This window comes from Vibrio sp. ECSMB14106, from assembly GCF_000972265.1.
Classification (GTDB): domain Bacteria; phylum Pseudomonadota; class Gammaproteobacteria; order Enterobacterales; family Vibrionaceae; genus Vibrio; species Vibrio kanaloae.
Genome location: NZ_LAUM01000006.1, coordinates 115,343 through 173,013, shown reverse-complemented (window position 1 = coordinate 173,013; position 57,671 = coordinate 115,343). Strand labels below are relative to the sequence as shown.

Genomic DNA, 57,671 nt, shown 5'->3' with positions numbered 1-57,671 from the left:
GCCCAAAGTTAGTATACCAACCGTTGCCATTTATTTTTTCTAATAGGTTATTTAAATGATTTAAATTAGGTTTAACTGGACTATTTAAAGCTATCATTACTATCTCTTTATATTATTTAATATGACTAATTACATCACTTAAAAACTTTCTTTCTATTATCCATATAGTAGAAATGTATAGTGAAAAATATACTACAAGCTTACTTACAATTAAAAGAAAATCTGATTCAAAAAGATCACCCACATTCATAACATAAATTGCAACAACAAAAGATACAAATATGTAAGGCACTATAGTTCTGAGTTGCTTATATGTGCCTAATGAAGACAATCTTCCCACATAAGATGTATTAATAAAGAAAGCCATTATTGAATTAAGTACCATTCCGTAACACATCGCCTCAATACCCATTGGTACGGTTACGCACAATATAATACTTAAAGAAATCTTTTTTATTATCTCTATTTTCAAAAATAGGTCGGAGCGACCTTTAACTTGAACTAAACTCAAGTTAATCGCATGTAAAGGATATAAAACAAAAGCTACCGTGATTATTTCTATATAATTGGCAGCTAAAATCCAGTCTTTTCCAAGTAAGACTCTTACTAAAGGCTCTGCTATTATAGATATAGACAAGATTATTGGCAAAATAACAAGAGCTGTTAGTCTAATTACTAGTAAATAGGAGGATTCCAATCTCACCTTATTATCTTTTATTCTACTTAAAGTTGGGTAACTTACCTTTTGTATGATAGAAGCCAAGGTAATCGCAGGCAAACTAGAAATTTTTTCCGCTTGATTAAACAAACCTAACTGCACACTACTAAATTGCTTTCCTATAATGATACTATAGACATTCCTATATACGGTATCTATTAGTCCAGAAACTAAAAGCTTTGAACCAAATCCAAACAATTCTCGAAAAGACTTACGGCTAAATTTTGTCTTAGGCAGAGAAGGAACAAGTATATTGAGTAGCATAACATTAATTGATGCTAGTGTTATTTGAAATGAAATTAGTGCCCAAACTCCATAATCTAAATATGCTAATATAAATGCGGTCAAACCTGACAAAAAAAGTGAAATCAAACTACATAGTGTCTGCAGTTTGAAATTTAATTCCACTGTTAGCTTAACCCTCGGTACTGTTCCTAACGAATTGATAACTATCGTCAGAAGAATATACTTTGTTAAACTATTTAACTCAGGTTCATTATAAAAACTAGAGATCGCTGGTGATACGGAAACAAAAAACAAATAACTTACGATAGAGACAGTTAAACTGAAATAAAATGTGGTTGAAAAATCAGCCTCTGTTCTTTCAGTTTTTCTAATTAAGGCTTGTGAAAATCCACTGTTGACAAATACATTGCCAATGGCTGTAAAAACAGATAGTAATGCAACTAGTCCAAATATACTAGGCCCCAAAAGCCTTGCTAATATTAAGTTAATAATCAAAGATACTACCTGGGTACCTAAACTATCGATAGCACTCCAAATGAGGCCTGTCTTGACATCTTTTTTGCTTATATTATTCAACAGAAATCACTTAATTTTATTGCTAACTGATCCTTTTTAGAAAGAGTAGGCTCACCAATTAGTGGCCAGTTAATATTAATGCTAGCATCATTCCACTGTATACATATCTCTACTTTAGGGTTGTAATAATCTGTACATTTATAAACAAACTCAGCTTCATCGCTAGTAACATAAAATCCATGAGCAAAGCCTTCTGGCACCCAAAGCTGTCGTTTATTTTCAGCGGAAAGGTAAACTCCAACCCACTGACCAAATGTAGGCGAGTCTTTTCTAACATCCACCGCTACATCAAACACTTCACCAGACACCACGCGAACTAACTTGCCTTGAGTGTTTTCAGTTTGGTAATGCAGACCTCTCAAAATACCTTTCTTTGACTTAGAATGGTTATCCTGAACAAATTGAGTCGGCTTACCTGTGACCAACTCTTCGAACTTCTTTTGTTGCCACGTTTCCATAAAGAAGCCGCGCTCATCACCAAACACTGCTGGTTCTATAATTTTTACGTCAGGGATTTTCGTATCAATTACTTTCATGTTTAAGCCATATATCCTTCAATATTGTCTAAAGCTGCTCGCCAATTACAAGGAGCTATACCAAAATTGCGCTGAATTTTGTCGCAATTCATCTTAGAGTTCTCTGGTCGAACTGCAGGTGTTGGGTACATATCCGTTGTGATTGAAGTGAGAGTCGGTGCTTTCAATAACTGCTTAGTCTCAGCTTGTTGGAAAATATCTTGTGCGAATTCACACCAACTCACATGAGGTGCACCTGAAAAATGATAAACACCATACAGAGTAGACACATTGTCTACTGACAGTTTATTCATTATAGCAATGAGTGCTTGTGCAATATCCCCTGCGTAAGTTGGCCCGCCATACTGGTCTCCAACAATACTGAGAACCTCTCTATCTTTGCCCAAACGCAGCATCGTTTTCACAAAGTTGTTGCCATGCTCACCAAAAACCCAAGCAGTCCTTAAGATGATATGACGCTCATTCGCTTCTGCTAGCGCTAATTCACCCGCTAGTTTACTTTTTCCGTAAACGCTTAATGGACCCGTTTCATCCTCTTCAGAATAGACACCTTGTTTGTTTCCAGGGAAGACATAATCTGTAGAGATATGAAGTACTGTACCACCCACATTGTTGACTGCTTCTGCTAGGTACTTTGCCCCATCGCGATTTACTGCGTAAGACAGGTCAACTTCTTCTTCCGCTTTATCAACGGCTGTATGCGCGGCGGCATTGATAATGAAATCAGGCTTGAACTCTGAAACAAGAGTGAAAACGGCATCACGATTTGTGATATCAAGTTCTTTTCTATCCACGGCTAAAAGCTCAACGTTGTTATCTAGTTGGTTTACTAAACAGTGCCCCACTTGACCATTACAACCGGTAACTAATACTCGCATTATTTAGAATCCCTTGCTAGACGGCTCAGGTATTGACCATAATCATTTTTCATCATTGGTTTAGCTAAAGTCAGAACTTGCTCATCACTTAGCCAACCGTTACGCCAAGCAATCTCTTCTAGACACGCGACTTTTAAGCCTTGTACGTTCTCAATCGTTTGAACGAAAGAAGAAGCTTCATGAAGACTTTCATGTGTACCGGTATCTAACCATGCAAAACCACGACCGAGTAATTCTACGTTCAGTGAACCGTCATTTAAGTACATTTCATTCAGTGTGGTAATTTCTAACTCGCCACGGTGCGATGGCTTCACTTGCTTAGCCATTTCCACCACACGATTATCATAGAAATACAAACCAGTTACTGCGTAATTGGATTTTGGTTTTTCAGGCTTTTCTTCAATCGAAACAGCCTTCATGTCTTCATCAAATTCGACCACACCAAAGCGTTCTGGATCTTTGACTTGATAACCAAACACAGTCGCGCCCGACTCTCTTGAAGCAGCACTTTGTAGTGTTTTAGAAAAGGATTGACCATAGAAGATATTATCACCCAGAACTAAACACACGCTGTCATTACCAATGAACTCTTCACCGATGATAAACGCTTGTGCTAGGCCATCAGGGCTTGGCTGAATCGCGTACTCAAGATTAATACCAAACTCAGAACCATCACCCAGTAGACGTTGGAACCCTGCGTTGTCTTCTGGTGTGGTGATAATCAATATGTCTTTAATGCCAGCTAACATTAGTGTCGAAATTGGGTAAAACACCATTGGTTTATCGTAGATAGGCAAGAGTTGTTTTGATACGCCGCGCGTCAATGGGTATAAACGCGTGCCAGAGCCACCAGCAAGAACGATCCCTTTCATTATTTTCTTTCCTTAGTTTCCGTTGTTTCTACACCCAAACGCTCACGTTGGTAGCTACCATCTTGCACGTTTTGACACCACTTAGAATTATCTAAATACCATTGCACCGTTTTACGAAGACCGGTTTCAAACGTTTCTTCAGGCGTCCAATTTAGTTCACGCTGCATTTTGCTCGAGTCAATCGCATATCGACGGTCGTGACCTGGACGGTCTTGAACGTACGTAATTTGCTCTGCATACTTCGAGTCTTTCGGTACTAACGTATCTAGGATGTCACAAATCGTATTCACGACTTCGAGGTTTTTCTTCTCGTTGTGACCACCGATGTTGTAGGTCTCGCCTACTTCACCTTCCGTCACCACTTTGTAGAGTGCGCGGGCGTGATCTTCCACAAACAGCCAGTCACGGATTTGGTCGCCTTTGCCATAAATAGGTAAATCTTTGCCTTCTAGTGCATTGAGGATAACCAACGGTATAAGCTTCTCTGGGAAATGGTATGGGCCGTAGTTATTAGAGCAGTTGGTTACCATCGTTGGCAATCCATAAGTGCGCAACCATGCACGCACTAGGTGATCACTCGATGCTTTAGACGCCGAGTATGGGCTTGATGGCTCATACGAGGTTGTTTCTAAGAACATCGGCAGGTCGGAGCCTTCTGGCGCCTCATCAGGGTGCGGGAGGTCACCGTACACTTCATCAGTCGAGATATGGTGAAAACGAAACTCTGACTTTGTACTTTCTTCAAGCGTATTCCAGTACTCTCGAGTTGCTTCTAACAAGGTGTACGTGCCGACAATATTGGTTTCGATGAATGCGGCTGGGCCAGTGATTGAACGGTCAACATGCGATTCAGCTGCTAAGTGCATGACTGCATCTGGTTTGTGCTCTTCAAACACTCGATCTAATTCTGTACGGTTACAGATATCGACTTGCTCAAAAGCATAGCGTTCAGACGAATCCACTTCGATAAGAGATTCTAAATTACCTGCGTAAGTGAGTTTATCAACGTTGACTACGCTGTCAGATGTGTTCTTGATGATATGACGAATGACTGCAGAGCCGATAAAGCCAGCACCACCAGTGACGAGGATCTTCATAGTTTTCTCTTGTAGTATATTGCTTAGAACAACTCACGAACGTGAATGTGTATAGAATTTTTTGAGGTTAATCTCACGAAAACGCCTCAGTCAATGTTAAGCCACTGAGACACTTTTTATTCATTTTGAGACAGTCAACTTTAGACAATCCCTTATAAAACCTAGGTTTTACTTACTTTTAAAAAAGGACCCCAATAGGCTCATAGAGAGCCGTTTTTCTGCGGCTTGTAGCGCTTGTAACTTGCCACAAATTAAGATTCAGGCACGCTACCGCCCTTAGGTTTGGCTCCTAAAGGCAAGGTATTTACGGGGTGAATGCATCCCCCCAGCTATCCGTGGCTGTTTTGCGCAGGGGATTCTAGCAAAGTAAGTGCATATTAACCAGCTTGATTTATAAGCGAAGTGGTCGAACATCTTACCAAGCATTCACCCAGCGAAAACATTGTACGTCTTGCAGAAACTTAGTCCCTATGTGGTACCGGTTTTCTTGTGCTGCGTCGCAGTAGCGCTTTTCTATATCAATGAAAATTTTACCGTTTCTATAAAGTGAGACAAAACTTTCATTATTGTTCACCGCCAACAAGGCCTTAATTTCTGTACGTGTTAACCCTTGTGGATAATGATTCACTAGCAAAGTTAAGAACTCGCCGATGCGTCCTTCTACTCGCGCGACCTCCTTTTCCAAAATGGTGACCTTTTCTTCCGTTGTCAGCTTTTTTAGGTTGGTATCGTCCATGTGCCTTCTCCTAATTTTACCTTTGTCTCTTGACGTTTTTATGTCTGTGTTCGCTTTGGCTAATCTAAGCCTTTAATTACTATGAAATACAGGTTCTCACTGCTTGGGGTCGGCACTCGTCGATTTGGATTGAATTAGGGCCTTGATACGCGCCTCAAACGGGTTGGTGGTGCTTTTGGCTTTGTAGTCCGCTAGGGCCTGAGAGACCGGTGTTGGTTGTTGCTGCTTATTTTCAACTTGGTCGCTTTGGAGCGAATGCGCATGGTGGAGATCAGCTGTCGGTTTATTGGTGTCTGTTGGTTTAACCGCTCTTTTTTGTTTAACCGTTTGGGTTTGCTTGGCGCCTTTTGTTTGCTGAAGCACAGGCGTTAAACCTCGTTTGGTTTTGGCTTGGGCACTTCTTCTTAGCCAACCATTCACAAAGTGGCCGATATGCTCAAAGGGTTTGCGCTTGTCGGGGTTGATGTACAACCAAGCTTGCATGGCATGCAGTTCTTGCAGCACATCTAACTTCGGGTAGGTGCATTTTAATATTTCGTAGAACTCATGATAAATCGGTGCGCAGCCCTCTTCGGTAAGCAGATCAATCACGGCTTCTTTTTGGGTTGTAGGTATGGAGATCGCATGTTCTTCAGAGCCGTTGGGGGTATCAAGAATATCGGCGTCGTTTACCATGCCGCTTTTCAAGCTGATATCTGTTTTATGTTCTTTATGAAAGATTATGTGTGCCGGGCGATCACTCTCCGTGTTGGATCTTAAGTCACCCTGGTGGGTGTCTGAATGGTCACTTTGTGGAAGGCTTGGGTTGAGTTCCGGTTTCTCGCTCTCGGCTTTATCGACGTCCGATCGGTCTAAATCACTCTGTTCAATATGGCAGCCGTTAGGTAGGCGTAATTGATACAAATTGCTGCGCTGACGGCCTTTGTTATCAAACCGTTTTATCCGCTTCACAAACCCTTGTTTTTCTAGCTCGTTAAGATGTCGTTTCACGGTTCTTACCGATACTTCGCAATATTGTGCTAAGTAATTTAAGGATGGAAAACACACACCACGCGCGTCGGCATTGTCGGCTAACTTTAATAACACCAACTTGCTTATCGGCGAGCCGGTTTTTAATGGGATGAAAGAGAGAATGAGGGAAACACACATGAATAACGCTCCTTGTTAATGGGTCTATCTACTTAAATCGTTCTCGCTATAAAAGCGGATAGATATGCATAACCATTGATGAAAAAGGCATTAACAACACTTTTCGGAGCTTTGGGGGCTAAGGTGGGGCGAGATAAAAAGTAACAAAACGTGTTTTTCCTTTGTGCTCTCATTGATATGCAACAAGAACATTACTTAAGATGATAACCTTCGAAGCACCTCTCACTTTTCTGCGTTCTTTCTTTTTCGCGTTATTGCCGCCAACCCCAATCAAAAGCCTTGAAGTACATTGCCCTCCCCATACAGCAATAAGGTGCTTAATGAAGGCGATAGTTTCTCTTTTTATTTCAGCGTACCAGCCGGGCATGGCGAGCATCGAATGCCGATATTTTGAAGGCTTGCACTTTGAAAAAGCGTATTTCGAAGACTTGCTCTTGGAAGATCCCAGCTATGAGGACATGTGTTGGATGATCAGCCGAGCGCGGCGAAGCCAGCCACTGGGTTATTGCGTGATGTATTTACGTTATGTCAGTCACCACGCTGGTTATGCAAAAACCGTAGCCGCGAGTTTGCGACAACACATCGCATTACACCCTGATTTAAAAGGTTCGTTATCAACGTTTTTAGTCACCTGGTTACAACAACAAGAGGATTTATTTTGTCAAACACTCCACCAGCAACTGATCGAGTTCCACACCAGCCGTTAGCCGCGTCTGTTTTGCAAGAGCGAGATGATTCGCAAAAGCAGGCTCATTCCGAAAAACAAGCGGGCGAGGTGGAGTTCATCCCTTCGTTAGAGCCTTGTTTGCCTTCAGCCTCCTATTCTTTCAGCCTGGTTTCGGTGTTACTCCGCTTACCTCATTGCCCGCCCTACTCTTTTATTACTGTGCATTGCAGCGCCACACCGCCGGAGCAAGATGTTCACGTCGCCGATATTCGCCGATGGCATAAAAAGAGAGGCTGGCGCGATGTGGGGTATCACTTTGTGATTCGTCGCAATGGGGATGTCGAACTGGGTAGACCACTGTCGCAAACCGGCGCGCATGTGAAAGGACACAACAAGGGCAATATTGGCGTTTGCATGGTCGGTGGTTGTAATTCCGAACTGCAACCAGAAGATAACTTCACGCTTGCACAGCGTAAGGCACTGTTTGGTTTAGTGACCGCCTTACAAGAGCAGTTTTTGATTTCTGATGAGAATGTTAAGGGGCATAAAGATTGGGGGGTGAATAAGGCGTGTCCGGTGGTGAGGCTAAGAGCTGATTAGGGATTCGAAGAGCAGTAGCGGGATGCGAGTAAACGAGATGCGAAAGGCTTAAGAGCGGGAGTGACGAGAAAGGCGGTATATAACCATCAACGAACCAAGGAGCAGCATGACATTGTTCGGGCGAATATTTGGGAGCCAGTCTTCCATTAACAAAGGGTTAGATGCACTCACCAACACCGGAGATGCGATGTTTTTTACTGATGAAGAAAAAGCGAAGCACAAACTGGCACTGCTTAAAGCCTACGAGCCTTTTAAGTTAGTGCAGCGCTACATTGTGTTGTTGTTCACCATTCCTTATGTGGCACTGCATGTGATGGTGATTTTGGGTTGTATGCACGGCTACGATTGGAAACCGCTGGGGGAAATGACCAATGAAGCCTTTGGCTATCCGGTATTAGCGGCGATTGGTTTGTACTTAACAGGGGGCGTGGTTAAGAAATAGAAAAGCAGATGCGAGTGACGAGTAAACAGGATTCGAAGCGCTGAAAGAGCAGATGCGGGTAGCGAGTAAACGGGATGCGAAGCGCGGTGCTTTTCGTATCTCGCCACTCGCATCTCGTTACTGCTCTTTATTTTTTGTCGCTCGTTTACTCATCACTTCTCACATTCATGCTCACCTTGGTTAAAAACACGCAAGCAAAAACATGAAGTTCGTTCTAATTAAATGAAACTAATATGCTGTATTAAATGATCTTTTTTGTTAATAACAATCTCTATCACAGAAATTAATTTTGAAGCACATACAATGCGTGCACTTTCGAATGATGATCAACTTTGTTCGTTCGAGCATTTATTGTACGTTTTAAGCCCAATTTTTATGAGGTTTCTATGTTTGGAATATTCAAACCTATGGCGCATATCGATCGCTTATCAGCAGATAAGGTTGATGGCACCTATGCGCGATTACGCTGGCAGCTTTTTCTCGGCATCTTCGTTGGTTACGCGGGTTACTATTTAGTCCGCAAAAACTTTAGTTTGGCGATGCCCTATCTTATTGAGCAGGGATTCAGCCGAGGAGAGCTAGGGGTAGCGTTGGCGGCCGTCTCTATCGCTTACGGTTTATCAAAGTTTTTAATGGGCAGCGTGTCTGATCGCTCCAATCCTCGTTATTTCCTCAGTGGTGGCTTGTTAATGTCGGCACTGGTGATGTTCTGCTTTGGCTTTATGCCATGGGCAACCGGCAGCATTACCGCGATGTTTATCCTGCTGTTTTTGAATGGTTGGTTTCAAGGTATGGGCTGGCCAGCTTGTGGGCGAACGATGGTTCACTGGTGGTCACGCAAAGAACGTGGCGAGATAGTGTCGGTATGGAATGTCGCTCATAACGTCGGTGGCGGATTGATTGGTCCAATGTTTTTATTGGGGCTTTGGGCTTTCAACGATGACTGGCGCACCGCTTTTTATGTTCCTGCATTTTTTGCCACTCTCGTCGCTGTTTTTGTTTGGTTTACGGTAAGAGATACCCCTCAATCTTGCGGGTTACCACCGATTGAAGAACACAAAAACGATTACCCAGACGACTACAATACATCCCATGAGACAGAAATGACGGCGAAGGAAATCTTCTTTAAGTATGTCTTCTCTAATAAGTTGTTGTGGTCTATCGCGATCGCAAATGCGTTTGTTTACCTTATTCGTTATGGTGTACTCGATTGGGCGCCGGTTTACTTAAAAGAAGCGAAAGACTTCTCGGTGGATAAATCGTCTTGGGCTTACTTCTTGTATGAGTGGGCCGGTATTCCGGGCACCTTATTATGTGGTTGGATTTCAGATAAGCTGTTTAAAGGCCGCCGTGCACCAGCTGGAATTCTCTTTATGGTTTTGGTCACCGTCGCCGTATTGGTGTACTGGCTAAACCCAGCCGGTAACCCAACGGTTGATATGCTGGCACTGATTGCGATTGGTTTCCTTATTTACGGCCCAGTGATGCTGATCGGTTTGTATGCGCTCGAACTGGCACCGAAAAAAGCCGCGGGCACGGCGGCAGGCCTCACCGGGTTATTTGGTTACTTAGGCGGTGCGGTTGCTGCCAATGCGGTACTTGGCTTTATGGTGGATCACTACGGCTGGGATGGTGGTTTCATTATTTTGGTCGGTGCTTGTGTTGCTTCAATCATTTGTCTGCTTTACGCCTTCTTAGGTGAGCGTGCACACCACAAACAAAAAGATCTCGAACGAGAGAAAGAAGCGTTAGCTTAATTGAAAGTTAACTGAATAAATCAATACACCACAGAGGCAGGCGAACCCTGCCTTTGTGCTATCAAAGGAAAACATAATGAAAACAACGTCACTGTCTCTGACTTTTTTAGCACTAAGCTTATCAGCCAATGCGTTCGCCGATCCTTTAGTGATTGCGCATCGCGGCGCATCCGGCTATTTACCCGAGCACACTCTGCCCGCTAAATCGCTCGCCTATGCCATGAAACCCGACTATATCGAACAAGATGTCGTGATGACCAAAGACGACCAATTGGTGGTATTGCATGATCACTACTTAGATAGAGTCACCGATGTCGCAGAGCGTTTTCCAACACGAGCACGTGCTGATGGCCGCTACTATGCGATTGACTTTACGCTGGCCGAGATCAAATCACTCACCGTGACCGAAGGCTTCAATATTGATAAGCAAGGGAATAAAGTCGCCGGTTTTCCTGAACGCTTTCCAATGTGGCAGTCTGATTTTCGCGTCGCGACTTTTGCCGAAGAGATTGAGCTAATCCAAGGCCTGAATAAAACATTAGGTTATGACGTGGGGATCTACCCTGAGATTAAAGCACCTTGGTTCCACCGCCATGAAGGGAAAGATATTTCAAAAGCGGTACTGATGACTTTGAAGCAATATGGTTACCTATCAAAAGATGACAAGGTGTATCTACAGAGTTTTGATACCAATGAACTGCAACGCATTAACAATGAACTCATGCCAGCCATGCAGATGGATCTGAAACTCGTACAGTTGATGGCCTACACAGACTGGAATGAAACCATGACTTATCAAGGCGACAAAGCGACGCCGTACAATTATGACTGGATGTTCGAAGACGAAGGTATGGAGAAGGTTGCAAGCTACGCAGACGGGATTGGTCCTTGGAAACCAATGCTGGTTGATGATGCATCCACCAAAAGCAATATTATGATTAAGCCGTTGATGAAGTCGGCTAAAGACGCCGGATTAGAAGTGCACCCTTATACTTTCCGCGCCGATCCGGGAAGAATTCCCGCTTATGCGGACAACTTTGATGGCATGCTGGATGTTTTTTATAATCAAGTTAAAGTCGATGGGTTGTTTACCGATTTTCCAGACAAAGCGGTCAATTTTCTTAGCCGTTAAGCCGTTAAGCCGTTAAGCCGTTAAGCCGTTAAGCCGTTAAGAAAGCAAACAGCAAGAAATCAAGCAAGCAGAAAAAGAGTAAGAACGAAAAACTAAGAGTGAGAACGAGATACGAAGAGTGGAAAAGCAGAGGTAAAGCGCTCAATTCCAGAGACTTCGTTTCTCACTTCTCACTTCTCGCTTCTCAATAACAGAATGGCGGAATGGCAGAACGGCGGAGTAACGGGGTGTGGTGACACACCCCGTCTCTGATGTTATTTTTTATCGCTCGAATAAGCGTAGTTATAGTAACCGTAGCCGTAAGAACTAGACGCCGTCTTCTCGATGGCGTTAAAGATAACGCCTTTCACTTCAATACCCGATTGTTCGAAGCGGTTACGAGCGACCTCAATCTCTTTAACGGTGTTCTGAGCATAACGCGCCACCATTAATGTGGTACCCGCAAAGGCACCAACAATACTTGGGTCGGTGACCGCGAGTACAGGTGGAGTATCGACAATCACCAAGTCATACTCCTTAGATGCCCATTCCATCAACTCTGCAAAGCGTGGGTGCATTAACAATTCAGATGGGTTAGGTGGCACTTGGCCGCGCGTAAGAATATCGAGATTCTCTACCGGTGTTGCTTTGATTGATTGAGCAAAGTCTTGCTTGCTGCTTAATACATCCGAAAGACCATTATCCCACTTCACACCAAAGCTTTGTTGTAAGTAACCTTTACGCATATCGGCATCAATCAGCAGCACCTTTTGACCCGTTTTCGCAGCAACCGCAGCAAAGTTGGTTGAGATAAACGACTTACCAATGCCGGGCGCTGGGCCAGAAATCATCAGTATGTTATTTTTCGCTTCCAGCATCGCAAAGTGCAAACTGGTTCTTAGGCCACGCAGTGCTTCAACGGAAAGATCCGCAGGGTTCGATTCAGCAAGCAGGGCTTGAGTCCCTTTCGTTTGCTTTTTCTTCGATTTAAAACGGTTGGTTAGCTCAACTTGTAAATCAGATTTAGGTACGGCCGCGTACACAGGTAAACCAATTTCTTCAATTTGGTCAGGGCTTTCAACACCACGGTGAAAGGCCGCTTTTACTAACACAAACGCCACACTTAACATGCCACCAAGAAGCGTCGCTAACACCACAATCAGTGGTTTCTTCGGTTTTACCGCACGAGAATACGCTTGGGCATCATCTAAGATACGAACGTTACCCACTGTGCCGGCTTTAATAATGCTCAGCTCTTGAACTTTATTAAGTAGCTGGATGTAGATCTGTTGGTTCACTTCAACATCACGTGTCATACGCAGTACTTCACGTTGTGTTTTTGGTAGTTTTTGTACCTGCTTGTTGAGGCGTTCTTTTTCACCTAATAACGTTTTACGCTTATCAAGCAGCGATTTATAAGCCGGGTGATCTTTAGTGAAGCGTTGGCTGATTTCACTCTCTTTAAACGTCAACTCATTCAATTGCGCTTCAAGCTCGACCATTACTTTCAAGGTTGACTGTGCTTCTAAACCTAAATCGATCGAATCATTGGCTTGGCGATAATTGTTTAGTACGTCTTCATAGCCGGTCAATTCAGATTTAATACCCGGAAGGTGGCTTTCTAAGAAAGCGAGGCTTTTCTCTGCTTCCGCGGAATTACGCTTAACGTTTTGTAAGAAATAGATCTGGCTAATATGGTTGAGTATTTCAGAGATCTTCTGCTTGTCTTCACCTTCAAAACTCAGCTTCAAAATACCAGTTTGCTTGCCTTGCTCAGAGAGAGACAGCGAAGATTTTAACCATTCGATGGCTTCTAATCGGCTACGTTTACCAATAGCAAACTCAAAGCCGTTACTTGATTCAAAGTCCGCCACAAACAAGCTGTAGCCATCAGCCGTTGCTGGCTCACCGATTTTACCGGTTAAGATAACGCGCTCATCATCACGCACCAGTTGATAAGTGCCTTGTTCGGCATCAACAACCTGAATCGTGTGAGCATAAGCACTTGCATAACTTGGCAAGGTAAAACGGCTCACCGCAATGTGGTTAATGTCGCCAGTTAAACGTGCGAAGCCTTTGCCGACAATGGGTGCATAAATAGGTGAAGTCACGGTGGTTAAATTAAATTTATCGACCGTTTCGCCCAAGATCATACGCGATTTAATGATCTCAACTTCCGTCGTGGCAGAGGATTCCTGAGAGAACAATTCGCCCATGTCACCGACCATCGATGAGATACCGCCAGAACTCTTCTCTTCAATTTGAATAAGAGCATCTGCTTTGTAGATCGGGGTTGAAAGTAGGGCAAATGCGATACCAAACACAGCAAAAGCAAATGTGGTAACCATGATTAACCATTTAGCGTCCAACAGAATGCCAAGCAGTTTCCCTAAATCTATCTCATCAGAGTTATTAGTATGTGCTTGCTGAGATGGTTGTGTTGTCATCAGATTGCTACTTCCTAAACTAGTACTTTAAGAGAATGTAAATACGGTTTACGTACCCTTTTCTCTTATGTGATTCTATTAATGGCGATGTTTAAGCTAACTCGATTTCTTTTAGCTTTAATTACAGCTTTTTCGCCCAAGCGTGTGCCGCTTCGTCAATAAGCTTATAAGCATGTTCAAATGCTTCACGGCTTTGACGGTGCGGATCGGGAATGTCTTGTTGACCAATCCACTGACCAAACAGCATGGTTTTGCCTCTTGCCTCTGGTGAAATTTGAGTCAGCGCCTCCAAATGGCCCTTCTCCATCACCAAGATCAAATCATACTGAGCACAAAGCTGCGGCGTGACTTGTTGAGACTGATGATTTTCAACATCGATACCATGTTCAGCGGCAATTAAAATTGCGGTGTCGTCTGCTGGCTTACCGATTAAACGACTTTTTTCGGCTGCAATGCCCGCAGAGGCGATGTTTTTGTTGGGAAGCAATTGTTGAAGAACGCGTTCTCCCGTCGGTGAACGACAAATATTGCCTACGCACACCACTAAAATTTTATCAAACATAACTGACTTCTAACTATAATGAGCTTATTAAGCTGAATACTCTTGCAAGCCGAATGTGCTTACAAACCGAATGAGCTTACAAACTAAAGGCATTTACAAACTAAAGGCACTTGTACTTTCAGCATCATTGACGTTTAAACATAAAAAATCAGGTTACACACTCAATGTAACCTGATGATTAGTCAGGGCTTTTTACTAACCAGGGCATACTACCAATTACGAATGCGCAACATACCTTCGGTTAGGTCGTTGAAGCCCGAAATGGTTGGTACAAGCTGACCAATCACACGGTTCCAACGGCTGATTGGCGCGGCGGTGACATAAACAATATCGTAAGGTTTTAAATCAAACTCGGTGCCTATGACCAGTGCCGATGCATCTTCCATATTAAGTTGGTAGATATCCGCCATGCGTTCTGATTTGTCATCCGAGGTTCGAATCACAAATACACCAGTGGCATCGGCGGTCAGTTGGTTGATCCCACCGACGGTGCTAAGGGCTTCCGTTAGGCTCATGCCGACACGGTCGATCTTCAACAGTTGAGGATCATTCACTTCGCCCATCACGAATACTTTTTGATTGTCATTACGCGGCACGTGAACAATATCACCCGCTTGCAGTAAGCGGTTTTGTGTTAAATCACCACGTTGCATTAAGCCATAAAGTGAGAGGCTTTCTTCTACGCCATTACGCGTTAATGACACATTACGCCAGTCGGCATTTTCAGATAAACCGCCAGAACGGTTCACTGCATCCAGTAAGGTCAACGGGATATTGGTGATGGCTTGTTGGCCAGGCTTTTCTATCTCGCCTGTGACATACGCTTTTTTTGAGCGAAACGCCGCCACGTTAACATCGACTTGAGGGCTCTCGATATACTTTGCTAAACGAGCAGCAATATCAGCACGAACTTCGCGCACGGTTTTGCTGACAACGTCAACCGTCCCAATGTACGGGTAGAAGATGGTACCATCGGCATGAACCCAGTTGCCCGCTTCCGTACTGCTACGGTAAGAACCAGCAGGAATGGTCAGTTCAGGGTGATCCCAAATAGTGATGTTTAAGATATCACCGACCCCTACTTGATATTCATACTTTGCAATATCAACATCTAATGTCGGGTTAGCCTGGGAAACCGATAACGATTCATTTCGGTAACTCGATACTGACTGAGCCGTCAATGGGTACAGGTTAACCACATCAGAGATATCCGATTCTTGCTGTTCCTCTGAAGGCTGAATCACATTCTTGTTGCCAGTAGAAAGGTGAGTTCCTGGAGTCGTACACCCTGCCAATAATGCAGGAAGGAGCGCTAGAAGGAGACGATTTTTATTAATCTTCATGTTAACCAAGTCATAGAAACGGAATGTGTTTTGACGCCCCTAAGGACATCCAAAGAATAGTAGGCAAATGATTTTATCAGTTACACAGCAATGAATCGGAGAGATGCGAAGAATTAACACGATCTTACTCCCATTTATAGTCATACCAATCGTAGTAAATAACTGCTCACTCTAGCTTGTTAAAATACTCGATAACTTCGTTAGAATTTTTGATTGTAGAATAACTACTTATCGAAAAATTCTGCCTTGTTCTCAAGCATTTTTCCGGCGCTATTTTTGATCACTTACTTACTGTGATTGGTATCAGAAATGAGAACGCTACCGCCCTTTGATATTTCGCGACATCACACTGCGTCATCTATTTGCCCAAAGCATTTCAATTTGCCACCAAGGGATTTCAATTTGTTACCAAAGCATTCAAACCTGCCCACTTCAAACCTGCCCACCAAGGCATTTAAAATGGAATGGAATTGCCAATTTAAACATAAAAAAAAGAGCAGGTACAAACGCTCAGTTTAATTCGTAAGCATTATCCACAATCTGTGCTCAATATCAACCTAGTTGAATGGTTTAGCACTAGGAAGAGCAGGTGAGGAACACCAGTAAACGAGAGACAAGTAAGCGAAAAAAAGCCAAAGAACGAACACTTTTTATGCCCGCTCTTCGCTTCTTGTTTTACTCAAACTTATTTAACGGCTTCTAAATATTTTAGATAAGCATTACGCAAGCGTTGTCGGTTTTCTTGGTAATAGCTCGCACCGATTCGGTTACGGTTGAAATACTGCCTTTCAATATTGTGTTGTAACCCAGTATCGACACCTAAGCCTTCACCCAATTGGTTGTGGCTCTCCCCCACTCGAGTTTGAAACGAAAAAACAAATTGATCGATACCACGCAACTGAACATAGCCAGGGTTCATATCACGCCATGGCGTTAAAGGGATCGCGATAGAAAGAGTGACAAACTCTTCGGCTTCATTATTCCCTACCGCTTTTGTGGTCTGGTATGAAGCATCAACCCTAACATCTCCCAACCAATGACTGCTGGTTACTCGAACCCCTTCGTCACCTTTCCAAAATTGGCCAGCTTGCACTTTCCCTTGCCAATTCCAATCAGGTCTTGCGTAGGTGTAGTGGCCAATGATTGGCGTCGCATCTGCGATAGCGTCTCCTTTCGCATCCAATTTATCTTGAGCAGAAAAGTTGGCGTATTCAGAACCAAGAATATGTCGCCCGCTATTGCTGGCATACTGAGTTTCGTTCAAGAAGCCCAAGAAGTTGCCGTACACTTGGCCGAATGAGAATTGAGTAGTGAGGTTATAAGGCAACTGAAATGCTTGATGAAAAAGAACCCTATCGACTTCATTTTCAAAGGCATCATCGGCCCAGATTCTGCCTTCTTCAAAGTCATCACTGTCCGCCAATGGCATTAAGTGTCTCACATCCAACGCGGCGCCTTTCCACAGGGGAGTATAAAGGTTCGTTGAGAGCGCTAATGAGTAATCAAATACACCGTATTCTGTCGCTGTATTGTGATACAAAGCAGGAGAAACGATAACTTGTGTGCGCCCAAAACCGGAACGAGCGACCTCTTTATCAAACTTCGCCTTGGCGTATCTCTTTTTCACATCTGAGGTGCGAACAATCAGGTTTCTGCAAGGCTCGCCCGTTTTCACAAATTCTCGATAACATGGGGCACTGGTAATCACTTCCATCATTGGAATGTCATTAACCAAATTAAACAGGCGAATATTCTGCTGCTGATAATTTTTAACCCCAAGGTCTTGAAGCATGCCTTCTCCCACGTAGGAAGAGATGATCCCCAAAGCCACGCCAACCCCATCAACTTGGTTACGATTGTAACGTCTGTTTTCCAGAGCGACATTTATACCAAGATCATCCGCAGAAATTCTCACATTAAGAAAGCCTTCATCAACTAGGGCTTTCTTAAGTTGCACAACACCAGAAAATTCATGGTGCGCTTGCTCTATTGAGATCTTGTCTTCCAAAGTTAACTCATTAACTCGGCGAGATTCAGAGAAGCCCATTAACGGAGCAGATGCCGCCACAGACCAAATATCGATATCGGCAGTGCCACTGGTGTAAAACTGGTATTGAAAAGAGAGTTGCGTATCGAGCGGCAAGTAGTTTTCTGGTGTAAACACCTTTAAACCAGCGTTAAATTGAGCAGAGTCGTGCTCAGCAATCAACTGAACAAAATCCAATGGCTGGTACTCTAAACTGGCGAAAGGCCCATTCAACACGCCATGGCTAATATCCGACTTACCGAAACCCGCACTAAACCGAGCGGGCACAAAGTCAGGCACATAGTCAGCGACCGCATAATAAGTTTTAAAATTATTTGCCGCCCCACCTAAATCTTGAGCGCCGAAGGCAACATCGAACCCCGTCCAATCTTTAATAAAAGGGAGTTGGTATTTAAAGGAAGCCGATAAATCACGAATGCCGTTACCACAGTTAGGATCGTAGCTCGGTACATTCGGGTAAAGGTGACAATCATAAGTTTTGGTGACAATTCTACCCGCTGCCTCCAACCCATCGAATAAGCCAACGCTAAACAATATGTTGTCTAAGTCGCTGGTTTTCCCTCGGTATGGCACACCTTGGCCATAGAGGTAAGAGATATCTCCAGTGTCCATTACCTGAGCATTGGGAACGATAATCGCACCGGTATAACTTTGAGACGACATCAGGTTATCGACAGCATAAACATGAGAAGAAATGGCTAATGCGCTAATAGATGCCACGAGAGATACGTTTTTAGAATGACTGAGTATTTTCATTAGGATGCAATAGGTTATAACCGTATTTGACAGTGACTATATTGGATAGTAACTGTATTTAATAATGACAGCGTTTGATAATGACAGCGTGTAAAAAAGGCACCGAGTGGTGCCTTTTATCATTGGTGCTTAAATTAGCCGCCAGTACCACCGCCGTTACCGCCACCGCCAGTACCAGTACCAGTAGCGCCAGTAGAACCTTCATCTGGTTCAGGAACAGGCTCAGCTTCTTGTTCTGCTACAGGTGGAATTGTTACATCCGCATCAGGGTTAGTAACAACACCTTGAATGAACGTTGGGTTTTCAGTTAGATCCAAGTAAATTTTATTGCCCGCGTCTGTTTTCGGGTAATCCTTGTACTTTTCAACAACTTTTTTCGCAATAGCCTTCGTAGCACCAGCTAGCTTATCCGCTGATACATCAGAACTAACCACTAGCACGTCTGACAACACAGCGTTAGTCGCTAATACTCGGCTCGCTGCTTTTGCTGGCAACTTAGAGATGACTTCTTCAGTACGAAGTAGGAAATCAGTAATATCTGTGATATCACCATTATTGATCAAGTCATCCAAACCAAGATCAGCCATAATTTCGCTACCTGCTGATGGAGTGTATGGTGCACCATCCAACTTTTTCTCAAGTAATGTAGAGATAGGAGAAGCCGTAGCAGTCTTGCCTAGAGCCGCTAGCCCTTTAGGGAACTTGTAGCTCACCTTACTCATGTCTTTGCCATTAGATACATCCACGGCACCTGGCGTTGCTTGAAACTCAAACGCACAAGTGTCAGGTGAATTGAGAACGGTAAGCTCAGTAACTTCAGAAACACCACTGTAGTTTGTTGCTGCAAGTGTACCCGTTGTGCCATCGTCACAACTGAATGTTCCTTTCATACCCATGACTGCAGGGTCATACGCCATAACGCTATATGCTTCAGTCGAAGGAACACTGTTTCCATTATCGCTGCCACAACCCGCTAGAAGTGCACCAACGACTGATAACGCTAAAATTTTATATTTCACAATTGATCCCTACAAATAATTAAAAGTAATGAGACAAAGCAACATTAAATGAATCGATACTTACACCACCAACATCTTGGTATATTTGGTATTCTAGGCCAATTTTCATTGCTGATGTCATGGAGTATTCAGTACCAAAAGCAATGGTTGGAGCAACGCCTGAATCATCAGACTCAACACCCTTACCATTTGCATTCCAATCATAAACAGCAAAGCCGCCTTTGGCATACACTGCCAAACTATCGTTTACATTACCTGAGGCTTTTAGCACGACATCAAAACTGCTCGCGTCGTAGCTGCCACCGGCAATGTCTTTAAGATCATATTCACCAAGGTAGCTGTAACCACCTTCTATGGCTAATGAATCGACAATCTGATAACCGACAAACAAACCGTAAGAGGTGTCTGAATCATCAATAGCCGTTCTGCTTTCTACTAAAGGGGAAAACTTATCGGCAGAGACACTACCAACTTTAGCGCCTACGTATAAATTGTCAGCTCCCATTGCTGTTGCTGATAGCAACAACAAAGGTGAAGCTTTAACTAACCACTGCATTTTCATATAATTATATCTTCCATATTTCAAACTGAATTGATGCCGATTTTCCTAGCAAATCTGCGTGGTAGTCTAATCAGTTCTTGTACAACGACCCAAAAAATCAGGCAGCCATACGTACTTTCCGACCCCAAACAACTGACGTATTTAAGCAACATCGGTGATATCACCACTCAATGTTGCACTCTTCATTAGCGCTAGGTTTGTCTATGTTTAATTGAGCTTAAAGAACTTAAGAGTCACTTGCTTAGTACACCATAAGCCAATCACAAGTACTCCTTTTTGCTCTCAACTCCGAGAGTGGAACTCTTAGATCACAGACGTCAGAAGAAAGCCTCTTTGACTGCGATAGCCAAACCACCTGCTTAGGCCTTCCTTAACTACCTACCTACCTACTGACTTGCTGATAGGTTTTGCAAAAAGGAATAACTCAGCTTAAACAACTGATTGAACACATGATAGATAATAACAACTATCAAGTAAATGTATAATTAATAAACGCACCACAACGGTTCAAAAACTTCATAAAGCTAACGTTATGAGTCGATAAAGGCATCGTTCAGCTTTATCGCTTTATATTCAACTCTATGACTCTGTATTCAACGCTATCACTTATATAAGGCTACACCCGATCACCGGAGCCTTTGCCTAGTACCGTTTGAATGATGTATTGGAAGTAAAGTTTAGTATTCAATGTGTTAAGCATACGCTGGTCCCACTCTGCCAATGTGCTCGGTGTCGACATATCGATATCATTGATCTGAGCTAATCCAGTAACACCAGGCCTTACCGCGAGTACGCCTCTTGATTCTCTCTCATCAATCAGTTCTTTTTGGTTAAACAAACATGGCCTTGGGCCAACTAAACTCATTTCACCTTTCAGGACGTTATAGAGTTGAGGTAGTTCATCAAGCTTGGTTTTGCGTAAGAAGCCACCAAGCTTAGTCACCGAACTCGCTCCAACTAAGTGCGTCGCAACAGACTTTGTTTCCACTGGCATAGTGCGGAATTTAACCAAAGTGAATGGTTTTTTATTACGCCCGACTCGTGTCTGAAAAAAGATGGGGGAACCTGTGTCAAAATAACCAAGAATACAAATGACAAGAAAAACAGGCCAAAGGAACAACAGGCCAAAGAAAGCAAAAATAAAATCTAATATACGAATCAACTTAAAACCCTTTCTAAAAAATTACACAAATTCTGAATCACGTCCGACCTCACTGTTCAAAATAACAACCCTTGGTACAAAGCACATAGCGCACACGGTTATAAAAAACACAATAGCTCGAATTCAACACACCATCCAAAAACTAACGCAAAGCATCAACGACATTGTTCCAAACAGCGAAGAATGCAATATCGTCATTCCGCCATTCTGTTACTTAAGAAGTGAGATCCGAGTTATTTGGAATCTAGATACGCTTGCACTGTGTTTTTTATCCCTTGTTCAAAGGTAACAGGAGGAGTCCAACCCAAAACCTCTTGTGTGGTTCGTGTCTCTACCTGGAGGCTGCCACATACTCTTTGTGCTATGTGCTGTTTCTTTAAAACTGAGGCACCAATTTGTATCCAAGACATTGGAATGGGGATAAGCCGAGGGGTTTTGTCCATAGATTGAGCGATAGTCCGTATTAATTGAGTCGTGGAGACATCATGATAGTCAGAAGCCAAGAAGGTATAGCCCGGAGCTGAAGGGTGTTCACAACAGGTTAGTATCAAATCGGATAAATTATCCAGATAAACCAAACTTCTTTTATTATTGATAGAGCCGAAAGGAAGCGGGATGCCTTTGTCTGTCAATCGCATCATAGATAAGAAATTCGCTTTTACGCCAGGCCCATAAACCAATGGCGGCCTGATGATAACGACCTCTAACCCAGTATTTTTTGAAATCTCCGTTAACTCAACTTCGGCTTCATATTTGCTCAAGCCATATGGGTCTTGCGGGATGCTATTTAAATCAGGCTCAAAGGGTGAGTTTGGTTCACTACATTCACCGTTAACTTTAATCGAGCTTACAAAAACGAATCGTTTCACGCCGGCATCGGCCGCTTGCGCTGCTAAAGTGACGGTACCCTGAGTGTTTGTTTCTCGATAAGCCGTTAAAGCATCTTGTTCATTCTCATTCATTTGATGCACACGCGCAGCGCAATGAACAACACAGTCCACACCGTCAAAAGCACCAGACCAATCCGTACTCGAATCAATAGAAGAAACCACAAAGCTATTACTAACCAAGCTATTAACAACCAAGCTATTAGGCTGTTTTTGAGTGGTTTTACGCACCACAGGCGCGACTTTCCATCCACGCTCTTCTGACAGCTCAACAACTCGAGCCCCCACAAAGCCAGTGCTGCCAGTAACTAATATTTTCATAATACAAAGGGCCTAAAAATCGGACAAATAACAAACAATATTAACAGTAAAACAACTGAGGCCCACAGAACCATCAATTACAACTAGCTTACCGCACCCAAGAACATTAAAATATTATCGAATTAAAATATTCCTCTGCAATCATCAGAAAATAGAACACACCAAGGATTACAATGCTTACGCCAATACGTCTTATTCTCAACACAAAGCGAAAAAACAAACGCTTGATCAGTATTGGCTATGACATTTTTGCCATCACTTTATCTATTTATTTGGCGACAGCGTTACGGCTAAGCACATATACATTCAACTTGAGCTTTGATGAGTGGGTAACACTCGTTATTACCATTTCGGTGACCATATTCAGCTTCGCAAAACTTGGAATGTATCGAGCGGTATTACGTTATATGATGTTTCCAGCCGTTGGTAATATTTTCTTTGCCGTACTTATCTCATCACTCACGTTAATCATGTGCGGATTCTTCTTTCACACCTTTATACCAAGAAGTGTCCCTTTTATTTATGCCGGGTTAGCGATACTGACATTAGGCGGCCCAAGAATAATGATCCGCACGGTTTACGACCAAATGTTCAAACGCCATAAGCCCAATGTGTTTATTTATGGCGCAGGCGCTACTGGTCGTGAACTCGCATACGCTTTAATACATGGTGACGAATACAACCCAGTCGTAATATTAGATGATGACCCGGCCAAATCCGGTCAAATTCTATCTGGACTCAAAGTCCACCGTCCCAGCGAATTTGAACACCTTCAATCACTTTATCAACCGGTAAAGCTTCTTTTAGCTATCAACGGTATTAATAAAGGTGAGCGTTTAAGGTTAGTTGAGAAATTATCACACTGGCCTATCGCGATACAATCGGTTCCATCGGTAGAAGATATTGCTGCAGGTAAAGCAACCGCTACCGAAGTCAAAGATCTCGATGTTGCTGATCTATTAGGACGAACACCGATTACCCCAGATAATAACTTATTGACTAAGAATATCTTCGATAAGAGTGTGATGGTTACTGGCGCCGGAGGTTCAATAGGTTCTGAACTGTGCCGTCAAATAATAGCTCAAAAACCAAAAACACTGGTCTTATTCGAGTTAAATGAATATAACCTTTATAAGATCGAGCAAGAGCTAAATGCGACTAAGCATAATCTTAAAAGCCAAACTCAAATTATTACTGCACTAGGCTCAGTTCAAAGACAAAATCGCCTTGAAAAGCTGATGACAAGCTATGAAGTTGACACTTTATATCATGCCGCAGCATACAAGCACGTGCCTCTAGTCGAAGATAATGTCGTAGAAGGGATCCGTAACAATGTATTTGGCACGTTATCCTGCGCGCAAGCCGCGATAGAATGTGGCGTTAAGAATTTCACTCTCATTTCTACAGACAAAGCGGTAAGACCAACGAATGTGATGGGAGCGAGTAAAAGGATGGCGGAGCTCGTTCTGCAAGGCTTAGCTGACAAAGATACCCAAACGACCTTTACTATGGTGCGATTTGGCAATGTTTTAGGGTCTTCAGGTTCGGTTGTCCCATTATTTAAAAAGCAAATCAAATGTGGCGGCCCTGTAACGGTAACCCACCCAGACATCATTCGCTACTTCATGCTTATCCCAGAAGCCGCACAGCTCGTTATTCAAGCAGGAGCAATAGGGAATAATGGCCAAGTATTCGTTCTCGATATGGGCGAACCCGTTAAAATCCTAGACCTTGCAAAACGCATGGTTCACCTAATGGGAATGAAAGAAAAACTAGGCTCAAACTCAGATGAAGGCGATATTGAGATTAAATTTACTGGCCTAAGGCCTGGCGAGAAGTTATATGAAGAACTTTTAATTGGAGATAATGTTGAAGGCACGAGCCACGAAAAAATCATGACAGCTCAAGAGAGCAAACTTAGTTGGCCAGAGATGCAAATTCTCTTAAACGAACTAGATGAATGCTGCCATGATTTTAATGTGGAGTGCATTAGAAGAATATTGCTAGAAGCGCCGACAGGCTATACTCTTAATAAATAGACTCGAATGAGCAAAAGCTAAATCAAACGAACTGTGAAAACAATGCGACTCGAGCAATAGTTAAGTAATAAAACTCGGTCGCAAACGCCTATCACCGACAATGCGTATCATAGAGTTCTAGAAACCTTCTGATTACAACTTCATCGCTATATCGAGTTTTAACCTCATTAGCTAGACACCCAGCATAAGATTGATAGCTCGATGGATTAGAAACAATATCCATAATACACTGACTCCACTCCTCCACCGCTGAAGGATCAAGTAGTCGACCATTGATTTTGTCTGATATGAATTCATTACATCCGCTCACATTCGATGTCAAAACGACCCGAGCTGTCGCACCAGCCTCTATCAATATCCTAGGGATTCCCTCACCATAACGCGTGGGTAGTGCGACTATGTCAACTGAGTTCAATACTGAAGGCATTTCTTTACCAGCAATAGAACCTAACCACTTAATTTTCCCATCATCCGAGAGCGTCTGAATTTCTTTTTCTGTGTATGAGTTTTTAGAATCTAGGTCAAATAACCCTGCAACCCAAAGCTCGACGTCAATACCTTGTCTTTTCACAGAATCTAGCGCAGACATCAAAGTGTCGAGACCTTTGTCTTTAAGCAGGCGAGCGGCAAACAGTACAATCAATGGCTTACCCCTCTCTAGACAATCCAGAGCGACGGATTTTTCGTAAAAGTGTGACACGTCGACGCCGGCTCCTGCAATGTGTATTAATGGCTGTTTACGACCTATTTGGGCTCTTTCGAAAATAGTTCGATCAGAATTATTTTCGAATATAAATGCTCCCTTATCGGAGTTACCTACCATATAATAGAAACTTGTTACCATTGGTCTTAACAATCTAAACAAGAGGGATTCACTAGAAAAAACTGCACCTAACCCTGTAATACTTTTTAATGAAGAAAGCCTTAACAGATTAGAAACCAAACCACCATATATTGAAGGCTTCACTGTGATACAATGAACTAAGTTCGGCTGTAGATCTTTTAAATGCTTATAAAGCTTGAACAGTGAAACTAGCTCAAGGAACGGATTCACACCGCTTCGGGAAAATGACAGTTCAATACAATCGAATCCGAGCTCTTCAAAGTAACCTCGAATATCCGTACTGGTGAAATGCGTGATTATCGTAATATCATAACCGCTTTTTTTGGCAGCTAAAGCTCTATTTACCCAATGAAGTTTGAAGTACCAATCAACATTTACAACATAAACAATACGAGCCATTATTGTTTCTCCAATACTGAGTCATACTTATCAAATACATTAACCCAACCCCGGCTAAACCTCATTAGACACGAGCCCAAATTAGACAAATTAGAACTAATAAAACGGATAACAAACAATAATATTAAACCATTTTTAGCCCCAACAAGCCCCTCAATATGACAAAAAAACAAAGCAGCAATAAGCACAGCAACCAGGGAGTTGATTATAAATGTTATTTTTTCAGAAGCTTTAGTTCTGGCCAAGACATTGCTCTCGCCTTTCTGATAGCTTAAAAGGGAAGTGTTATATCTTATCTTTTTTTGAAGATATATTTGTTTTTTCAACTCCACATTGAAAACAAAAAATATAACAGAAACACCAAGCAGTAGTATGACACCAAATATATTATTTATAAAAACAGACAGGACCGATATAATAATAATATGGCCAAGCGAATTTACTGCGTTAAATAATTCTAAGAACGTCATTCTCAGCCAGTTTATATTACCCTTTAACACTGACTCACTATTTTTATCTGTCAAAGCCACTATTTCGTTTATATATTTAACTTTCCCTATTTTTGTATAAAATTTAAGACAGGAATTAAAAACATATATTAAAGCCATCAAGGCCAATAATAAATAGGATGACGACTTTTCTGAAGTATCACCAGAAAGAAGAGATGCTATAAGGTTAAAAATGGCCAACTCAAAAACAGGAGAAATGAGCATATATATCAAAATTAGTGAAAAAACCACTTTAAACTTACGATTCATATTCCTAACAACATGAATAGTCAATTTAATCATTGCACTAATAGCATTCATTAATGTTTAACCTTTGTAAGTATTTTCATTGTTTGAATGAGCCCTCCCAAAGGAGCACGTAGATACCACCGCTTAATCAATCTAACAACTTGTTTATAATCGGATTTTGATTTATCGGAAACAAAAAACATATAATAACTTATTAGTTTGAATATATATAGATCGTAAAATATTGACTGTTCGTTTTTCAAAAGGGGAAGATAATCCAACCATCCGGAAGATAAATTATTACTACACGCGGAGTTAGCTACATTCAATCTATAATAAGCCTTAGATTTATTCATAAAATAGCACTTCCCTTCAGTCAAAAACTTAGTCCAAAGAACCTGGTCTTCGCCCATGGAAATCCCAACAGGAAAACCACCTAGCGACAAGAACTTCTCTTTATTCAATAAAACCGAAGAACATGTAAAAGGTAAACTATGAAATAATGAACTTCTATAGAAATCTTTTAGCGATACTTTCCTAACATGATCAACATCACAACTAACTGTTCTTGCATGTTTTATCTTACCATTAATATCAAAAGCATAAGATGAACCCAACAAGTCACAATTTAATTCTGTCATTACTTTATACATAGAAATTAAATAATCAGCTTCAAGGTAGTCATCACTGTCCAAAAGGCAAACTATGTCATTTTTAGATAAAGATATTCCTAAATTTCTAGACTGAGACACACCTAAATTAATACTATTTTCAATTATCTTAAATTTCTCGTCTAAGTTCAGACTTTTCAGTATTTTTAGAGAATAATCAGTCGAGGCATCATCTATAAAAATAACCTCGTTAGGTTGTATGGATTGGCTTTCTATAGTTTCTACAAGCTTGATTATATAGTCTTCTTTATTGTAAATAGGGACAACAATTGTCACACTAATCATAATTAAAGCTTCTCAATATATTATCGATCAAAATATCATCTTGTTGATAACTGCACAGTTCTAGATAATCATTAAAGTCATGTGAGTTATCGTACCCCAAAGTAAGAGGGGATACTTCTCTCTTAGGGTAAACAGAATAATAATCATAAAACTTAAAATCATCACCATCTAACTTATTGGATAGCTTAATCCACTTGTTAGGTACACCATATGCATCAGCTATAATCAAACCATGTAAAGATGAAGAAAAAATATATTCACATGAAACTAAATCGTCAATAAAATCTTCCACATCTTGACGGACATCAATAACTCGAATGTTATCATCCTGGTTTGAGTTAGTGACATCATCGAAGTCTACATAATGAGGTATGATACCTATTTTAAACTTCTTAGAAGCCGAAGGAACATAAAACCTAGGAAGCGCTAAAGCAGGATCGCCAACGGCAATTTTATTATCAAATTCGCCATTAAGTATCCTATTTTTAGTTAAGTAGCCACGAACTAATGATACATTTTGTAAGAAATCAGGAACGTTTTGTGTTGAACTAATTACTCCACTTCCCCAAACTATACTACTTTTCGTAGCTTGTTCTAAAATGCTCCCCGCAGATAAATAATGTTTTCCAACACCAAGTATGTTCTTTCTTATTGGTTTTTTAGTAATACTAGAAATTATATAGGGACCAACTAGATCCCCTACATTCTTTATTTTAGTAAAATACCAAATAGACACTTTACTATCACCAAAACTTAAATAATCTTTGATGTTATTCAAAAAGAAAAAAAAATCCGACTTATTAAGTCTAATATTTTTTTTAAAAATCATTTTTAAACTCGTCAATTACGTGACTCAAGTAAGAGTATGTTTCATCAATTTTTTGTTGAGATATTCTTTCATGGTTAAGCAAGCTTTGCACATCTATAGAATTAAAATCATCAGCTATAATCTTAGGAGCAAAGGCTTGAACTCCAACACCCTCAGCATAATCAATGTATTTCATACCATCCCCAGCAACCCTATCGCTGTGAGACGCCCAGTTAACTAGAGCTGTAGGTATTCCATATGCCTGACATATAATATAGCAATGCATAGCACTTGTAATTACCGAATCATATTTATTTAATTCAGAGATTAGAGACTCAATATCATTCGAGCTTGAAGCTAAAATAGAAATTTCATCCATATTATCAGATAGAGTAATATTTACATCGAGGTGCGAAAAGTGGCGAACTAATGCAACTCTACCATTATAACTTCTTTCACATTCGAAAATCTTTGGCATAACAATAGCAGGATCACCAAAAACCTCTCTTGTCATAGAGCCGCCATCATATTCCAATACCTCTTTAGTAATCGGACCTCTAAGCATCAGATACTCTGCACCATTATTGAGTTCAGTTTCTCTTCGGCTAACACCCGAACCAAGCACTACAGATTTGCTATTTGCAAATTTAGCAATTGAACCGATTGATATAAGGTTTTTACCATCAAAGGACTTCATTTTATTTGGCGTTATCAGCTTCACAGAGCGATTTGCAATTCTGGTTATAATGTAAGGACTTAACCAATCACCAAAGTTACCTGGTGCTGGATTAAACCACCAACATAAGGGGATAGGGTTTAATCCATTGGCATAGTTTTGGTACTCAAGGATTGAGTCGGCTTGAGCTAAAATATCACTCTTCACTTGATCTTGAGCCATAATATTCTTATTTCTCAAGTCGGAAATTTGTTCAAATTTATTATTTAGAGCACTTACTAACACTTTATGCTTAAAGCTTTTTAGAGATAGTTTTTCCGCATGAACTTCCGCTGTATTTACTCCACCGGAAATAACTCTTTTAGCTTTTATAGCATACTTAAGAAGTCCAAATTTCGACAGCGTGCTGATCAATACTTGCTTCTTATCAGTACTATTATTTATTTTTTCGTGTTGAGCGACTTTACCTACAAAGTTCTCTACATTACCAGAGGCACCAAAACTAAAAAACCCTTCGCTTTCACCATCAGCTCTCTCCCTTGAAGGAATAACTTGATAACTCAATAAATCACAATTCATACGCCATGACTCTTCAAAAAAGTAATCATCGGTTGCTTTGCCAGTAAACTCTTTCTCTTTAGCTAATGCATCGCTAATAAATCGTCTTGCATTAGGTGTATTATTGACTCCAATAAAGCAAGGTTCCCAAAAACGGCTTCGTAAATGATAACCTGTTTTCATCGGTGATGAGAAACCTCGAGCGAAGCCTATAATATCTGAGCTAAAATTAGCAATATATTCAGGCAAGTAATTAATTTGACAATCTACATCAATCCAGAAAACTTTTTTATCCGGATTTTCAACACATGCTTGATTGAACATTTCAATTTTTTTTCTACAAACATCACTCCACTCTAAACCTTCAGGGATTGTAAGCAAGTCAATTTTATATTCAATATTAAGCCTTTTTAAATTAGCTATTAGTTCATCTTTCTTTTTAGAGTAATATTTATCATCAGTATAAAATGAATATATTAATACATTGTTCACTATCATCACCAAATTATAATTCGTTTAGTCTGTCTTAATATAACCAAATTATTAAAACATACATTAATGAGTAAAAAATCGTAGTATTATATCATAACCATCACCTCAACGCGATAGACAATACAATAGAAAAATATCATAAGTAATTTATATAAATAATTCATCATACAATTCGATTAACTACCACTTTACCGTTCAAATAGCTTTAGGACAGCATTCAGCTGGCTTTGTTGCTGAATTCAGCTTAAGAGCGGACGCTAGCTAAATCGTACACCTTTTAAACGATATACTGAGTTTCGGGCATATCTATCCTCAGTTAACTTGTTGAGTGCTTTGATCATGGCGTAACTCTCCCCAACTTGTGCATTGTAATTACGAAGAGTGAGTGATGCTCCAAGCAACTGTTTCACGCGATACATAGCGGTTTCAGACAGTGAACGTCTGTGGTAACCATACTTCTGTTTCCACTTTTTGTTCTACCCATAGAGTTTCTGGCAGCCAACCGCCAGATTGCGTGGATGCCCCTTTCCCCAGAAGGCTGCTCCCTCAAGCGGAGGGGTTAGAGGTCTCGCTTTCTTAACCCTAATCGCCCTATAGCACTCCCTTGTATCGTATGCGCCATCTCCCGAGATCTCCTGGATGGTTCTGCGTGTTTGTTTGAGTAGATTGGGGAGTACTTTCGCATCTGTCACGCCTGATAGTGTCAGCTCAGCTGCGATAATTTCATGAGTATCGATATCAACGGCAAGATGGAGTTTACGCCAGACTCGACACTTACCATCGGTTCCATGCTTTTTCACTTTCCATTCGCCCTCACCGTATACCTTGAGTCCAGTTGCATCAATGGCTAGGTGCTGAATAGTGCCTCGTGAAGAGGTTTTAAAGCAAACCTCGACATCCTTAGCTCGACGACTTATGCCGGTATAGTGGGGACAAACCAATGGAACATTCGCCAATCTAAAAACGGAGTCGATAAAGCCTTGCAACGCCCTTAAAGGCAAGGAAAAAATTCGCTTTACCATAAGAGCAGTTGTAATAGCTAGGTCACTAAACAATCGTGGTCTACCACGCCTATCCTGCTTAGGTTGTTTCCACTCAGTTATCGCCTCTTCGTCAATCCAGAACGTAAGTGAACCTCGGTTGATTAGTGAGTTATTGTACTTGCGCCAGTTAGTGGGTTTGTAGCGAGGCTTCGGCCTGAAATTAAAGTAAGTGAATGCGTTGTCCCTGATCTGATCGTAAGATTCTGATTTAGTTCATTCGATTTATGCAACAAAGCTCATTCTTTATGAATATTTGTACATCATGTTTGATACCCCCAAAACACTCTAACGGCATGCACAACTAAGCGGTAGAATCCTTTTAAGCTCTCTATACAAAAAACTAAACTTCGCTATACTCCTGACCTATAGTTTTTCGCCCAATAACGAATAAGAGTTCAAGATATGCAAGAGTTAGTTCCATTTTTTCAAGAGAATATGATTTTAGCCATCGTATGGATCGGCTTGGTTGTTGCCATCATTGCGAGCGTTATCAAAACATCAAACGCGGCCTACAAAGAGGTTACTGCAGCGCAAACCACACAACTAATTAACCGTGAAAACGGCGTTGTGGTTGATATTCGTACAAAGGATGAATTCAAAAAGGGACATATTACTGACGCACTTCACATTTTGCCGTCAGATATTAAAGCAAATAGCTTTGGTAACCTTGAAAGTCATAAAGCTGACCCAATCATCGTAGTATGCAAGACAGGTCAAACTGCTCAAGAAAGCGCTAACTTACTGGTTAAAGCTGGTTTTGAAAATGTTAGCGTACTGAAAAGTGGCTTAGTGGCTTGGAGCGAAGCTAACTTGCCTTTAGTTAAAGGTAAGAAGTAGTTCAAGGCAAAAACCGTTAACTACAAGAAGTAAGCTGACCTAATTACACGAATATGACTTTAAGGTTTTGTTCGGCTGATATGACGAGCAAAACCTAATTATAAATTTTTAAGGACAAGAAAATGGCTGAAGCAGCACAACAAGACGCACAACAGAACTTCGCAATCCAACGTATTTTCCTAAAAGACGTCTCTTTCGAAGCGCCAAACTCTCCAGACATGTTTCAAAAAGAGTGGAACCCAGATGTAAAACTGGACCTAGACACTCAAAGCCGTGAACTTGGCGAAGGCGTTTACGAAGTCATCCTACGTCTAACGGTTACCGTTAAGAACGCAGAAGACACAGCATTCCTTTGTGAAGTTCAGCAAGGTGGTATCTTCTCTGCAAGCGAAATGGAAGCTGGCCAGCTTGCACATTGCCTAGGCGCTTTCTGCCCGAACATCTTGTTCCCATACGCTCGTGAAACGATTTCTAGCCTAGTGGTTAAAGGTACATTCCCACAACTGAACCTAGCACCAGTCAACTTCGATGCATTGTTCATGAACTACCTACAAAACCAAGCTCAACAAGCTGAAGGCGAACAAGCTTAAGTCTCAAACCAGAACTTAACGCTTATATAGCCACTTTTATTTGAAGCTTGGTTTTTTATTGGGAGCTTAGTTTTGATTAGAAGCTTGGCTTTTATTAGAGAATGAGCTTTTAAATGCACATCGCAGCTTCTGCGATGTGCATTTTTTGTATATTCTCTTGGTAGAGAGCGCTTCCTTTTAGGGGGAGCACCTTTATTAGATAAAGAGCACTCACAGAACTTTTCGATTTCCCTCATTATTTTTAGGTGGAAGCATGACAGAAACAACTCACCCGACTAATACGACCAATGCTTATGGCAAAGAGATTGCTATGACAGTGATTGGCGCAGGTTCTTACGGGACATCTTTAGCGATATCTCTAGCTCGTAACGGTGCCAATGTTGTTCTCTGGGGACATGATCCTGTGCATATGGCGCGCCTCGAATTAGAGCGAGCTAACAATGCGTTTCTACCCAATATCGATTTTCCGGAAAGTTTAATCATTGAGTCGGATTTAGAAAAAGCAGTCACTGCAAGCCGTGACCTTCTCATTGTCGTTCCTAGCCATGTGTTTGGTATCGTGCTCAACAACCTGAAGCCGTACTTAACGACGAACTCTCGCATCTGCTGGGCCACCAAAGGCTTAGAGCCAGAGACAGGCCGCCTGCTTAAAGATGTCGCGCATGATGTGCTGGGTGATGGTTACTCGTTAGCGGTTCTATCAGGACCGACCTTCGCCAAAGAGTTAGCGATGGGCATGCCAACGGCTATCTCTGTCGCTTCACCTGATGAAGTTTTTCTAGAAGAGCTCCAAGAAAAAATCCACTGCGGCAAAACATTCCGCGTATACGCAAACTCAGATTTCATCGGCATGCAACTTGGCGGCGCAGTTAAAAATGTCATCGCTATCGGCGCAGGCATGTCGGATGGTATTGGCTTTGGTGCCAATGCACGTACGGCTTTGATAACCCGAGGTTTGGCTGAAATGAGCCGACTAGGCGCCGCACTTGGTGCGCAACCAGAAACCTTTATGGGCATGGCTGGATTAGGCGACTTAGTGCTGACATGTACCGATAACCAATCTCGTAACCGTCGTTTTGGTTTAGCTTTAGGTTCAGGTAAAGACGTCGACACGGCGCAAGAAGAAATCGGCCAAGTGGTCGAAGGTTATCGCAACACCAAAGAAGTTTGGTTACTATCAGAGCGTATGGGCGTTGAGATGCCAATTGTTGAACAAATTTATCAAGTGCTGTATCAAGGGAAAGATGCTCACTTAGCGGCGCAAGACCTACTTGCTCGAGACAAAAAGTCAGAGCGATAACATCGCGTATTCAGTCGTGGAATAAAATAGATAAGATGGATGGAAGAATGAAACACTGTGAACAGCAAAAAGTTTGGCAATGCATCGTGAAGGAAGCTCGCGAGCAATCAGAACAAGAGCCTATGCTAGCGAGTTTTTACCACGCCACTATTATCAATCACGACAGTTTGAGTGCTTCGCTTAGTTATATCCTTGCCAATAAACTCAAAACCGCTTCAATGCCAGCAATGGCTGTGCGCGAAGTGGTTGAACAAGCCTTCGCGGAAGATGCAGACATCATTGACGCCGCCGCTTGTGATATTTGCGCGACGGTCACCCGCGACCCCGCCGTTGAAATGTATTCAATGCCTCTGCTTTATTTAAAAGGGTATCATGCTCTACAAGGCTACCGCGTGGCTAATTGGTTATGGAAACAAGGGCGCATCGCGCTTGCTACTTACTTACAAAACCAAATTTCAGTCGCCTGCCAAGTGGACATTCACCCAGCGGCTCGTATTGGTAAAGCAATCATGCTCGACCACGCTACAGGTATTGTGATTGGTGAAACGGCTGTAGTTGCAAATGATGTGTCGATTCTTCAAGACGTTACATTGGGTGGTACCGGTAAAGAAGGTGGTGATCGTCACCCTAAAATTCGCGAAGGTGTCATGATTGGGGCCGGCGCGAAGATTTTGGGCAACATTGAAGTGGGCGAAGGAGCTAAGATAGGTTCTTGCTCTGTGGTACTTCAAGCCGTGCCTCCCCATACTACCGTTGCTGGTGTTCCAGCCAAGATTGTCGGCAAACCACAAACGGATAAACCGTCTTTGGATATGGACCAAGGGTTTAACGGTCGCTCACAGCATTTTATCTATGGTGATGGGATTTAAGCGCAGTAACGAGATGCGAGTTACCGAGATGCGAAGAGCTCAAAGCAGATATGGGTTCAATTCAGCAAAATTCGAAAAATTAAGAGCAGATGAATACAACTAAATGACAATAATGATGAAATATATTCGAGCCATTAACCGGACTCTTTTGATATCGACCAGCCTTTGTGTTGCTGTTTTATCTTCATCGTCATTTGCCGCATCGCAAGGTGAGCTAAAAGGTGTGTCGAGCGAAATATCTCGTCAACAAAAAGCCCTATCTTCACAGCAAAAAAAACTGGATACGTTGCAAGCCAATCTAAAGAAGCAAGAGCTCGCCATTGCTTCACTTGAAAAAGCGATTTTAGATAGCAAAAAGCAACTCAAGACGGCCAATGCTAACATTGCCAACTTGAACACAAAGATCACAGAACTCACCGCACAAAAAAAAGTGCAGACAGACAAGTTAGAACAACTGATTCAAACTTACTATATGACAAGTCGAGCGAAAGCCTCTTCTCATATCCTCAATACCGGTGTTGAAGAAGACCGCATTAGCCACTACTACCAACATCTTGCTAAAGCTCGCTCTGCAACGATAAATACGATTGAACACACTCAACGGGAGTTAGCAGAAAGCCAGAAACAACGCCAACTTGAGCAAGAACAAATAACAACGCTTTTAAAACAACAAACGACAAAGCGCGATAAGCTGTCACAGACACAAGTTCAACGTAAGAAAACGGTTGGTAATATTAAAAATAATATCTCCGGTGACAAGAGTTATTTAGCTGAACTCCAGCGCAATGAAACTCGCCTCAAAGCCGAGATTGCCAAAGCAGAGAAAGCCGCTCGCGAGAGACAGAACTCTGTCCCTATGGATGGTTTAGCCAAGCGCAAAGGAAAGCTGCCTTGGCCAATAAAAGGGAATGTCCTACATAACTACGGCTCTCGTCAAACTGGCCAAGTAAACTGGAAAGGCATGGTGATCAACGCTAATTACGGCCAGCAAGTAAAGTCGGTTTACTCAGGTACGGTGGTATTTGCCGAGTATCTGCGAGGTTATGGCTTAGTGGTACTGCTCGACCACGGTAAAGGTGATATGACGCTCTACGGCTTTAACCAAGCGCTATTGAAAAAGGAAGGTGATAAGGTGAAAGCAGGTGAAGCCATTGCACTTGTCGGTAACACTGGCGGCCAAACCCGTCCATCGCTTTACTTTGAAATCCGTAGAAATAGTAAAGCTCAAAACCCGAAGAGTTGGTTGGTTAGGTAAGAGCAGATACGGGATGCGAGTAAAGCTCTTCGTTACCCGTATCTCGCTTACTCGTCTCTTTCTACTTTGAGTTCAACGCCCTGACACCATCTTCTAATAGCGTTAGTTGCTCAAAGCCTTGGGCTGTCGCAATGGGTTTAACCGTCGCGATCATCTGCAGCATTCCTTGATGGACCACTTGCTCGGTAATTTGAGCTTTTGGCGACATGACAGACTGATACGCCAACCAACCCGATGCAATCAAGTGAAGAGACGTCACCATCGACTTCATTTCTGCATCTGTTGCTTTGAGCAAGTTCAACTCAACGAAGGCTCTCATGATACCCACAAGATTGGTTTGCAGCTTTTCTTGTACGGCCATGTAATCAAGATGGAGCTTTTCATCACGCGACAATATTTCCGGTAGATTGGCATAGAAGAATCGGTACTTCCACATCAGCGTGAAGATAGAATCTAAGTAGCGCTTTAGTAGCGTCAGGCTTTCTTGTTGCCCTTGAATAGGGGTGAACCTTTCAAGCAGCTCTGTCGAATAGAGAGTAAAGATATCACGGACAATTTCTTGTTTGTTGCGAAAGTGGTAGTAAAGGTTACCAGGGCTGATCTCGATATACTCAGCAATATGATTGGTCGTAATACTACGCTCGCCGTGCTCATTAAAAAGTTCTAGCGCCGCGTAAACAATCTTGTCACGTGTTTTCATTGGTCATTAGTATCCCTATCCGTTCAATAGTTCAGTATATCGCCACTAAACGGATAGATCGAGCTGTTAACATCTGGTCGAATTAGCAATCGCTAAAATTCAACTGCAATGAATCGCTGCTGTAATCAATCACTGCCGAAAAGGTCTCGTGTGTATACCTTGTCTGCAACATCGGAGAGTTCATCAACCATTCTGTTAGATACAATCACATCCGATACAGCTTTGAACGCTTCTAGGTCAGAATAAACCTTCGAGTTAAAGAAATGCTCTTCCTCTAACACAGGTTCGAATACGACCACTTCAATACCTTTAGCCTTCAAACGCTTCATGATGCCTTGAATCGAAGAAGCACGGAAGTTGTCCGAACCGGCTTTCATTATCAATCGATAGATGCCAACAATCTTAGGAGATCGCTTGATAATGGAATCCGCAATAAAATCTTTTCTGGTTCGGTTAGCATCAACGATGGCACCAACAATGTTGTTTGGTACATCTTGGTAATTTGCTAACAACTGTTTGGTATCTTTCGGTAAGCAGTAACCACCGTAACCAAATGAAGGGTTATTGTAGTGATTACCAATACGAGGATCTAAGCCAACACCTTCGATGATCTGACGAGAATCCAAGCCATGCGCTTCCGCGTAAGAATCAAGCTCATTGAAGTAAGAAACTCGCATCGCGAGATAAGTATTAGAGAATAGTTTTACCGCTTCAGCTTCTGTTGAATTGGTAAAGAGCACATCGATGTTCTCTTTTTCAGCGCCTTCCACCAGAAGATTAGCAAATACTTTAGCGCGTTCAGAGCACTCACCCACGATAATTCGTGATGGGTGTAGGTTATCGTACAGGGCTTTGCCTTCGCGTAAAAACTCAGGTGAGAACATAACGTTTTCACAGTTCAGCTCTTGCTTAACGCGCTCAGTATAGCCAACAGGGACCGTTGATTTGATCACCATGACTGCATTTGGATTGATATCCATGACGTCTTTAATAACCGACTCCACAGAACTGGTATCGAAATAATTATTTTTCGGATCATAATCAGTTGGTGTGGCAATGATGACAAATTCAGCGTCTTGGTAAGCCGCTTTGTCTGTTGTTGCCCTGAAGTTCAGCGTCTTGTTTGACAAAAAGTGCTCAATCTCATTATCAACAATCGGCGACTGCTTGTTATTTAGCATTGTCACTTTGTCATCAATGATATCTACCGCGATTACTTCATGATGCTGCGCTAACAACATTGCATTTGATAGACCTACATATCCGGTACCGGCTACTGCAATCTTCATGATAATACCTATGTTTTGAGCTATTAACTCAATAAAAATTATAACTTAGCTTGCCGTATCATACTCCGGTTGGGGAATTATTCCACTAGCCCGCTTTATCCAATTCTTGCTATACTGGTGGCAGTTTTGTATTCAAAAGAGTTAGAAAGTTATGATTATCGTAACGGGTGGTGCTGGCATGATTGGCAGCAATATTGTTAAGGCGCTCAATGAAGCAGGCCACAACGATATTCTAGTCGTCGACAACTTAAAAGATGGCAAGAAGTTTAAGAACCTTGTTGACCTAGATATCACAGATTACATGGATCGTGATGATTTCCTAACTCAAGTCATGGCTGGTGATGATTTCGGTCACATTGAAGCGATTTTCCATGAAGGTGCATGCTCTGCCACTACCGAGTGGGATGGCAAATACATGATGCTCAACAACTATGAATACTCAAAAGAGCTACTTCATTACTGTGTTGAGCGTGAAATCCCTTTCTTGTATGCCTCTTCAGCTGCGACTTACGGTGAAACCGATACTTTCATTGAAGAGCGAGAGTACGAAGGTGCATTGAATGTCTACGGCTATTCAAAACAACAATTTGATAACTACGTTCGCCGCTTAACCGCGGATGCAGCAGCACACAACGAAACGCTTCCACAAATCGTTGGTTTCCGATATTTCAATGTATACGGCCCTCGTGAACAACACAAAGGCAGCATGGCTTCAGTCGCATTCCACCTCAACAATCAAATGAACGCCGGTGAAAACCCGAAGTTGTTTGCAGGTAGCGAAACTTTCAAACGTGATTTTGTGTATGTCGGTGATGTCGCGGCGGTCAACTTGTGGTTCTTAGAAAATGGTGTATCTGGCCTCTTTAATCTAGGTACAGGCAATGCTGAATCGTTTGAAGAAGTCGCCAAGGCAGTCATCAAGCACCATGGTAAAGGCGAAATCGAAACGATTCCTTTCCCTGAGCATTTAAAAGGTGCTTACCAAGAATTCACTCAAGCCGACTTAACTAAGCTTCGCAATACAGGTTGCGATATCAAGTTTAAAGCCGTAGCCGATGGCGTTGCTGAGTACATGAAGATCGTAAACGCTTAACGGTATATTTAAGATTAAGACCAATAATACATCCTATTTTTAGTGTGTATTATTGGTAATACCTAACGAATATAATCATTCCCAGAGTGACCAATATAAAGTTAACTCTCTGATTTAAATAATGTAGTAAATGAATGACCACACAACGCAATGATTTTGATCCAAAAGCTTACAACCCTGAGTTTGAATGGGGGTTTCTAGCGCCTAAGTACTGGGGAACTTGGATTGCTGTTTTGTTATCGTCTTTAGTCTGCTTCTTGCCTAATAGCATTCGCTTGATATTAGCCAAGTTTATGGCTAAGCAAGCTGTAAAAATCAAGAATAAGGCTAACCGCCGAGCTCGCGTAAACCTTGAGATGTGCTTTCCCGAGCAATCGGTAGAACAGCGCGAAGAAACTCTCTATCACTCATACGTTACTTCCATCTCATTTTTGATGGGGTTTGCCTCACTGACCTTAAAGAGTAAAGGCTGGCTAGAAAACAACACTTCGATAAACGGCCTGAGTAACCTAACCGATATGACGGACAGCGGAGAGAACGTTATCTTGTTGGTGCCGCACACATGGGCTATCGATATCCCTGCGGTATTGCTGGCATCGCGTAACCTTCCGGTATCAGCCATGGCAAAAGCACAGAAAAATAAGCTCAGTGACTGGTTAATGCACAGGCAACGTGTTCAATATGGTGGACGAGTTTACGATCGTAGCGGCGGTATCAAACCTTTCATCAAGTCAGTACGTGACGGCTACCTTGGCTACTACCTACCCGATGAAGATCTTGGCCGGGAGCACAGTGTCTTCGTTGACTTTTTCGCAACACAAAAAGCAACCATCTCAGGCCTTGGCCGTCTATCTAAACTGAGCAAAGCTAAAATTGTTCCCTTGTTTGCTCAATACGATAGTAATACGGGCCAATACACCCTGGACTTTTACCCTGCGCTTCCATTTCCAACAGGAAGTGAAGAACAAGATGCACGTATGATGAATCAATGTATTGAAGATTATGTGAGTAAAAAACCAGAGCAATATATGTGGATCTTAAGGCTGCTTAAGACTCGTCCTGAAAGTAATCTCAATCCATACAAATAATATGTTTCGAAATATAATGCAATTTATACACTTGCTACCCATTTATTGGGCTGTTAGTGGTCTGTTTATCGTCCCTAATGGGGATAAGATTCTAGTCGCTCTGATCATAATATCTTTGGTAACAAAGATATTATGTAGCATAGTAAAGCTTGATCATATAAAAATAGAACACAACAACATTATAATATTGATTCTAATATGCACAGCTTATGCTACATTTAAATATTATCAAAATGGCTATAGTTCATCAGAAATAAGAGTTCTCATTAGCACACTTTTATATTCTACAATATCCTTTCCCAAGTCCATTCGTTACCGTTTTTTAATATATATAACAACTCTAAGCTCTATATACATATCTTACCAAACTATGACTATTATAGAGTTTGAGGATCTAGGAAAAATGAAACTCCCATTAAACCCTATTCCTTACTCTAATTTCATTGGATTATTATCTATAATAACGCTTTACCTCTGCTATATAAGCAGGAGTAAGTTACTTTCCTTTTTTTCCACATTCAGCTTTATTTTACTGAGCATCAACGTCCTTTTGATTGACACAAGAGGGACATGGTTAGCTTTAATTACTGTGTATATGACAATTATATTCATAATTTTCATAAAAAAGAGAAACTGGAAGCTAACCCTATCAAGCTTACTATTATTTTCTACTGTTATTATTTTAAGTTACCCAGTTATAGAAAGTCGTGTAAACCGAACGGTAGAAGAGGTCAACTTATTGCGTTCAGGCAACTTAGATGCATCATGGGGAATAAGAATTCAACTCTGGATGGTTGGTTACAATATAGTAAAAGACACCCCATCTTGGTCTGGACTAGGACAAAAACAACACCTAAAAATCATACAAGACATGTATAAAAAAGGGGATGTTAGACGTTCTCTTGCGACATTTGATAATAAGAACTTTCATAACAGCATTATAGACAGGACTGTAAAGTATGGTTTTATTGGGGCCTTGTTATATTTTTCAGTCTTACTTGTTCCATTTATATATGGTATCAGACACTTCAATTCAAGTTACTCTCCGCTTCTTATAATAATGCCAATTTTTATATTCTCAGCAGGATTAAGTTATATACCTCTATCTCATCCAGGAACATACTTCCTTTATCTATTCACATCGATAATACTGATAAATAAAATAAAAAATGAAAATGAGAAGGAGAAGTAATGGATTTATATATTTGTTCAACAGTTCGACACCTGTTATTTAGCCTGTATAAGTCACAGAATTCAGACAGTGATACATTATCGAAAATAATTTTCTTTTATGATTATCAAGAGGTTGAACCAGATGATATAAACACTAAAACACTACCGGAAAATATAGAATTAATACTAGTAAGCAGGAAATTACTAGTTAAGCATATAAAGAAAAGTGGATATGTTGGAAGATACATTTTATTATGTTCTCTTCGTGGCTGGCCAATTTCTAAACACTTAAAGTTAATTCTAGTAAAGTTATTACAGAAGTACGATGATAAATTGAACTTTAATTCTATAATTACAATGTTATATCTTTACAATGATAACAACAAAATGTCCAGACTGTTTCGACTGCTATCTCCATCATACTCAATGATTGAAGATGGTATGGGGAATTATGTTGAGCATAAGATAGAGTCAAGATTAAAACAACTCCTTCGTTTCCTGTCAAATAAAACACCCAAGCACCATGTATTTGGCGAACGAAAACAATGTACTAATATCCATGTAATACACCCAGAAAAACTACCGGAATCAGTACGACATAAAGGGGAAAAACTAGTTTTATCCAAAAATAAAACGAATATTTCAAATATTCAACGCTGCTTCAGGTTTGATGGTTCTCATGATCTAAATAGAAAAACATTAATCATCGCCACACAGCCGACCTTCAAAAAACTGAAGGGCAAACTTGTTGATGATGACTTCTTTTATAAAATTTATGACTTGATAATATCGGAAAGTAAAAGGGAAGGTTTTGACCCGGTTTTAAAGCTGCATCCAAAGGAAAATGAATCAGATTATTCATCATTCAAAGAAAAAGGTGTGACTTTCTTGTCGAGTAAGCTGCCTTTGGAGATATATTTACTATCGAGTATAGATACAGTTAATATCATATCCATTAACTCTTCAGCAGGTATCGGAATGGAAGAGTACTGTGATATATATAAAATAATTCCAGATGATGAAGTTTCTAACTTTGTCGATATTATAAGTGAACTAGAAAAAAACGAAGATAGCCTTCAAAAGAGAATCTCTATCCAGCTATCTAAAATGACATGATTTTTTATTCAAATAAACCCAACGATAAAGGAGTCCCTGCCTCTATATTAGATGAAGCCTTTTTTCCTATAATCTCTTCGTAGTATCTTGGGGCTAAACCAAACCCAGGTCGGATGCTACGAACATTTTCAGGCGTCAAAAATTCACCCTTAGCAATATCCTTTACTACATATAAAGAACGACGGAACTTAACATTCCCCTTTTCAGCTTCTGTTCTTTCGTAGTTCACTTGCCCCATCGCTTGCCAAGCCGTTTTCGTGTCTTTACATAATGCTGCTAATTCATGAGGCTCAAGAGAAAAGCTATCATCGGCACCGCCACCATTTCGATCCATCGTGACATGCTTTTCTATCAAACATGCACCTAGAGTAACCGAAGCAACGGCGGTAGCATTGTCGATAGTGTGATCAGAAAGGCCAGATAAAACGTCAAACCGCTCTGCGATATCGGCAATCGTCTTTAAGTTATATTGTTCTGCAGGGGCTGGATAGCCACTAACACAATGTAATACAACCAATTCCTTACACCCGTTATCTCTCGCAGTTTTTACTGCTTCTGCAATCTCTTCCTCATTGGCCATTCCCGTTGAGATAATCATCGGCTTACCCGTTTGAGCAACACGCTTAATCAGAGGTAAATCAACCACTTCGAAAGATGCTATTTTGTATGCGGGAGCGTCTAGCTCCTCTAATAAATCTACAGCGGTAAAATCAAATGGTGAACTAAATATCGTAATACCTAACTCTTTTGCTTTTTCAAACAAAGGCTTGTGCCATTCCCAAGGCATATGCGCTTCTTTATACAACTCATACAGAGTTTGGCCATCCCATAAACCGCCATGAATTTGAAACTCTTCCGAGTCACTATCCATAGTGATAGTTTCATGGGTATAGGTTTGAAGTTTAATCGCATCAGCACCTGCTTTTTTTGCTTCTTCCATAATCTGAAAAGCTCGGTTTATATCGCCATTATGGTTAGCAGAAAGCTCAGCAATAATATAGGGAGGGCAATTAGGACCAATTTCTCGATTATCGATGTATATGTTTTTATTCATTTTCTTCGTATACTCTCAATTTATCTTTCATAAGGTTTCTAATATCTTTCCACTCATGTGAAAAGATACCCAAATGTACTACATCGTGATATTCAGTCCCATTGAAGAAAGCATCTCGATGAGTACCTTCAACTTTAAAACCAAATTTGGAGTGTAATTTCACCACCGGTTGATTAAAACCTAAAACCTCACAGCGTAATTTGTGCAAATCTAATTCAGTAAATGCGTGCTCTAGGGCCCGATATTCCATCAAAGATCCGGTACCTCTTACCGCATTGGGCGACGCATAAAATGCCCAAGAAGCGATTCCAGGAATTCGATTTATATCTGTAAATCCAACAACCCCAGCTGGCTCTCCATTTAACTCAGCTAAAAAATACTCTTTTGAACTATCCTTGCACATGCTAGAAAACCATGACTTATGCTCATCCATAGTGATTTCATGAGAGGTGTACATGTTTTTTCTAACATCTGGAGAGTTTCTCCAAGCGAGAATTTCTTCTAAATCGCTTTCTTCAAGTAGCCTAAATTTAATCACTCTTTTTTTCACGACAAAAGCTCTCCATTGTTTGAACGACCTTATTCGCACCGAAGCCATCAACTTCAAAATCACTAAAAGGTTTGATGTGCTCCCACCTTTCGTATAGACGTGTTAACTCATCCCTATAAGTATTGGTAGTAGTCGTTGTGCCTTCACCTAAGTATTCAACAAATCCTAAATCAGACAAGTAATTAGAAAGTACTACTTGATTCTCCGCGACGGAAACTATTGAAGCAGGAACTTTCAGGCAGAACCGCTCCCAATTACTGACTCCCGAAGCACCAATCGCATATTTACTGTTGCTTAAAGATAAGTCGAAGCTCTCTAAGTTCTTATATATTGCTACACTTCGATTTTGATTAAGCTTTGACAAAGTATCAAAACGAGGGTTAATTCTCCCCGTGATCAAAATAGTATTAAACGGGAGCCTCTTAAACTCATTTGCTGCAAGAATAAACTTCTCGCACTCATTTGTAGGATCTGTTCCACCAAAAAAGACTAAGAGTTGATTGGATATTGAATCTCGGGGGGAACCTCGCAATATTGAAAAACTCTCTCTTAAAAGAGCATATTCAGGACCAAGGAGCTTGGTAGCAGAACAATTTGAATATCTTTCTTCAAGGTTCGGCCATAGGTTTTGGTCAAGAATAATATCACTACAGTGTTCACGGTTAAGGTCATCTATCGATAAAGTAGCGCATGAAAGCTTACCAATAATAATGCTTTCCCATTCACGGTCCAGTGCATAGTGATCCACAATCACCCATTCGGAATAATCAACTTTGGATAAAAAGTCATTTGCATCTTCTTCAACGCTACGTTGAAGCCAAGCTTTATAGTCAGCGCTATGGGAGGGAGTCATAGGTAGGCAAGAGGGAGTCAACTCTAATACGTCAAAGCCTCTATCACGGATATATGCGATCATGTCCCCAGGCTGAGGCAGACAAGCAAAGTATACGGAGAAACCTCTACTCTTTAATATATCTGCAAGCACCAAACAGCGCATGACGTGGCCACTACCGATAAATAGTGACGCATCCACTCGGAAGGTAACCTTCATGGTTTATCCTAACCTTAATGCTGAGAAAAGAGATTCAGCCAGTTCCCAGTCTTCTTGGTTATCAATATCTTGAACGCGTTTTCTCGGTAAGAGCACGGCCTTAGAGTGGCTGGAAAACACCGATAATTTATTCAAGAAAGCATCTTTGCGACCCCAATAAAACTGGCCAGCATCGTGATACGCTTCTTCCAAGTCTTGTGATCTTACCTGTTCGTTTTCAGGCGAAAACATCGAAACAGAACCTTGCTCATCAAGCTTAATTGCACGCTGAATCGGAAACGGAAACGATGTGGCACTAAATGTAAATTGCACACTCGTTCCCCTAAGTAGCTCATAGCCTTTCTGAAGATCTTCAGGTAAAACAAACGGAGCGGTGGCGTACAAACAACAAACATCACCAATATCCCAGCCATTGTTAGCGCACCAAGTTATTGCATGGTGCATCACATCCATGGTGGTAGCATAATCATCGGAGATATTTGAAGGCCGTAAAAATGGCACTTCAGCACCATATTTTTTCGCTACCTCGGCTATCTCAGCATCATCAGTAGAGACAATCACCTTATCAAAACAATCCGAAGCAAGTGCAGCTTCGATTGAGTAAGCGATCATAGGCTTGCCATGGAAGTGCTTAATATTTTTACGAGGAATACGCTTACTGCCACCACGTGCAGGAATAATAGCAACGTTCATTATTTACCTGTCAAAATTTCGGTTACTACACGAACAACGGTATTTTGCTGTGCTTCCGTCATACCGTGGAACATTGGCAGTGAGATCGCTTCTTGATAGTAACGTTCTGATTCAGGGAAATCCCCTTCAGTAAAGCCCATAACCTGGTAATATGGCTGAGTATGAACCGGTATGTAATGCAAATTAACGCCAATACCATTTTCACGCAGTGCGTCAAACACTTGTTTATGAGTTAGTGATATCTCATCTAACTTCAAACGAATTACGAATAAATGCAGACCTGAGTACGTGTTTTCCAGTTGATAAGGAAGTACTAAAGGTAATTCAGATAACGTTTGATTATAGCGCTTAGACAACACATGGCGCGCCGCAACAAATTCATCAAGACGCTGCATTTGCGTGACACCCAACGCTGCTTGAAGTTCTGTCATGCGGTAGTTGAAACCTAAATCAACCTGTTGGTAATACCAGCCTCCATGAGAAGCTTCCGTCATCATTTCAGGATCTCGTGTAATACCATGACTGCGCAAGAGAGCCATTTTATCCGCTAGCTCTTTCTGGTTCGTTAATGCAGCACCACCTTCAGCCGTTGTGACAATTTTTACAGGGTGAAAACTGAATACGGTAATATCAGAATACTTACAATTACCGATTGGTTGTTCATGATATTGACCACCAATAGCATGAGAAGCATCTTCAATGACTTTAAAGCCATATTCTTTGGCTAGCTTAGCAATGGATTCCATATCACAAGGCTGACCACATAAGTGAACAGGAACCACGACTTTAGGTAAAGTTCCGGTGGCTTTAGCAGTAATTAGCTTTTGCTCTAGCTTTTTAGGGCACATGTTATAAGTTGCTGAATCAATATCAACAAAGTCCACTTTAGCTCCGCAATAAAGACCACAGTTTGCAGACGCAACAAAAGTAACCGGTGTTGTCCACAACCAGTCACCTTCACCCAAATCTAAAGCGAGACAAGCAATATGTAGGGCGGAGGTTGCACTATTCACTGCTAACGCATACTGAGCACCAGTATGTTCTGTTAACGCTTTTTCAAACGCAGGCACTTGTGGTCCCTGAGTTAGAAAATCAGATTTAAGGACATCAACTACACTATCAATGTCTTGCTGACTGATATCTTGCTTGCCGTATGGAATCACTGTTCTACTCACACTGTAAATTTAGGATCAACATGTTCTTTGATTAGGTCACGTAGACCTTCAATCGTTTCCCACTCAGTATTGGTGCCTGAGTTGTATTTAAAACCAAAAGGCACTTTCTCAGCCTTATGGTGATTCATGTACTCATCTTCTGTGTATGTAAAAGAGACAGAAGGAAGGATCGCGTAATAACGACCTAAATCAATTGTATTGAGAGAATCAGTATCAGTGATCATTTCTTCATGAAGTTTTTCTCCTGGGCGAATGCCAACAACCTTCGTTGCCATGCCCGGCGCAACAGCTTCAGCGATATCTAGGATTTTGTATGAAGGGATCTTAGGAATAAAGATCTCACCACCCAAATGGTTTTCAAGTGCATACATCACCATATTCACGCCATCTTGAAGAGAAATATTAAAACGCGTCATCTCTTCATGTGTAATTGGCAGTACACCTTCTTCTTTTTTCTGCATAAAGAATGGAATAACCGAACCGCGCGAGCCCATTACGTTGCCATAACGAACAACACTAAAACGAATGTCTTTTGAGCCTTTAATATTGTTTGCAGCTGCAAATAACTTATCCGATGCAAGTTTCGTAGCACCATATAAGTTAATTGGTGCACATGCCTTATCTGTCGAGAGAGCAACGACATCTTTCACACCACACGCAAGAGCTGCACTAATCACATTCTCTGCGCCATCAATATTGGTACGAATACATTCAGTCGGGTTGTACTCAGCTGTGTCTACTTGTTTGATCGCAGCGGCGTGGATAATGACATCAACATCTTCACACGCTTGAATCATACGATTACGGTCACGAACATCACCGATGAAGAAACGTAATTGTGGAAAATCCTTATGTGGATATTGCTGCTTGATCTCAAACTGCTTCAATTCATCACGGGAGAAAATAATAATTTTCTTTACGTCCTGGTAACGCTCTAAAATCGTTTTGATGAACTGTTTGCCAAATGAGCCTGTGCCACCGGTAATTAATACTGTTTTGTTATTTAACATATTAAAATCTCTATTAATTTTTTTGTTTTAATGCTTATTACTTTTCAGCTTAGCTTCTTGTTCCAAATACCACAGGCCTGCATATTTATTAAATGAGGATTGAGCAAAGTTCATCGCCATCAATAGACCACGACTGCCGTCTAGAAACCCCAAACGGATAATATAAATTAAGAAAAATGTCCAAACTGAACGAAGGATGGCAAAAGGAATCCCCAAGCTTGGCTTACCTTTACTGTAGTACTTCTTGGTTGTCTCCCAACCATAAGCTCGACTCTTCTCCATTAAATGATCAAAGCCGCGTAATGAGTTATGCATCAAAAAACCTTTCTTTAAAGTAGAAACTTTTCCTTTAGTTTCTACATTGGCATGCACAACCACTTTAGTGATCGAAGCCCCATCACATTTAAAAAGACGTTTAGGAGCTCTAGATGAGCGTCCAAAGCGCATCTGCTTACCTAAGATAAGATTGCCCCAAGGCAACTTAAAGGCTACTTCTTCTAAATTCGGATCACTTAACTGACGAGTTATTTCAGATTTCATATCTTCATCTAAGTACTCATCAGCATCGATGATTAAGGCCCAATCACATGTGGCCTGCTCAAAAGCCCTAGCTTTTTGGTAACCATCTCCCGGCCAATCTTCTGTAACCCAGATTTTATCCGTGTATTCTCGTGCTATTTCAACTGTTTTGTCCGTACTACCAGAATCATAAACAATTATTTCATCAGCAAAACCTTTTAGCGATTCGAAACAAGGTCTAATACGGTCTTCTTCGTTCTTGCAGATAATTAACGCTGATAATGTTCTCATTGAATCAATATACCTTTTTCATTGAGCTAGTTTGAATGTCCTAGTAGATGTTCAAAATACTTTAAGTGTTCAGCAACTGTCACTTTAGAACTAAAATGAAGCGCTAACCTCTCTTTAGCGGCAATACCCATTTCAATGCATTGCTGCTTATCTTGTGCGATATTGTTAATAGCTTCGCCTAATGCCTGAGCGTCAGCGGTAGGTACAACAAAACCTGTCTGACCATTTTCTACAAGTTCTGGAGCTCCTCCAGTTGTAGTCACGACTGACGCTGTGCCATTTGCCATCGCTTCAATTATAGTACGCGGTAAGCCTTCACCACTCACTGATGGTTGTACTTGAATATCTGACATTGCCATCAATGATGGGATGTCTTTACGATGGCCAATATAATGAATTCTATCTGAAATCGGGCTATTTTTCATCTCATCAAAGTGAGGCTCATAGCCACTGCCTGCAAGCACCAGGTGAAAATTGGGAGCTGTAATATAGTTCGTCGCCTCGAGGAGAGTAGAAATACCCTTACTAGGGCGCACGTGCGCAGCGCAAAACGCAACAACATCGGTCTGATTCAGTTCTAGCGACTCCCTGGAAGTGGGATCGACTTGGTACCACTCTAATTGATGCCCCTTATATATAGTGACAACATTATCTTTGTTCTTCCAAACTCGCTTGATAACATCCTGTCGAACAGCTTCAGATACGCAAACGATGCCATCAACACGGGGGTGAAGTTGAGTTAAGTAGGCACTTGGATCATGTCGATACAAGCCGCCCGTTGTTCCCCTGTAGGCGATCAACTTTACTTTAAGCCCAATACATGCAAATGCCGCATTCGGAATAGTTTTTGAGTTAAAAGCATAACAAATGTCATATTCACCACTCTTTAACTCTCGTCGAATGGTCTTGATCGTATCAAAACAAATCTTTCTTTTAGGATAACAATCGATGACCTTCACACCGTTTGTTCGAAGCCGATCTACATATTCAGACTCACCTTGGGTCATAACCGTAACGCTATGCCCTTGATTTGCTAGTTCAACAAATATCTCCGCTTCAGGGCGAATACTATTCCAAGCATGTAGATACGATGCACAAACTAATATTTTCATTATTCAGCCCTAGAATTTCCAATAGTTTAATGATTTGCGGATTTTAAAGTTACGAATCCAATTTTTTGGCTTTCTATCTTGCCAGCCACTCTCTAGTGCGTCTGTTATGGCACTCAAAACCCGAGCGGAAGATTGCCCATCTAAGTAAGGGGTGATTGATGGACCATAACTGGCGATAGCTTTGTCTCTTGTTTCATCAGGTAGCATCGCTTGCTTAATTGCTGACTCTAATTGCTCGGCTTGAGTAATGTTAATAAAGCTTGCTTGAGGGTCTCGATTATTTACCGTGACTACCGGCTTATTGAGCAACAAGAATTCCTGAAATATCGATGAGTTATCACACACCATCACATCAGCACGATGTTGCATTTCAATCACTCGGTCATTATCGAAAAACAGAAGATTATCGCCTTCCAACGCCTGATACTTTGCTCGGGTCTCTTGCTTCATTTTCGGATGAAGAGTCACTAACCATTGCCACTGACTCAGCTGGCTGAGGCGCTTAAGTTCTTCATAAACCAACTCAGCACACGATAAGCTTGGCGAAAACGTCGAAGCAAATAGAATTTGGGGTCTCTCGTAATTGTGTTCACTTGCTTGATAATTAAACAAGCTATCCAGCTTCAGCCACCCGGTTTCTTTTACTTGAAAATAGCCACGCTGTTTGGCTAATGGCTCAAGTGAATTGGTTCTTTCATGGCCTTCTGTGCAATACAAATCAAATAGACCACGCTCAGGGTATAAGTTCCCACGTTTGCTTTCGTTCAAGCCATGGAATACTTGTACCTTCATCCCTGAAATAAATGCAGGGACACGATCGCCGGGAACTAAGACAGCATGGGGATTAAAGGTCACCGCTTCGGCTAAAGAGACTCTTTGCTCTTGCTCTGATAACAAGTGCTCGGACGCATCGTCACCCACCAGCAGCCATTTTACATCATGACCAAGTCGCTTCGCATAGTCATAGAATGGGCGAAGGATAGCAAATGAATAATTTTGCTCGACGTAGAGCAAGAAACGATAGGTTTGATCGGTTTGCATAAGCGAGGAGATAAAATTCACCATGTCCGTTTGAAAGTGCAACTAAGCATTTAATTATAACGCTCTTTACTTTCGAGATTGAAGAAAATACTCTTCTGAATACTGATTTTACCCTCTGGTGTCACTGTTCTTATGCTTATACGACTTCTCTATACTCTGATATTGTCACTAGCCTCTCCGCTACTGCTGTATGGGCTCTATAAGAACAAACCTGGAAAACCGAGTTTCGGCCAACGTTGGAAAGAACATTTCGGCATCACACCGCAAATCAATGGTAAAAATCCTATTTGGATTCATGCCGTATCCGTAGGCGAGTCGATTGCCGCAACGCCAATCATCAAGCAATTGAAACAACAAGCACCAGGTCAAGCCATTATTGTCACCACGACAACGAGTACAGGTGCAGAGCAAATAGCCAAACTTGGTGATTTGGTTGAGCATCGTTACATGCCGATTGATTTTTCTTGGTGTATTCGAGCCTTTCTTAAAGTCGTCCAACCAAAGCAAATGTTGATAATGGAAACAGAGTTGTGGCCAAACACACTGCATTGCGTTGCGAAAGCTGGAATACCGATTTCGGTACTCAACGCTCGCCTATCTGAACGCTCGTGCCAGCGTTATGCTAAATTCCAATCTGTCTTTAACCTTCTAGCGAAAAACCTTTCTCAAGTGCTCTGTCAATATCCTAGTGATGCAGAACGTTTTGTACGATTAGGGTTAGACGGTAAATGTGTGCATGTGACTGGCTCCATCAAGTTTGATATTGAGGTCTCTTCTGAGCAGGTTGAAAAAGGCAAAGCGCTACGTGAAACAATTGGCTCTGAGCGCTGTGTATGGATAGCAGCCAGCACTCATCAAGGCGAAGATGACATTGTCTTAGACGCTCATAAACAGCTCCTTAAAGACAATCCGAATACCTTACTGATGATTGTGCCTCGTCATCCTGAGCGATTTAATCAAGTTACTGAATTGGCCAAACATTACCAGTTCAATACCATCACTCGAACGAGCCAACATCCCATCGCCTCTGATGTGGAAGTGTACATAGCCGATACGATGGGAGAAATGTTGGTACTACTCGGTGGTGCTGATGTGTGCTTTATGGGGGGAAGCCTGATTGGCGATAAAGTTGGGGGTCATAACCTGCTAGAGCCCGCAGCTCTTCAGTTACCCTTACTCAATGGCCCTAGTTATTTTAATTTCAGTGAGATCACCGACAAGCTACTCGAAGCTCAAGCGGTCACTATTTGTCAAAATAGCAATGAAATTGCAGGCCAGCTCAGAGAGCTGTTCACGCAACCTGAGTTACGTAAAGACAAAGGTTTAGCGGCTTATCAAGTGATAGAGCAAAACCGAGGGGCGTTGAAAAAAACCTTGAAGCACATCTTAAGCTAATTACATTTGGTCAATTCGCTTTTTATTATTCGCTTCGATAACCCTTAAGCAAATGCATCCAATCGGACTCTTGCCATTGAATCTGGCGCTTGTTCACTTCTTTTAGGAACGAGCGCTTTAAGCGATTCAAGTTGCCTTCTTTCCAGTCATCACCCGCTTGATGACCACACTTGTCAAAATCAATGAGCCACACCCTTTGCGAGTCATCAAGTAAGATATTATGAATGTTGAGGTCGGTATGATTGACCCCAGCATCGTGCATCTTGCGTACCTCTTGCCCAATTCGACGATAAATATCCGCATCTATCGGGCCATTGACCAAGACATCAACCAGATCTTTGGCATTGGGAATTCGTTCAGACATTAAGTCCGCTCGATAAAGTAGTCCGCTTTTAATGGCTCTAGCAGCAATGGGCTTCGGTACATTCACACCTGCGTTTGCCAATGCCTTGAGAACATTAAGCTCCATCGCACAGCGCGTGCTTTCCCAATCAGAGAAACGATATTGGTCTTCGACGAGCTTCCCAAACAATCCGCCACGGCGATAGTGACGCAACGCGGCCTGTATTCCATCAAGCTGAATGAACCATGTGGTACCACGCCCCTGTGCACTCCCTGAAATAGCCCCTCTTTGCTGCCAATATTCAGCCTCAAAGATCTGAGCGATATCGCCCTCTGGTACCTGAGCCAAAAGTTCAGGGTCGTACCAAATTGTTTGGTTCTTGGTGCTAATCGTTTCCATCTATGAGGCCTTTGGGTCGCTTTTCGTCATTGCTATTTTACAACTAATGCGAGTATCTGCATAATTCTGATGTTATTCACTTTTTTCGGGCACTTTATGTCACTGTTCTCAACTGCACCTCAATCTCTTTGCATACTTCGCCTCTCCGCGATTGGCGATGTTTGTCATGCTATTTCTGTGGTTCAAGCCATTCAGAAGCAGTGGCCTGAAACTAAAATCACTTGGATCACGGGGAAAATCGAAGCCATGCTAATCGGCGATCTTCCGGGTATTGAGGTGATTGTTTTCGATAAAAAACAAGGCTTCAAAGGAATGCGTGAATTATGGCGACAGCTCTCTGATCGTAAATTTGACGCACTGCTGCACATGCAAGCGGCACTGAGAGCCAGCGTGCTATCTTGGGGGATCAAAGCAAGGTATAAAGTGGGCTTTGGTAAAAACCGCACTCGTGAAGGTCAATCACTGTTCACCAATCGCCAACTTCCTATCTCAGAAAAGTTTCATGTGTTAGATAACTTTGCCGAATTTGCGCGATACATTGGTGTGCCTTTCGATAAACCTCAATGGACTATTCCATTAACGCCAGAAGATGAAGAGCTAGCAATCAGCACCATAGCCAACCAACCTACACTGGTTATCTCGCCTGCTGCCAGTAAAGACTCGCGCAACTGGTTAACAGAGCGATACGCTGCTATTGCTGATTATGCTGTCGAACAAGGCATGCAAGTGGTGTTATGTGGTTCTCCGGCGCCAAGAGAAGTTAACCTAGGTAACGACATCGAAAAATTATGCCAGTCACCTGTCACTAACTTGATTGGCAAGACGAACTTAAAGCAACTGACTGCTGTACTGAAACATGCAACGGTTGTGTTGGCACCTGATACTGGGCCTGCCCACTTGGCAACCACACAGTCAACACCGGTAATTGGCTTGTACGCACACAGCGATCCTCGTAGAACTGGCCCTTACAACGATCTCGATATCGTGGCAAGTGTGTATCAACAGCATGTAGAAGAACAACAAGGCAAACCCGTGCAAGAACTTCCATGGGGAACTCGTGCCAAGGGCGATGACCTGATGAAAGACATCTCCGTCGATATGGTCAAGCAGCGACTCGATAAAGCACTCACTTCTCGCCCGACACGATATTCAGACAACGTTCTGAATTCCAAACCGAACATTAAGCAAGGAACGCTAATATGAGCACACACGTCATCTACCCTGGAACGTTTGATCCCGTCACCAATGGTCACCTTGATATTATCGTTCGTGCCGCTAGCATGTTTGACCATATCACCGTTGGGGTAGCTGAGAGCCCAAGTAAAAAGACCATGTTTGAGTTAGATGAACGAGTAGAGCTACTGCGTGATGCCGTGGCTCATATCCCGAATGTCTCTGTTGAAGGGTTTTCGGGGTTACTGGTCGATTTTGCTAAACAACAGCAAGCGAACGTGTTGGTACGTGGCCTCAGAACAACCATGGATTTTGAATACGAATTTGGTCTCACCAGTATGTACCGCAAGTTACTGCCAGGGCTTGAAAGCGTGTTCCTTACCCCTTCTGAAGAATATGCCTTCCTCTCTTCAACGATTGTCCGTGAAGTCGCGATTCATGGCGGTGATATTAGCCAGTTTGTACCACAAAAAGTCGCAGACGAAATCAAACGAAAAACAGTGAAATAATGTTACCAAAAGTACAAGTCAGGTTGCATATCATGTCTTCATTATTATAAATATCGACCTGTTTTCCTGTCACGATTAAGTTTTCAAACTTAAACATCGTCATATGAAGGCGACTCTGAGGACAGGGAAACGTGCACGCAGGTCATTATTTATACTTGGCACTGTTCACAGAAGAACGTGTTTCTCTGCCCTATTTTTAACTCTTGAATCAGAGCCTCACAATTAGGGCATTCCTCTTTCGCTTTGCCATAAACCTGTAGCTCTTGAGCAAAGTATCCAGGCTTGCCATCAGCTTGTGCAAAATCCTTTAAAGTGGTCCCGCCTTGTTTGATAGCGGTGGCGAGCACTTGTTTGATCTCTTTCGTTAGCAATACCCACTCTTCTTTTGTCACTTTATTCGCCGGTCGCAAAGGGTGAATTCGTGAAGCAAATAGTGCTTCGTTGGCGTAAATATTACCGACACCCACCACCACTTTGTTGTCCATGATGAATTGCTTCACGGCGACTTTACGTTTTTCTGCCTTCTCGGTAATGTATTCGGCATTGAAGTCGTCCGTTAGCGGCTCGGGGCCAGACCCCAGTAACACAGGATGGACTTCATCAGGCGCCGACCATAGCCAAGCACCAAAGCGGCGTGGGTCGTTATAACGCAGTACCTTGCCGTTAGTGAGCTTAAGATCCACGTGATCGTGCTTAGCTGCAGGGAAGTCTGCATCTAACACGCGCAGTGAACCAGACATCCCCAAATGAACAATGGCACTGCCAACCTTAGTTTCAATGATCAGATACTTAGCTCGACGAGAGATGGCGAGTATTTTTTCACCTTCCAACTGTTTTAAATCAAGTGGGATATCCCAACGTAATTTAGGTGTCCGAAAAGTCATCGTTTTTATTGTCTCACCAACTAAATGAGGCGAGATCCCCATACGGCTCACTTCAACTTCGGGTAATTCAGGCATAATTTATTCGTCCGATTTAGGTGGTTTGTCTGATATAGATAGCTTGTCTGATTTCAATGAATGTTCTGAGCTAAGGCTTGGAAACAGGTAGCTCTCTTCAATAGACACCGCCAGCCACTGATCATTCCAGTTTTTTAACAACCAGAACTCTGGCAATTGATAATAGGTAATACGCTGGGGCTCTTCTTGGTCTTGATACCATACTTCGATGGTATGTGGTGTATTTAACCGAAGCGTAAGGTCTGTATAAGTCTGTGAGTCGACTTCCGTACCCACAAGCTCTTTCCAACGCTGTGACAACTCTTGTGCATTGATAGTTTGAGGGAAGTCTGCATCTTTGAACTGGTAAACCCATTGATTGTCTTGTTGAACGACAGACCACTTAGCAAAGTGTAACGCTTGAAGCTCTGCTGCTGGATTTAGGAGATAAGGGTAAGGGCTCTCAACCTGAGGCTCAGGCTCGATAAGGTACGCTTTGATCAGTGTTGGAAGGTTTAACACCCCAATAAAAGCGATCACGCTTAACATGAGTATGTTGTTCCACCGGCGTCCACGATATCTCATCTGATTCTGCTCATCTAACCTATTGAGCGATCAGTATATCGTGAAACGAGCAACACTTTCTATGCACACGACTTTCTGTGCGTTGTTTGCTTATCGATTAAAGGGGGAGAATGATAATGCCTAATTTCAGATATAAAAAAACCCAGCGATTAAGCTGGGTTTTTTAACTTTTTCTTCTACTGAAGAAGAGCAAAAAAAGCATCAATTACTTGATTTTAGCTTCTTTGTACATAACGTGTTGGCGAACTACTGGATCAAACTTTTTGATCTCAAATTTGCCTGGCATGTTACGCTTGTTCTTATCAGTTGTGTAGAAGTGACCAGTACCTGCAGAAGATACTAGACGAATTTTCTCACGAATGCCTTTAGCCATTGCTTAATTCCTCTTAAACGTTTTCGCCACGTGCACGGATATCAACAAGAACAGCATCGATGCCTTTCTTATCAATGATACGCATGCCTTTAGCAGTTAGACGTAGTTTAACAAAACGTTTTTCGCTCTCTACCCAGAAACGATGAGTTTGTAGGTTCGGCAGAAAACGGCGCTTAGTAGCATTGCGTGCGTGTGAACGGTTGTTACCCGTTACTGGACGCTTACCAGTTACTTGGCATACTCGGGACATGAATGTCTTCTCCAATCGTTTCAGCTCGATATCAACCTTGGTGGCCGAACCTCTCTATCAGTTAAAATAGAAGGTAAAAACCGTTATGGAAAATCCATACAAGGCTATCAAAGGTCGCGCATTATACTAACTTGACACGCATTGCTCAAGACCCGAACAGATCCTTTTTACGGATTTCGTGATCTTTTTTTGTGCAGCGCAGCTTGCTTGAGTAATCAGAGCTGATTTTAGGTCTAAAAATGTGGGCGGAATAATAGCAGATTTAACGCAACTAACAACCTAAAATGTGATTCAAATCCATCCACGCTCTGCAAAAGAGACAACTTCGCCATCTCCAACGACAAAATGGTCGAGAACTCGGATGTCCACCAACGCTAATGCATCGGTTAAACGGCGTGTGATTCGCCTATCCGCTTGGCTGGGCTCTGCGACACCCGAAGGATGGTTATGCGCTAAAATTAATGCCGCCGCATTATGATGAAGTGCGCGTTTAACCACTTCCCGAGGGTAAACCGATGCGGCATCGATGGTTCCTTCAAACATCACCTCATCTTTTATCACTCTATTTTGGTTATCGAGGAATAATATATAGAAGGCTTCTCGCTGGCGATCGCGCAGCATGCTCGAAAGATAAAGCTTAGTATGACTAGGGCTAGTGAGTGCATCTCCACGAGATAACGTCTCTGCTAAATAACGTTGCGTCATCTCTAACACAGCCTGCAATTGAACATATTTCGCTTGCCCCAGCCCTTTATGGGCACAGAATTCCGTTTCCGTTGCAGAAAAAAGTTGCCGTAGCGAGCCAAAGTCTTTGATCAACTTATCGGCTAACTCTAGTACGTTCATTCCCTGTGTAC

The 57,671-nt window shown here is 41.8% G+C and carries 56 protein-coding genes and 1 pseudogene (2 of these 57 running past the window's edge); 18 read left to right on the top strand and 39 right to left on the bottom strand.

The genetic code is table 11. The annotated features are described in order from the left end of the window. The 8 genes from WR49_RS06615 to WR49_RS06580 form a co-directional block, all read right to left on the bottom strand. Window positions 1-97, bottom strand: partial view of a DegT/DnrJ/EryC1/StrS family aminotransferase gene (locus tag WR49_RS06615; protein ID WP_046223476.1) — the 5' end (the start) only. The gene continues 980 nt to the left of window position 1, outside the view; the window shows 97 of its 1,077 coding nt (coding positions 1-97); the start codon lies at window positions 95-97; its stop codon lies beyond the left edge, outside the window. A 15-nt stretch (window positions 98-112) separates the two neighbouring features. Continuing rightward, window positions 113-1,540, bottom strand: a complete 1,428-nt coding sequence (locus WR49_RS06610; RefSeq protein WP_197078523.1) for a lipopolysaccharide biosynthesis protein — start codon at window positions 1,538-1,540, stop codon at window positions 113-115. Next, the gene (gene rfbC / locus WR49_RS06605; protein WP_046223474.1) at window positions 1,537-2,076 is read right to left on the bottom strand and encodes a dTDP-4-dehydrorhamnose 3,5-epimerase; all 540 of its coding nucleotides are present in this window, start codon (window positions 2,074-2,076) and stop codon (window positions 1,537-1,539) included. The genes WR49_RS06610 and rfbC overlap by 4 nt, the downstream gene beginning before the upstream one ends. A gap of 2 nt (window positions 2,077-2,078) precedes the next feature. Further along, window positions 2,079-2,954, bottom strand: coding sequence for a dTDP-4-dehydrorhamnose reductase (gene rfbD, locus WR49_RS06600; RefSeq protein WP_046223473.1), 876 nt, complete (start codon window positions 2,952-2,954; stop codon window positions 2,079-2,081). Then, the gene (rfbA, locus tag WR49_RS06595; RefSeq protein WP_046223472.1) at window positions 2,954-3,826 is read right to left on the bottom strand and encodes a glucose-1-phosphate thymidylyltransferase RfbA; all 873 of its coding nucleotides are present in this window, start codon (window positions 3,824-3,826) and stop codon (window positions 2,954-2,956) included. Before rfbA ends, rfbD begins: the two co-directional genes overlap by 1 nt. Beyond that, complete coding sequence (rfbB, locus tag WR49_RS06590; protein ID WP_046223471.1) at window positions 3,826-4,923, bottom strand: dTDP-glucose 4,6-dehydratase; 1,098 nt, start codon at window positions 4,921-4,923, stop codon at window positions 3,826-3,828. Before rfbB ends, rfbA begins: the two co-directional genes overlap by 1 nt. Before the next feature lie 415 nt (window positions 4,924-5,338). Next, a complete protein-coding gene (locus WR49_RS06585) occupies window positions 5,339-5,659 on the bottom strand; it encodes a hypothetical protein (protein ID WP_046223470.1) in 321 nt (106 codons plus the stop codon). A gap of 96 nt (window positions 5,660-5,755) precedes the next feature. After that, window positions 5,756-6,808 (bottom strand): helix-turn-helix domain-containing protein, encoded by a 1,053-nt coding sequence (locus tag WR49_RS06580; RefSeq protein WP_046223469.1) that lies wholly within the window; start codon window positions 6,806-6,808, stop codon window positions 5,756-5,758. 320 nt (window positions 6,809-7,128) lie between these two features. Here WR49_RS06580 and WR49_RS20950 point away from each other — a divergent pair, with 320 nt between their 5' ends. The 5 genes from WR49_RS20950 (at window position 7,129) to glpQ (ending at window position 11,406) form a co-directional block, all read left to right on the top strand. Beyond that, window positions 7,129-7,515 (top strand): hypothetical protein, encoded by a 387-nt coding sequence (locus WR49_RS20950; RefSeq protein ID WP_082082746.1) that lies wholly within the window; start codon window positions 7,129-7,131, stop codon window positions 7,513-7,515. Window positions 7,516-7,526: 11 nt separating this feature from the next. Further along, a complete protein-coding gene (locus tag WR49_RS06570; RefSeq protein WP_046223506.1) occupies window positions 7,527-8,075 on the top strand; it encodes an N-acetylmuramoyl-L-alanine amidase in 549 nt (182 codons plus the stop codon). A gap of 106 nt (window positions 8,076-8,181) precedes the next feature. Further along, window positions 8,182-8,517: a hypothetical protein gene (locus tag WR49_RS06565; protein ID WP_016784030.1), complete on the top strand. Its 336-nt coding sequence runs from the start codon at window positions 8,182-8,184 to the stop codon at window positions 8,515-8,517. 386 nt (window positions 8,518-8,903) lie between these two features. Further along, complete coding sequence (gene glpT, locus WR49_RS06560) at window positions 8,904-10,274, top strand: glycerol-3-phosphate transporter (protein ID WP_046223467.1); 1,371 nt, start codon at window positions 8,904-8,906, stop codon at window positions 10,272-10,274. A gap of 76 nt (window positions 10,275-10,350) precedes the next feature. After that, complete coding sequence (gene glpQ, locus WR49_RS06555) at window positions 10,351-11,406, top strand: glycerophosphodiester phosphodiesterase (protein WP_046223466.1); 1,056 nt, start codon at window positions 10,351-10,353, stop codon at window positions 11,404-11,406. Window positions 11,407-11,660: 254 nt separating this feature from the next. On the opposite strand, the gene WR49_RS06550 is transcribed toward glpQ, so the two are convergent. From WR49_RS06550 to WR49_RS06515, 8 genes are all read right to left on the bottom strand, one after another. Then, window positions 11,661-13,832: a polysaccharide biosynthesis tyrosine autokinase gene (locus WR49_RS06550; RefSeq protein WP_046223465.1), complete on the bottom strand. Its 2,172-nt coding sequence runs from the start codon at window positions 13,830-13,832 to the stop codon at window positions 11,661-11,663. A gap of 121 nt (window positions 13,833-13,953) precedes the next feature. After that, window positions 13,954-14,394, bottom strand: coding sequence for a low molecular weight protein-tyrosine-phosphatase (locus WR49_RS06545; RefSeq protein WP_046223464.1), 441 nt, complete (start codon window positions 14,392-14,394; stop codon window positions 13,954-13,956). 209 nt (window positions 14,395-14,603) lie between these two features. Then, a complete protein-coding gene (locus WR49_RS06540) occupies window positions 14,604-15,737 on the bottom strand; it encodes a polysaccharide export protein (RefSeq protein ID WP_046223463.1) in 1,134 nt (377 codons plus the stop codon). 685 nt (window positions 15,738-16,422) lie between these two features. Further along, window positions 16,423-18,504 (bottom strand): YjbH domain-containing protein, encoded by a 2,082-nt coding sequence (locus WR49_RS06535; protein WP_231574689.1) that lies wholly within the window; start codon window positions 18,502-18,504, stop codon window positions 16,423-16,425. A gap of 170 nt (window positions 18,505-18,674) precedes the next feature. Beyond that, the gene (locus WR49_RS06530) at window positions 18,675-19,559 is read right to left on the bottom strand and encodes a hypothetical protein (protein WP_046223461.1); all 885 of its coding nucleotides are present in this window, start codon (window positions 19,557-19,559) and stop codon (window positions 18,675-18,677) included. A 19-nt stretch (window positions 19,560-19,578) separates the two neighbouring features. Beyond that, the gene (locus tag WR49_RS06525) at window positions 19,579-20,121 is read right to left on the bottom strand and encodes an outer membrane beta-barrel protein (protein WP_046223460.1); all 543 of its coding nucleotides are present in this window, start codon (window positions 20,119-20,121) and stop codon (window positions 19,579-19,581) included. A gap of 616 nt (window positions 20,122-20,737) precedes the next feature. Then, the gene (locus WR49_RS06520; protein WP_046223459.1) at window positions 20,738-21,283 is read right to left on the bottom strand and encodes a sugar transferase; all 546 of its coding nucleotides are present in this window, start codon (window positions 21,281-21,283) and stop codon (window positions 20,738-20,740) included. A 233-nt stretch (window positions 21,284-21,516) separates the two neighbouring features. Continuing rightward, window positions 21,517-22,491 (bottom strand): UDP-glucose 4-epimerase family protein, encoded by a 975-nt coding sequence (locus WR49_RS06515; protein ID WP_046223458.1) that lies wholly within the window; start codon window positions 22,489-22,491, stop codon window positions 21,517-21,519. Window positions 22,492-22,664: 173 nt separating this feature from the next. On the opposite strand from WR49_RS06515, the gene WR49_RS06510 reads away from it, so the two are divergent. Beyond that, complete coding sequence (locus WR49_RS06510; RefSeq protein ID WP_046223457.1) at window positions 22,665-24,530, top strand: nucleoside-diphosphate sugar epimerase/dehydratase; 1,866 nt, start codon at window positions 22,665-22,667, stop codon at window positions 24,528-24,530. Between the two features lie 91 nt (window positions 24,531-24,621). Here the strand turns inward: WR49_RS06510 and WR49_RS06505 are convergent, their stop codons facing one another. The 6 genes and pseudogenes from WR49_RS06505 to WR49_RS06480 all read right to left on the bottom strand — a co-directional run bounded on the left by WR49_RS06505 (window position 24,622) and on the right by WR49_RS06480 (window position 31,232). Next, window positions 24,622-25,773 (bottom strand): glycosyltransferase family 4 protein, encoded by a 1,152-nt coding sequence (locus tag WR49_RS06505; protein ID WP_046223456.1) that lies wholly within the window; start codon window positions 25,771-25,773, stop codon window positions 24,622-24,624. Beyond that, on the bottom strand, window positions 25,773-26,582 hold the full coding sequence (locus WR49_RS06500) for a hypothetical protein (RefSeq protein WP_046223455.1): 810 nt from the start codon (window positions 26,580-26,582) through the stop codon (window positions 25,773-25,775). The genes WR49_RS06505 and WR49_RS06500 overlap by 1 nt, the downstream gene beginning before the upstream one ends. Continuing rightward, window positions 26,582-27,466, bottom strand: coding sequence for a glycosyltransferase family 2 protein (locus WR49_RS06495; RefSeq protein ID WP_046223454.1), 885 nt, complete (start codon window positions 27,464-27,466; stop codon window positions 26,582-26,584). Before WR49_RS06495 ends, WR49_RS06500 begins: the two co-directional genes overlap by 1 nt. Continuing rightward, entirely contained in the window at window positions 27,459-28,295 is an 837-nt protein-coding gene (locus WR49_RS06490; RefSeq protein WP_052715021.1) for a polysaccharide pyruvyl transferase family protein, read from the bottom strand. The genes WR49_RS06495 and WR49_RS06490 overlap by 8 nt, the downstream gene beginning before the upstream one ends. Continuing rightward, window positions 28,285-30,000: a polysaccharide pyruvyl transferase family protein gene (locus WR49_RS06485; RefSeq protein WP_197078522.1), complete on the bottom strand. Its 1,716-nt coding sequence runs from the start codon at window positions 29,998-30,000 to the stop codon at window positions 28,285-28,287. Before WR49_RS06485 ends, WR49_RS06490 begins: the two co-directional genes overlap by 11 nt. Before the next feature lie 277 nt (window positions 30,001-30,277). Beyond that, window positions 30,278-31,232, bottom strand: a pseudogene (locus tag WR49_RS06480) (IS5 family transposase). 213 nt (window positions 31,233-31,445) lie between these two features. On the opposite strand from WR49_RS06480, the gene WR49_RS06475 reads away from it, so the two are divergent. From WR49_RS06475 to WR49_RS06455, 5 genes are all read left to right on the top strand, one after another. Continuing rightward, window positions 31,446-31,880 carry a rhodanese-like domain-containing protein gene (locus WR49_RS06475; RefSeq protein ID WP_017055667.1) on the top strand — a complete coding sequence of 145 codons (435 nt, stop codon included), beginning with the start codon at window positions 31,446-31,448 and terminating at the stop codon, window positions 31,878-31,880. 122 nt (window positions 31,881-32,002) lie between these two features. Further along, window positions 32,003-32,470, top strand: coding sequence for a protein-export chaperone SecB (gene secB, locus WR49_RS06470; protein ID WP_009847959.1), 468 nt, complete (start codon window positions 32,003-32,005; stop codon window positions 32,468-32,470). 253 nt (window positions 32,471-32,723) lie between these two features. Then, window positions 32,724-33,770 (top strand): NAD(P)H-dependent glycerol-3-phosphate dehydrogenase, encoded by a 1,047-nt coding sequence (gene gpsA / locus WR49_RS06465; RefSeq protein WP_046223452.1) that lies wholly within the window; start codon window positions 32,724-32,726, stop codon window positions 33,768-33,770. A gap of 47 nt (window positions 33,771-33,817) precedes the next feature. Next, complete coding sequence (gene cysE / locus WR49_RS06460) at window positions 33,818-34,639, top strand: serine O-acetyltransferase (RefSeq protein ID WP_017055665.1); 822 nt, start codon at window positions 33,818-33,820, stop codon at window positions 34,637-34,639. A 103-nt stretch (window positions 34,640-34,742) separates the two neighbouring features. Continuing rightward, window positions 34,743-35,894 (top strand): murein hydrolase activator EnvC family protein, encoded by a 1,152-nt coding sequence (locus WR49_RS06455; protein ID WP_046223451.1) that lies wholly within the window; start codon window positions 34,743-34,745, stop codon window positions 35,892-35,894. Between the two features lie 61 nt (window positions 35,895-35,955). Here the strand turns inward: WR49_RS06455 and WR49_RS06450 are convergent, their stop codons facing one another. Together WR49_RS06450 and WR49_RS06445 are read right to left on the bottom strand one after the other, a co-directional pair. Continuing rightward, complete coding sequence (locus WR49_RS06450; protein WP_017055663.1) at window positions 35,956-36,594, bottom strand: TetR/AcrR family transcriptional regulator; 639 nt, start codon at window positions 36,592-36,594, stop codon at window positions 35,956-35,958. A gap of 125 nt (window positions 36,595-36,719) precedes the next feature. After that, window positions 36,720-37,883: a nucleotide sugar dehydrogenase gene (locus tag WR49_RS06445; protein WP_046223450.1), complete on the bottom strand. Its 1,164-nt coding sequence runs from the start codon at window positions 37,881-37,883 to the stop codon at window positions 36,720-36,722. 151 nt (window positions 37,884-38,034) lie between these two features. Here WR49_RS06445 and rfaD point away from each other — a divergent pair, with 151 nt between their 5' ends. The 4 genes from rfaD to WR49_RS06425 all read left to right on the top strand — a co-directional run bounded on the left by rfaD (window position 38,035) and on the right by WR49_RS06425 (window position 42,353). Continuing rightward, a complete protein-coding gene (gene rfaD, locus WR49_RS06440; protein WP_046223449.1) occupies window positions 38,035-38,976 on the top strand; it encodes an ADP-glyceromanno-heptose 6-epimerase in 942 nt (313 codons plus the stop codon). A gap of 134 nt (window positions 38,977-39,110) precedes the next feature. After that, window positions 39,111-40,064 carry a lauroyl-Kdo(2)-lipid IV(A) myristoyltransferase gene (gene lpxM, locus WR49_RS06435; protein ID WP_046223448.1) on the top strand — a complete coding sequence of 318 codons (954 nt, stop codon included), beginning with the start codon at window positions 39,111-39,113 and terminating at the stop codon, window positions 40,062-40,064. A 403-nt stretch (window positions 40,065-40,467) separates the two neighbouring features. Continuing rightward, entirely contained in the window at window positions 40,468-41,256 is a 789-nt protein-coding gene (locus WR49_RS06430; protein WP_231574688.1) for an O-antigen ligase family protein, read from the top strand. Continuing rightward, entirely contained in the window at window positions 41,256-42,353 is a 1,098-nt protein-coding gene (locus WR49_RS06425; protein WP_046223446.1) for a polysialyltransferase family glycosyltransferase, read from the top strand. Before WR49_RS06430 ends, WR49_RS06425 begins: the two co-directional genes overlap by 1 nt. 4 nt (window positions 42,354-42,357) lie before the next feature. Here the strand turns inward: WR49_RS06425 and pseI are convergent, their stop codons facing one another. Genes pseI through WR49_RS06380 form a run of 9 tightly spaced genes read right to left on the bottom strand, consistent with a single transcriptional unit; the run spans window position 42,358 to window position 50,849 of the window. Then, window positions 42,358-43,407 (bottom strand): pseudaminic acid synthase, encoded by a 1,050-nt coding sequence (gene pseI / locus WR49_RS06420; protein WP_017055657.1) that lies wholly within the window; start codon window positions 43,405-43,407, stop codon window positions 42,358-42,360. Next, window positions 43,400-43,957 carry a UDP-4-amino-4,6-dideoxy-N-acetyl-beta-L-altrosamine N-acetyltransferase gene (gene pseH / locus WR49_RS06415; RefSeq protein WP_017055656.1) on the bottom strand — a complete coding sequence of 186 codons (558 nt, stop codon included), beginning with the start codon at window positions 43,955-43,957 and terminating at the stop codon, window positions 43,400-43,402. Before pseH ends, pseI begins: the two co-directional genes overlap by 8 nt. After that, complete coding sequence (gene pseG, locus WR49_RS06410; RefSeq protein WP_046223445.1) at window positions 43,938-45,008, bottom strand: UDP-2,4-diacetamido-2,4,6-trideoxy-beta-L-altropyranose hydrolase; 1,071 nt, start codon at window positions 45,006-45,008, stop codon at window positions 43,938-43,940. The genes pseH and pseG overlap by 20 nt, the downstream gene beginning before the upstream one ends. Window positions 45,009-45,011: 3 nt before the next feature. Further along, window positions 45,012-45,701 carry a pseudaminic acid cytidylyltransferase gene (gene pseF / locus WR49_RS06405; RefSeq protein WP_017055654.1) on the bottom strand — a complete coding sequence of 230 codons (690 nt, stop codon included), beginning with the start codon at window positions 45,699-45,701 and terminating at the stop codon, window positions 45,012-45,014. Further along, entirely contained in the window at window positions 45,701-46,876 is a 1,176-nt protein-coding gene (pseC, locus tag WR49_RS06400; protein WP_046223444.1) for a UDP-4-amino-4,6-dideoxy-N-acetyl-beta-L-altrosamine transaminase, read from the bottom strand. The genes pseF and pseC overlap by 1 nt, the downstream gene beginning before the upstream one ends. After that, complete coding sequence (pseB, locus tag WR49_RS06395) at window positions 46,873-47,886, bottom strand: UDP-N-acetylglucosamine 4,6-dehydratase (inverting) (RefSeq protein WP_017055652.1); 1,014 nt, start codon at window positions 47,884-47,886, stop codon at window positions 46,873-46,875. The genes pseC and pseB overlap by 4 nt, the downstream gene beginning before the upstream one ends. A gap of 27 nt (window positions 47,887-47,913) precedes the next feature. Then, window positions 47,914-48,696, bottom strand: a complete 783-nt coding sequence (locus tag WR49_RS06390; protein WP_017055651.1) for a glycosyltransferase family 2 protein — start codon at window positions 48,694-48,696, stop codon at window positions 47,914-47,916. A gap of 26 nt (window positions 48,697-48,722) precedes the next feature. Further along, window positions 48,723-49,808, bottom strand: a complete 1,086-nt coding sequence (locus WR49_RS06385; protein ID WP_046223443.1) for a glycosyltransferase family 4 protein — start codon at window positions 49,806-49,808, stop codon at window positions 48,723-48,725. A 9-nt stretch (window positions 49,809-49,817) separates the two neighbouring features. Then, on the bottom strand, window positions 49,818-50,849 hold the full coding sequence (locus tag WR49_RS06380) for a CDP-glycerol--glycerophosphate glycerophosphotransferase (RefSeq protein ID WP_046223442.1): 1,032 nt from the start codon (window positions 50,847-50,849) through the stop codon (window positions 49,818-49,820). Between the two features lie 132 nt (window positions 50,850-50,981). Here WR49_RS06380 and waaA point away from each other — a divergent pair, with 132 nt between their 5' ends. Next, window positions 50,982-52,244 (top strand): lipid IV(A) 3-deoxy-D-manno-octulosonic acid transferase, encoded by a 1,263-nt coding sequence (gene waaA / locus WR49_RS06375; RefSeq protein WP_046223441.1) that lies wholly within the window; start codon window positions 50,982-50,984, stop codon window positions 52,242-52,244. A 25-nt stretch (window positions 52,245-52,269) separates the two neighbouring features. Here waaA and WR49_RS06370 read toward each other — a convergent pair whose 3' ends face one another. Beyond that, on the bottom strand, window positions 52,270-52,986 hold the full coding sequence (locus WR49_RS06370) for a 3-deoxy-D-manno-octulosonic acid kinase (protein ID WP_046223440.1): 717 nt from the start codon (window positions 52,984-52,986) through the stop codon (window positions 52,270-52,272). A gap of 96 nt (window positions 52,987-53,082) precedes the next feature. Between WR49_RS06370 and WR49_RS06365 the strand changes: the two genes are divergently transcribed. After that, window positions 53,083-54,189 (top strand): glycosyltransferase family 9 protein, encoded by a 1,107-nt coding sequence (locus WR49_RS06365; protein WP_046223439.1) that lies wholly within the window; start codon window positions 53,083-53,085, stop codon window positions 54,187-54,189. Then, window positions 54,186-54,668, top strand: coding sequence for a pantetheine-phosphate adenylyltransferase (gene coaD / locus WR49_RS06360; protein WP_017055645.1), 483 nt, complete (start codon window positions 54,186-54,188; stop codon window positions 54,666-54,668). The genes WR49_RS06365 and coaD overlap by 4 nt, the downstream gene beginning before the upstream one ends. 149 nt (window positions 54,669-54,817) lie before the next feature. On the opposite strand, the gene mutM is transcribed toward coaD, so the two are convergent. From mutM to radC, 5 genes are all read right to left on the bottom strand, one after another. Further along, the gene (mutM, locus tag WR49_RS06355) at window positions 54,818-55,627 is read right to left on the bottom strand and encodes a bifunctional DNA-formamidopyrimidine glycosylase/DNA-(apurinic or apyrimidinic site) lyase (protein ID WP_046223438.1); all 810 of its coding nucleotides are present in this window, start codon (window positions 55,625-55,627) and stop codon (window positions 54,818-54,820) included. Window positions 55,628-55,630: 3 nt separating this feature from the next. Continuing rightward, window positions 55,631-56,191: a hypothetical protein gene (locus WR49_RS06350; RefSeq protein ID WP_082082745.1), complete on the bottom strand. Its 561-nt coding sequence runs from the start codon at window positions 56,189-56,191 to the stop codon at window positions 55,631-55,633. Window positions 56,192-56,396: 205 nt separating this feature from the next. Next, window positions 56,397-56,564, bottom strand: a complete 168-nt coding sequence (gene rpmG / locus WR49_RS06345; RefSeq protein ID WP_002535344.1) for a 50S ribosomal protein L33 — start codon at window positions 56,562-56,564, stop codon at window positions 56,397-56,399. A 13-nt stretch (window positions 56,565-56,577) separates the two neighbouring features. Further along, window positions 56,578-56,814: a 50S ribosomal protein L28 gene (gene rpmB / locus WR49_RS06340; RefSeq protein WP_004728407.1), complete on the bottom strand. Its 237-nt coding sequence runs from the start codon at window positions 56,812-56,814 to the stop codon at window positions 56,578-56,580. A gap of 291 nt (window positions 56,815-57,105) precedes the next feature. Further along, window positions 57,106-57,671, bottom strand: the 3' portion of a protein-coding gene (gene radC / locus WR49_RS06335) for a RadC family protein (protein ID WP_046223504.1). The gene runs 109 nt beyond the window's last position; the window shows 566 of its 675 coding nt (coding positions 110-675); its start codon lies off the right edge, out of view — the gene reads right to left on this strand; its stop codon occupies window positions 57,106-57,108.

Excerpts from the sequence above, each read along its gene's own strand:
- rfbC (WP_046223474.1), bottom strand. The coding sequence starts at position 2,076 with ATGAAAGTAATTGATACGAAAATCCCTGACGTAAAAATTATAGAACCA.
- rfbD (WP_046223473.1), bottom strand. The coding sequence starts at position 2,954 with ATGCGAGTATTAGTTACCGGTTGTAATGGTCAAGTGGGGCACTGTTTA.
- rfbA (WP_046223472.1), bottom strand. The coding sequence starts at position 3,826 with ATGAAAGGGATCGTTCTTGCTGGTGGCTCTGGCACGCGTTTATACCCA.
- rfbB (WP_046223471.1), bottom strand. The coding sequence starts at position 4,923 with ATGAAGATCCTCGTCACTGGTGGTGCTGGCTTTATCGGCTCTGCAGTC.
- WR49_RS06585 (WP_046223470.1), bottom strand. The coding sequence starts at position 5,659 with ATGGACGATACCAACCTAAAAAAGCTGACAACGGAAGAAAAGGTCACC.
- WR49_RS06580 (WP_046223469.1), bottom strand. The coding sequence starts at position 6,808 with ATGTGTGTTTCCCTCATTCTCTCTTTCATCCCATTAAAAACCGGCTCG.
- WR49_RS20950 (WP_082082746.1), top strand. The coding sequence starts at position 7,129 with ATGAAGGCGATAGTTTCTCTTTTTATTTCAGCGTACCAGCCGGGCATG.
- WR49_RS06565 (WP_016784030.1), top strand. The coding sequence starts at position 8,182 with ATGACATTGTTCGGGCGAATATTTGGGAGCCAGTCTTCCATTAACAAA.
- glpT (WP_046223467.1), top strand. The coding sequence starts at position 8,904 with ATGTTTGGAATATTCAAACCTATGGCGCATATCGATCGCTTATCAGCA.
- glpQ (WP_046223466.1), top strand. The coding sequence starts at position 10,351 with ATGAAAACAACGTCACTGTCTCTGACTTTTTTAGCACTAAGCTTATCA.
- WR49_RS06550 (WP_046223465.1), bottom strand. The coding sequence starts at position 13,832 with ATGACAACACAACCATCTCAGCAAGCACATACTAATAACTCTGATGAG.
- WR49_RS06545 (WP_046223464.1), bottom strand. The coding sequence starts at position 14,394 with ATGTTTGATAAAATTTTAGTGGTGTGCGTAGGCAATATTTGTCGTTCA.
- WR49_RS06540 (WP_046223463.1), bottom strand. The coding sequence starts at position 15,737 with ATGAAGATTAATAAAAATCGTCTCCTTCTAGCGCTCCTTCCTGCATTA.
- WR49_RS06525 (WP_046223460.1), bottom strand. The coding sequence starts at position 20,121 with ATGAAAATGCAGTGGTTAGTTAAAGCTTCACCTTTGTTGTTGCTATCA.
- WR49_RS06515 (WP_046223458.1), bottom strand. The coding sequence starts at position 22,491 with ATGAAAATATTAGTTACTGGCAGCACTGGCTTTGTGGGGGCTCGAGTT.
- WR49_RS06510 (WP_046223457.1), top strand. The coding sequence starts at position 22,665 with ATGCTTACGCCAATACGTCTTATTCTCAACACAAAGCGAAAAAACAAA.
- WR49_RS06505 (WP_046223456.1), bottom strand. The coding sequence starts at position 25,773 with ATGGCTCGTATTGTTTATGTTGTAAATGTTGATTGGTACTTCAAACTT.
- WR49_RS06500 (WP_046223455.1), bottom strand. The coding sequence starts at position 26,582 with ATGAATGCTATTAGTGCAATGATTAAATTGACTATTCATGTTGTTAGG.
- WR49_RS06495 (WP_046223454.1), bottom strand. The coding sequence starts at position 27,466 with ATGATTAGTGTGACAATTGTTGTCCCTATTTACAATAAAGAAGACTAT.
- WR49_RS06490 (WP_052715021.1), bottom strand. The coding sequence starts at position 28,295 with ATGATTTTTAAAAAAAATATTAGACTTAATAAGTCGGATTTTTTTTTC.
- WR49_RS06475 (WP_017055667.1), top strand. The coding sequence starts at position 31,446 with ATGCAAGAGTTAGTTCCATTTTTTCAAGAGAATATGATTTTAGCCATC.
- secB (WP_009847959.1), top strand. The coding sequence starts at position 32,003 with ATGGCTGAAGCAGCACAACAAGACGCACAACAGAACTTCGCAATCCAA.
- gpsA (WP_046223452.1), top strand. The coding sequence starts at position 32,724 with ATGACAGAAACAACTCACCCGACTAATACGACCAATGCTTATGGCAAA.
- cysE (WP_017055665.1), top strand. The coding sequence starts at position 33,818 with ATGAAACACTGTGAACAGCAAAAAGTTTGGCAATGCATCGTGAAGGAA.
- WR49_RS06455 (WP_046223451.1), top strand. The coding sequence starts at position 34,743 with ATGACAATAATGATGAAATATATTCGAGCCATTAACCGGACTCTTTTG.
- WR49_RS06450 (WP_017055663.1), bottom strand. The coding sequence starts at position 36,594 with ATGAAAACACGTGACAAGATTGTTTACGCGGCGCTAGAACTTTTTAAT.
- WR49_RS06445 (WP_046223450.1), bottom strand. The coding sequence starts at position 37,883 with ATGAAGATTGCAGTAGCCGGTACCGGATATGTAGGTCTATCAAATGCA.
- rfaD (WP_046223449.1), top strand. The coding sequence starts at position 38,035 with ATGATTATCGTAACGGGTGGTGCTGGCATGATTGGCAGCAATATTGTT.
- lpxM (WP_046223448.1), top strand. The coding sequence starts at position 39,111 with ATGACCACACAACGCAATGATTTTGATCCAAAAGCTTACAACCCTGAG.
- WR49_RS06430 (WP_231574688.1), top strand. The coding sequence starts at position 40,468 with ATGAAACTCCCATTAAACCCTATTCCTTACTCTAATTTCATTGGATTA.
- WR49_RS06425 (WP_046223446.1), top strand. The coding sequence starts at position 41,256 with ATGGATTTATATATTTGTTCAACAGTTCGACACCTGTTATTTAGCCTG.
- pseI (WP_017055657.1), bottom strand. The coding sequence starts at position 43,407 with ATGAATAAAAACATATACATCGATAATCGAGAAATTGGTCCTAATTGC.
- pseG (WP_046223445.1), bottom strand. The coding sequence starts at position 45,008 with ATGAAGGTTACCTTCCGAGTGGATGCGTCACTATTTATCGGTAGTGGC.
- pseF (WP_017055654.1), bottom strand. The coding sequence starts at position 45,701 with ATGAACGTTGCTATTATTCCTGCACGTGGTGGCAGTAAGCGTATTCCT.
- pseB (WP_017055652.1), bottom strand. The coding sequence starts at position 47,886 with ATGTTAAATAACAAAACAGTATTAATTACCGGTGGCACAGGCTCATTT.
- WR49_RS06390 (WP_017055651.1), bottom strand. The coding sequence starts at position 48,696 with ATGAGAACATTATCAGCGTTAATTATCTGCAAGAACGAAGAAGACCGT.
- WR49_RS06385 (WP_046223443.1), bottom strand. The coding sequence starts at position 49,808 with ATGAAAATATTAGTTTGTGCATCGTATCTACATGCTTGGAATAGTATT.
- WR49_RS06380 (WP_046223442.1), bottom strand. The coding sequence starts at position 50,849 with ATGCAAACCGATCAAACCTATCGTTTCTTGCTCTACGTCGAGCAAAAT.
- waaA (WP_046223441.1), top strand. The coding sequence starts at position 50,982 with ATGCTTATACGACTTCTCTATACTCTGATATTGTCACTAGCCTCTCCG.
- WR49_RS06370 (WP_046223440.1), bottom strand. The coding sequence starts at position 52,986 with ATGGAAACGATTAGCACCAAGAACCAAACAATTTGGTACGACCCTGAA.
- WR49_RS06365 (WP_046223439.1), top strand. The coding sequence starts at position 53,083 with ATGTCACTGTTCTCAACTGCACCTCAATCTCTTTGCATACTTCGCCTC.
- coaD (WP_017055645.1), top strand. The coding sequence starts at position 54,186 with ATGAGCACACACGTCATCTACCCTGGAACGTTTGATCCCGTCACCAAT.
- mutM (WP_046223438.1), bottom strand. The coding sequence starts at position 55,627 with ATGCCTGAATTACCCGAAGTTGAAGTGAGCCGTATGGGGATCTCGCCT.
- WR49_RS06350 (WP_082082745.1), bottom strand. The coding sequence starts at position 56,191 with ATGAGATATCGTGGACGCCGGTGGAACAACATACTCATGTTAAGCGTG.
- rpmG (WP_002535344.1), bottom strand. The coding sequence starts at position 56,564 with ATGGCTAAAGGCATTCGTGAGAAAATTCGTCTAGTATCTTCTGCAGGT.
- rpmB (WP_004728407.1), bottom strand. The coding sequence starts at position 56,814 with ATGTCCCGAGTATGCCAAGTAACTGGTAAGCGTCCAGTAACGGGTAAC.